The 57671-nt window shown below is 61.6% G+C and carries 50 protein-coding genes and 2 tRNA genes (2 of these 52 running past the window's edge); 14 read left to right on the forward strand and 38 right to left on the reverse strand.

The window, feature by feature from the left end; genetic code table 11:
- Window positions 1-1141, reverse strand: partial view of a CaiB/BaiF CoA transferase family protein gene (locus tag HNE_RS09695; RefSeq protein WP_011646960.1) — the 5' portion only. It extends 62 nt beyond the left edge of the window; 1141 of the gene's 1203 nt are visible here — the first part of the coding sequence; the start codon lies at window positions 1139-1141; its stop codon lies off the left edge, out of view.
- Between the two features lie 80 nt (window positions 1142-1221).
- Entirely contained in the window at window positions 1222-2097 is an 876-nt protein-coding gene (locus HNE_RS18010; RefSeq protein WP_011646961.1) for a GGDEF domain-containing protein, read from the reverse strand.
- Window positions 2098-2576: 479 nt separating this feature from the next.
- On the opposite strand from HNE_RS18010, the gene groES reads away from it, so the two are divergent.
- From groES to HNE_RS09715, 3 genes are all read left to right on the forward strand, one after another.
- Window positions 2577-2867 carry a co-chaperone GroES gene (gene groES / locus HNE_RS09705; RefSeq protein WP_011646962.1) on the forward strand — a complete coding sequence of 97 codons (291 nt, stop codon included), beginning with the start codon at window positions 2577-2579 and terminating at the stop codon, window positions 2865-2867.
- Between the two features lie 55 nt (window positions 2868-2922).
- The gene (gene groL, locus HNE_RS09710; protein WP_011646963.1) at window positions 2923-4566 is read left to right on the forward strand and encodes a chaperonin GroEL; all 1644 of its coding nucleotides are present in this window, start codon (window positions 2923-2925) and stop codon (window positions 4564-4566) included.
- Between the two features lie 136 nt (window positions 4567-4702).
- Window positions 4703-6313 carry an acyl-CoA synthetase gene (locus tag HNE_RS09715; protein ID WP_011646964.1) on the forward strand — a complete coding sequence of 537 codons (1611 nt, stop codon included), beginning with the start codon at window positions 4703-4705 and terminating at the stop codon, window positions 6311-6313.
- Between the two features lie 5 nt (window positions 6314-6318).
- Here the strand turns inward: HNE_RS09715 and HNE_RS09720 are convergent, their stop codons facing one another.
- The 5 genes from HNE_RS09720 to recJ all read right to left on the reverse strand — a co-directional run bounded on the left by HNE_RS09720 (window position 6319) and on the right by recJ (window position 9851).
- The gene (locus tag HNE_RS09720; protein ID WP_011646965.1) at window positions 6319-6759 is read right to left on the reverse strand and encodes a PaaI family thioesterase; all 441 of its coding nucleotides are present in this window, start codon (window positions 6757-6759) and stop codon (window positions 6319-6321) included.
- Window positions 6746-7201, reverse strand: a complete 456-nt coding sequence (locus HNE_RS09725; protein WP_148205857.1) for a DUF192 domain-containing protein — start codon at window positions 7199-7201, stop codon at window positions 6746-6748. Before HNE_RS09725 ends, HNE_RS09720 begins: the two co-directional genes overlap by 14 nt.
- 50 nt (window positions 7202-7251) lie before the next feature.
- Entirely contained in the window at window positions 7252-7779 is a 528-nt protein-coding gene (locus tag HNE_RS09730) for a cold shock domain-containing protein (RefSeq protein ID WP_011646967.1), read from the reverse strand.
- Window positions 7780-7904: 125 nt separating this feature from the next.
- A tRNA-Glu gene (locus tag HNE_RS09735) sits at window positions 7905-7979 on the reverse strand.
- A gap of 78 nt (window positions 7980-8057) precedes the next feature.
- The gene (gene recJ / locus HNE_RS09740; protein WP_011646968.1) at window positions 8058-9851 is read right to left on the reverse strand and encodes a single-stranded-DNA-specific exonuclease RecJ; all 1794 of its coding nucleotides are present in this window, start codon (window positions 9849-9851) and stop codon (window positions 8058-8060) included.
- A 174-nt stretch (window positions 9852-10025) separates the two neighbouring features.
- On the opposite strand from recJ, the gene purB reads away from it, so the two are divergent.
- The 5 genes from purB (at window position 10026) to HNE_RS09765 (ending at window position 17301) form a co-directional block, all read left to right on the forward strand.
- Window positions 10026-11324: an adenylosuccinate lyase gene (gene purB, locus HNE_RS09745; RefSeq protein ID WP_011646969.1), complete on the forward strand. Its 1299-nt coding sequence runs from the start codon at window positions 10026-10028 to the stop codon at window positions 11322-11324.
- 139 nt (window positions 11325-11463) lie between these two features.
- Window positions 11464-12759 carry a dipeptidase gene (locus HNE_RS09750; protein WP_011646970.1) on the forward strand — a complete coding sequence of 432 codons (1296 nt, stop codon included), beginning with the start codon at window positions 11464-11466 and terminating at the stop codon, window positions 12757-12759.
- 2 nt (window positions 12760-12761) lie between these two features.
- Window positions 12762-14120 (forward strand): Na+/H+ antiporter NhaC family protein, encoded by a 1359-nt coding sequence (locus tag HNE_RS09755; RefSeq protein WP_011646971.1) that lies wholly within the window; start codon window positions 12762-12764, stop codon window positions 14118-14120.
- Between the two features lie 92 nt (window positions 14121-14212).
- Window positions 14213-14956 carry an SDR family NAD(P)-dependent oxidoreductase gene (locus tag HNE_RS09760; RefSeq protein ID WP_011646972.1) on the forward strand — a complete coding sequence of 248 codons (744 nt, stop codon included), beginning with the start codon at window positions 14213-14215 and terminating at the stop codon, window positions 14954-14956.
- A gap of 182 nt (window positions 14957-15138) precedes the next feature.
- Complete coding sequence (locus HNE_RS09765; RefSeq protein WP_011646973.1) at window positions 15139-17301, forward strand: TonB-dependent receptor; 2163 nt, start codon at window positions 15139-15141, stop codon at window positions 17299-17301.
- Between the two features lie 86 nt (window positions 17302-17387).
- Here the strand turns inward: HNE_RS09765 and lpdA are convergent, their stop codons facing one another.
- The 10 genes from lpdA to HNE_RS09815 all read right to left on the reverse strand — a co-directional run bounded on the left by lpdA (window position 17388) and on the right by HNE_RS09815 (window position 28909).
- Entirely contained in the window at window positions 17388-18803 is a 1416-nt protein-coding gene (lpdA, locus tag HNE_RS09770; protein ID WP_011646974.1) for a dihydrolipoyl dehydrogenase, read from the reverse strand.
- Between the two features lie 24 nt (window positions 18804-18827).
- Window positions 18828-20159 carry a pyruvate dehydrogenase complex dihydrolipoamide acetyltransferase gene (locus tag HNE_RS09775; protein ID WP_011646975.1) on the reverse strand — a complete coding sequence of 444 codons (1332 nt, stop codon included), beginning with the start codon at window positions 20157-20159 and terminating at the stop codon, window positions 18828-18830.
- Window positions 20159-21571: a pyruvate dehydrogenase complex E1 component subunit beta gene (locus tag HNE_RS09780; protein WP_011646976.1), complete on the reverse strand. Its 1413-nt coding sequence runs from the start codon at window positions 21569-21571 to the stop codon at window positions 20159-20161. Before HNE_RS09780 ends, HNE_RS09775 begins: the two co-directional genes overlap by 1 nt.
- A gap of 64 nt (window positions 21572-21635) precedes the next feature.
- Window positions 21636-22646 (reverse strand): pyruvate dehydrogenase (acetyl-transferring) E1 component subunit alpha, encoded by a 1011-nt coding sequence (gene pdhA, locus HNE_RS09785; protein WP_011646977.1) that lies wholly within the window; start codon window positions 22644-22646, stop codon window positions 21636-21638.
- Between the two features lie 66 nt (window positions 22647-22712).
- Complete coding sequence (locus HNE_RS18385; protein ID WP_160162618.1) at window positions 22713-23012, reverse strand: FtsB family cell division protein; 300 nt, start codon at window positions 23010-23012, stop codon at window positions 22713-22715.
- Window positions 23013-23098: 86 nt separating this feature from the next.
- Window positions 23099-24715 (reverse strand): putative bifunctional diguanylate cyclase/phosphodiesterase, encoded by a 1617-nt coding sequence (locus HNE_RS09795; RefSeq protein WP_160162619.1) that lies wholly within the window; start codon window positions 24713-24715, stop codon window positions 23099-23101.
- Between the two features lie 380 nt (window positions 24716-25095).
- Complete coding sequence (eno, locus tag HNE_RS09800) at window positions 25096-26376, reverse strand: phosphopyruvate hydratase (protein WP_011646980.1); 1281 nt, start codon at window positions 26374-26376, stop codon at window positions 25096-25098.
- A gap of 109 nt (window positions 26377-26485) precedes the next feature.
- Window positions 26486-26671, reverse strand: coding sequence for a 50S ribosomal protein L32 (gene rpmF, locus HNE_RS09805; RefSeq protein ID WP_011646981.1), 186 nt, complete (start codon window positions 26669-26671; stop codon window positions 26486-26488).
- 403 nt (window positions 26672-27074) lie between these two features.
- Entirely contained in the window at window positions 27075-27812 is a 738-nt protein-coding gene (locus HNE_RS09810) for a histidine phosphatase family protein (RefSeq protein WP_011646982.1), read from the reverse strand.
- Window positions 27812-28909: a CaiB/BaiF CoA transferase family protein gene (locus HNE_RS09815; protein ID WP_011646983.1), complete on the reverse strand. Its 1098-nt coding sequence runs from the start codon at window positions 28907-28909 to the stop codon at window positions 27812-27814. Before HNE_RS09815 ends, HNE_RS09810 begins: the two co-directional genes overlap by 1 nt.
- Before the next feature lie 130 nt (window positions 28910-29039).
- Here HNE_RS09815 and HNE_RS09820 point away from each other — a divergent pair, with 130 nt between their 5' ends.
- Complete coding sequence (locus HNE_RS09820; RefSeq protein ID WP_011646984.1) at window positions 29040-30302, forward strand: hypothetical protein; 1263 nt, start codon at window positions 29040-29042, stop codon at window positions 30300-30302.
- Between the two features lie 10 nt (window positions 30303-30312).
- On the opposite strand, the gene mfd is transcribed toward HNE_RS09820, so the two are convergent.
- A complete protein-coding gene (mfd, locus tag HNE_RS09825) occupies window positions 30313-33873 on the reverse strand; it encodes a transcription-repair coupling factor (RefSeq protein ID WP_148205858.1) in 3561 nt (1186 codons plus the stop codon).
- Window positions 33874-33906: 33 nt separating this feature from the next.
- Window positions 33907-34170, reverse strand: a complete 264-nt coding sequence (locus HNE_RS09830; RefSeq protein WP_011646986.1) for a succinate dehydrogenase assembly factor 2 — start codon at window positions 34168-34170, stop codon at window positions 33907-33909.
- Window positions 34171-34386: 216 nt separating this feature from the next.
- On the opposite strand from HNE_RS09830, the gene recG reads away from it, so the two are divergent.
- A complete protein-coding gene (gene recG / locus HNE_RS09835; protein ID WP_011646987.1) occupies window positions 34387-36465 on the forward strand; it encodes an ATP-dependent DNA helicase RecG in 2079 nt (692 codons plus the stop codon).
- 5 nt (window positions 36466-36470) lie between these two features.
- Here the strand turns inward: recG and HNE_RS09840 are convergent, their stop codons facing one another.
- Window positions 36471-37184, reverse strand: a complete 714-nt coding sequence (locus HNE_RS09840) for a DUF502 domain-containing protein (protein ID WP_011646988.1) — start codon at window positions 37182-37184, stop codon at window positions 36471-36473.
- A gap of 79 nt (window positions 37185-37263) precedes the next feature.
- Between HNE_RS09840 and HNE_RS09845 the strand changes: the two genes are divergently transcribed.
- Genes HNE_RS09845 through HNE_RS09855 form a run of 3 tightly spaced genes read left to right on the forward strand, consistent with a single transcriptional unit; the run spans window position 37264 to window position 39382 of the window.
- Window positions 37264-38274, forward strand: coding sequence for a phosphotransferase family protein (locus tag HNE_RS09845; RefSeq protein ID WP_011646989.1), 1011 nt, complete (start codon window positions 37264-37266; stop codon window positions 38272-38274).
- Entirely contained in the window at window positions 38267-38638 is a 372-nt protein-coding gene (locus HNE_RS09850; protein ID WP_011646990.1) for a DUF6285 domain-containing protein, read from the forward strand. The genes HNE_RS09845 and HNE_RS09850 overlap by 8 nt, the downstream gene beginning before the upstream one ends.
- 15 nt (window positions 38639-38653) lie before the next feature.
- On the forward strand, window positions 38654-39382 hold the full coding sequence (locus HNE_RS09855; protein WP_011646991.1) for a hypothetical protein: 729 nt from the start codon (window positions 38654-38656) through the stop codon (window positions 39380-39382).
- Window positions 39383-39391: 9 nt separating this feature from the next.
- On the opposite strand, the gene maiA is transcribed toward HNE_RS09855, so the two are convergent.
- The 12 genes from maiA to HNE_RS09915 all read right to left on the reverse strand — a co-directional run bounded on the left by maiA (window position 39392) and on the right by HNE_RS09915 (window position 50700).
- Window positions 39392-40042: a maleylacetoacetate isomerase gene (maiA, locus tag HNE_RS09860; protein WP_011646992.1), complete on the reverse strand. Its 651-nt coding sequence runs from the start codon at window positions 40040-40042 to the stop codon at window positions 39392-39394.
- The gene (locus tag HNE_RS09865; protein WP_011646993.1) at window positions 40039-41361 is read right to left on the reverse strand and encodes an N-succinylarginine dihydrolase; all 1323 of its coding nucleotides are present in this window, start codon (window positions 41359-41361) and stop codon (window positions 40039-40041) included. The genes maiA and HNE_RS09865 overlap by 4 nt, the downstream gene beginning before the upstream one ends.
- Window positions 41358-42191, reverse strand: a complete 834-nt coding sequence (locus HNE_RS09870) for a class I SAM-dependent methyltransferase (RefSeq protein ID WP_011646994.1) — start codon at window positions 42189-42191, stop codon at window positions 41358-41360. Before HNE_RS09870 ends, HNE_RS09865 begins: the two co-directional genes overlap by 4 nt.
- 11 nt (window positions 42192-42202) lie before the next feature.
- Window positions 42203-43657, reverse strand: coding sequence for a succinylglutamate-semialdehyde dehydrogenase (gene astD / locus HNE_RS09875; protein ID WP_011646995.1), 1455 nt, complete (start codon window positions 43655-43657; stop codon window positions 42203-42205).
- On the reverse strand, window positions 43657-44697 hold the full coding sequence (locus HNE_RS09880) for an arginine N-succinyltransferase (RefSeq protein WP_011646996.1): 1041 nt from the start codon (window positions 44695-44697) through the stop codon (window positions 43657-43659). The genes astD and HNE_RS09880 overlap by 1 nt, the downstream gene beginning before the upstream one ends.
- A complete protein-coding gene (locus HNE_RS09885) occupies window positions 44698-45957 on the reverse strand; it encodes a hydrolase (RefSeq protein ID WP_035592433.1) in 1260 nt (419 codons plus the stop codon).
- A gap of 112 nt (window positions 45958-46069) precedes the next feature.
- Window positions 46070-47233 (reverse strand): OmpA family protein, encoded by a 1164-nt coding sequence (locus HNE_RS09890; protein ID WP_011646998.1) that lies wholly within the window; start codon window positions 47231-47233, stop codon window positions 46070-46072.
- Window positions 47234-47790: 557 nt separating this feature from the next.
- Window positions 47791-47867: transfer RNA gene (locus HNE_RS09895), tRNA-His, on the reverse strand.
- An 84-nt stretch (window positions 47868-47951) separates the two neighbouring features.
- The gene (gene nusG / locus HNE_RS09900; protein WP_011646999.1) at window positions 47952-48494 is read right to left on the reverse strand and encodes a transcription termination/antitermination protein NusG; all 543 of its coding nucleotides are present in this window, start codon (window positions 48492-48494) and stop codon (window positions 47952-47954) included.
- Between the two features lie 44 nt (window positions 48495-48538).
- Window positions 48539-48757, reverse strand: coding sequence for a preprotein translocase subunit SecE (gene secE, locus HNE_RS09905; protein ID WP_011647000.1), 219 nt, complete (start codon window positions 48755-48757; stop codon window positions 48539-48541).
- A gap of 143 nt (window positions 48758-48900) precedes the next feature.
- Window positions 48901-49791 carry an SMP-30/gluconolactonase/LRE family protein gene (locus HNE_RS09910; RefSeq protein ID WP_011647001.1) on the reverse strand — a complete coding sequence of 297 codons (891 nt, stop codon included), beginning with the start codon at window positions 49789-49791 and terminating at the stop codon, window positions 48901-48903.
- A gap of 36 nt (window positions 49792-49827) precedes the next feature.
- Window positions 49828-50700 carry a 2-dehydro-3-deoxygalactonokinase gene (locus tag HNE_RS09915; protein ID WP_011647002.1) on the reverse strand — a complete coding sequence of 291 codons (873 nt, stop codon included), beginning with the start codon at window positions 50698-50700 and terminating at the stop codon, window positions 49828-49830.
- 154 nt (window positions 50701-50854) lie between these two features.
- On the opposite strand from HNE_RS09915, the gene mazG reads away from it, so the two are divergent.
- Complete coding sequence (gene mazG, locus HNE_RS09920; RefSeq protein WP_011647003.1) at window positions 50855-51682, forward strand: nucleoside triphosphate pyrophosphohydrolase; 828 nt, start codon at window positions 50855-50857, stop codon at window positions 51680-51682.
- 13 nt (window positions 51683-51695) lie between these two features.
- Here mazG and hflX read toward each other — a convergent pair whose 3' ends face one another.
- From hflX to HNE_RS09950, 6 genes are all read right to left on the reverse strand, one after another.
- Entirely contained in the window at window positions 51696-53024 is a 1329-nt protein-coding gene (gene hflX / locus HNE_RS09925) for a GTPase HflX (RefSeq protein ID WP_011647004.1), read from the reverse strand.
- 7 nt (window positions 53025-53031) lie between these two features.
- Window positions 53032-53280, reverse strand: coding sequence for an RNA chaperone Hfq (hfq, locus tag HNE_RS09930; RefSeq protein WP_011647005.1), 249 nt, complete (start codon window positions 53278-53280; stop codon window positions 53032-53034).
- Between the two features lie 76 nt (window positions 53281-53356).
- Window positions 53357-54763, reverse strand: coding sequence for a potassium transporter TrkG (locus HNE_RS09935; protein ID WP_011647006.1), 1407 nt, complete (start codon window positions 54761-54763; stop codon window positions 53357-53359).
- Between the two features lie 3 nt (window positions 54764-54766).
- A complete protein-coding gene (gene trkA / locus HNE_RS09940) occupies window positions 54767-56140 on the reverse strand; it encodes a Trk system potassium transporter TrkA (RefSeq protein ID WP_011647007.1) in 1374 nt (457 codons plus the stop codon).
- Window positions 56141-56164: 24 nt separating this feature from the next.
- Window positions 56165-57550, reverse strand: a complete 1386-nt coding sequence (locus tag HNE_RS09945) for a sigma-54-dependent transcriptional regulator (RefSeq protein WP_011647008.1) — start codon at window positions 57548-57550, stop codon at window positions 56165-56167.
- A gap of 13 nt (window positions 57551-57563) precedes the next feature.
- Window positions 57564-57671, reverse strand: partial view of a sensor histidine kinase gene (locus HNE_RS09950; RefSeq protein WP_011647009.1) — the final stretch only. It continues 2172 nt past the right edge of the window; only the last 108 of its 2280 coding nucleotides appear in the window; the start codon falls outside the window, past its right edge; the stop codon is at window positions 57564-57566.

A 57671-nucleotide genomic window follows, 5' to 3' on the forward strand; every position in this document is an offset into this window, starting at 1 on the left:
TCAGAACCTCTTCGGTATGCTGACCGATGGACTCCGGGCCAGCCCAGCGGATTTTACCGGGTGTCGCAGACAGTTTGGGAAAGACGTTCTGCTGTTTGATGCCCGGCCAACGCGGGCTGGGCACTTCGGTGAGGGACTCGCGCGCAGCGTAGTGGGGATCATTCAGCATGTCTGCGGCGCGGTAAACCTTGCCAACCGGCACGCCGTTCTCGATCATAATCTGCTCGATCTCATCGATCGTGCGCGACGCGGCCCAAGCCTGGATCATGTCGTCGAGCGCCTTTTGATTGCGCCCGCGTGCGACGTGGGATTTGTATTCGGGGTCGTCCTTCAGATCTGGCAGGCCGATGGCCACACAAAGCCGGGCAAACACCGTATCCTGATTAGCTGCGATGATGACCATGCCATCACAGCCTTCATAAATGTTGGAGGGCGCAATATTGGGCAGGATCGACCCGGACCGTTCGCGCGTATAGCCCTCAAACTGGTGTTCGGGCACAAGCGCCTCCATGACCGAGAGCACCGACTCGTAGATCGTCGCATCTATCATCTGGCCTTCGCCGGTTTTTTCACGGTGATGCAAAGCCGCCAGAGCGCCGAGCGCGGCATACACACCGGCCAGACTGTCGCCCAAGGAAATGCCCGCCCGCGAAGGGCGCCGGTCTGCTTCACCCATCACATACCGCAGTCCGCCCATTGCTTCGCCCACCGAGGCATAGCCGGCGCGAGAGGCATAGGGGCCCGTCTGCCCATAACCTGAAACGCGGATCATGATCAGGCGCGGATTGATTTCCCTGAGTGCCTCATAGCCCAGCCCCCACTTCTCCAATGTTCCGGGGCGAAAATTCTCCAGGAGGAAATCAGCCTGCGCGACGAGCTTGCGCACGATGTCCTGACCTTCTGCTTCCCGAAGGTTCGAGGTGATGCAGCGTTTGCCGCGCGCCACGACTGACCACCAGAGCGGAAATCCTTCCCGGCCCCAGTCACGCAGCGGGTCGCCCTGCCCAGGCGGTTCCACCTTGATCACGTCGGCGCCCATGTCGGCAAATATCTGTCCACAGAATGGACCTGCGATCAGCTGTCCAAGTTCTATGACCCGCAAATCGGTAAGCGGGCCTGTACGGGGCGGCAATGATGGCATGGTGTTCCTCCCGGATGCGGCCCTGCGTTCCAATCAGGAAATCTGCGGGGCGGCAAGCTACAGGAAGGGTTAGCGGTAGATCAGCTGGACGCAGCTTTGCGCACAGGCTCCCCGGCACCGTCATTGGCGGGTGGCTGCACGACCGCATTTTGCGGTATGCGCTGCCCGAAGCGGCGCCGTATCGGGAGGCTAGTAACGATGGGGGCGGCTTCTCCTTCAGGCACATCCCGGAAGAGAACCTTGTTACGTCCGAGACGTTTGACCTCATAGAGCGCGCCATCAGCGCAATCGATCGCGGCGTTGAGCGGCGTCTCAGGGCTCATCATACAGAGGCCGAAGCTGGCGGTAACGGAAACTTCCTTATCGCCCACAAATATAGTTGCCGCTTCAATGCGCCGGCGCAGACGCTCACAGACAATCATCGCATGTTCCTTGCTCACGCAGCTGAGCAGGACGACAAATTCTTCGCCACCCCAGCGACCGAGGCGATCAAATGGTCCGCGCAGCTCGGAGTGGGCAATGGCGGCGATTTCCTTGAGGACGAGGTCTCCACCGGAATGGCCGTAAAGGTCATTTACTTCCTTGAAGTGGTCGAGATCGATTAGAACAATAGCGGCGCTCTGCTTGGTGCGGCGCATGCGGGAGCGCTCTTCTTCGGCGGCATGGATGAAGAAACGCCGGTTCAGGAGGCCGGTGAGGGCATCGGTCCACGCCATCTCTTCAAGCCGGCGCTGATATGCGCGCATATGGAAATCATGAAGAGAAGCGATGATCGCAGTCGGCAGTGCGACGCAGCCCGAGACGAACAGGTTCAGCCGGACATACGAGCTGATATCGGTCGGCAAACCCATTTTGTAGAACAACAGCGAAACAGTGAACGACAAAGAAAGAGCCGTGCAGGCAACGAGCATGAAGAAATTCACGGCGCTCCAGATGTCACGGCGAGAAATTGTCATTGAAAGCGGCTCCGGCAGGCTGATGTCTGCAAACCTATCGCAATAGTTTTGACTTCGACCTTTCGCGCGACCTTCAGTTGACAGGCTGCGATCAAGCCAAAATTAACCAGCACGATTTTCCGGGCCACGCTTGGGGGAGAGCCCGCCGCCCCCGTTCCCCAGCAACGGGCGCCTGTTCAGGCTGTCTGCCGAACGCCCCGCCGATTGAGCCAGGACGGGGGGCGTGGGCCATGCGATCCCCAAACTACAATAATTTCAGAATGTTGGCTTTTCCGAACATACCGGCGCTCTAATTCCGGCGCCGGTATAAAAACCTTCATCTAGTCCCTGTTGACGGCGCGGTTGGGACACCCTATTTCCGGCACATCGTTAGCAGTCGGCTCGGGCGAGTGCTAACAGACGCGCGCCCCAGGCTGCGCCGGCGGGATCTCCGTCAATCTCATTCACCCGAGGAAGCTTTGATCGAAGAGGCAGTAAAGATGAAACTTCGCCCCCTCCACGACCGCGTTGTCGTGCGCCGTGTGAAAGAAGAAGAGAAAACCAAAGGCGGGATCATTATCCCCGATAACGCCAAGGAAAAGCCGCAGGAAGGCATCATTGTCGCCGTCGGCAATGGCGCAATCGGTGACGACAATGAGCGCGTGCCGCTCGACGTCAAAAAAGGCGACCGCGTCCTGTTCGGCAAATGGTCCGGCACCGAAGTGAAGATCGACGGTGAAGACCTGCTGATCATGAAGGAAAGCGACATCATGGGCATTCTGGACAAGTAAGTCCGGCCCCGTCCCGCTCCCTGAAACCAAGATATAAACACAAGAGGTAACTCACATGGCTGCAAAACACGTTGTTTTCGGCGCCGAAGCCCGCGAGCGGATGCTCCGCGGCGTCGACACCCTCGCGAATGCTGTGAAGGTCACACTCGGCCCTAAAGGCCGTAACGTGGTCATCGAAAAATCGTTCGGCGCTCCGCGCTCCACGAAAGATGGCGTCACCGTCGCGAAAGAAATCGAACTGGAAGACAAGTTCGAAAATATGGGCGCCCAGATGCTGCGCGAAGTCGCATCGAAGGCCAATGACACCGCCGGTGACGGCACCACCACTGCCACCGTGCTCGCTCAGGCCATCGTTCGCGAAGGCATGAAGCGCGTTGCCGCCGGCATGAACCCGATGGACCTTAAGCGCGGCATCTCGAAGGCCGTTGCTGAAGTCGTTTCCGACCTCGCTCATCACTCCAAGAAAGTGAAGACGAACGAAGAGATCGCCCAGGTCGGCACCATCTCGGCCAACGGCGAAACCGAAATCGGCCAGATGATCGCTGAAGCCATGGCGAAAGTCGGCAACGAAGGCGTCATCACGGTTGAAGAAGCCAAAGCGCTGGAAACCGAACTCGATGTCGTCGAAGGCATGCAGTTCGACCGCGGCTATATCAGCCCGTACTTCATCACCAACCCGGACAAGATGATCGTTGAACTCGAAGACGTTCTGATCCTCCTGCACGAGTCGAAGCTGTCGAGCCTCCAGCCGCTGCTTCCGATCCTCGAATCGGTTGTTCAGTCGCAGAAGCCGCTGCTCATCATCGCTGAAGACGTTGATGGCGAAGCCCTCGCAACTCTGGTGGTCAACAAGCTGCGTGGCGGCCTGAAAATCGCTGCTGTGAAAGCTCCTGGCTTCGGCGATCGCCGCAAAGCCATGCTGCAGGACCTCGCCGTCCTTACCGGTGGTCAGGTCATCTCTGAAGACCTCGGCATCAAGCTTGAAAACGTCGGCATGGAAATGCTCGGCAAAGCCAAACGCGTCTCGATCGACAAAGACAACACCACGATCGTTGATGGCGGCGGCAAGAAGAAAGAGATCGAAGCGCGCGTTTCGCAAATCCGCAAGCAGATCGATGACACCTCTTCCGACTATGACCGTGAGAAGCTCCAGGAGCGTCTCGCGAAACTGGCCGGCGGCGTTGCCGTTATCAAAGTTGGCGGCGCAACCGAAGTCGAAGTGAAAGAGCGTAAGGACCGCGTCGACGACGCCCTGAACGCAACGCGCGCGGCTGTCGAAGAAGGCATCGTGCCAGGTGGCGGCGTTGCCCTGCTCCGTTCTTCCAAGAACATCGACGTTGTTGGTCTCAACGACGACGAAAAAGCCGGCATCGACATCGTTCGCAAGGCACTCGAAGCTCCGATCCGTCAGATCGCAGAGAACGCAGGCGTTGAAGGCTCGGTGGTCGTCAACACGATCCTGAACAACAAGTCGCGCTCTTACGGCTTCAACGCTCAGACTGAAGAGTATGGCGATCTCGTCGCTATGGGCGTTATCGACCCCGTGAAGGTCGTCCGCTCGGCTCTGCAGAACGCGGCCTCGATCGCCAGCCTGCTGATCACGACGGAAGCCGGCATTGCCGAAGCTCCGAAGAAAGAGTCAGCCGGCGGCGGTGGCATGCCCGGCGGTATGGGTGGCATGGGCGGTATGGACTTCTAAGTCCCGCCTTTCGCAACCTAGCGAAAACTTCAGCAGCCCTCCGGAGCAATCCGGGGGGCTGTTTACTTCGGGTCATGATTGCAGGCCCGCTCAGCCCTCCTTAGCATCGCGCAAAATGATACTGGCGGAGGAAACGATGGATTGGAATTTCGGTGACATGCTCGACGCGGTCGGCGATGCGCTAGGCCCCAATGACCCGGCGCTGATCCATGGGGACCGAGTGGTCAGCTGGCCAGAAATGATGGCGCGCTCCAACCGTATGGCCAGAGCGCTTCACAGCCTCGGCGCAAAACCTGGCGATAAAGCAGGCTTCTACCTGCGCAACCAACCCGAATATATGGAAGCCCTCGCCGCCTGCTTCAAAGCGCGACTCGCCCATGTGAACGTCAATTATCGCTACCGTGACGATGAACTTGTCTACATCTTCGACAATTCAGACTCGACCGTCGTGTTCTTCGACACCGAATTTTCTGCGGAAGTCGAACGCGTGCGCGAACGACTGCCCAAGGTGATCGCCTGGGTCCAGATCGGTGGTGGCGACATCCTCCCCTTCGCCCATGATTATGAAAAGCTCGCCTCAGAAGGTGATGCCTCCAAACTCAATATCCCCCGCTCTGGTGACGACATGCTGCTGCTCTATACCGGCGGCACCACCGGGATGCCCAAGGGCGTGATGTGGACCCATTCCATCTGGCGCGAAGCCGGCATGGAAGGCGTGCGCAAGATGGGGGGCCCGGTTCCGGAGAATCTCGAAGAGCATGTCCAGAACGCGCTGACCGTGGGCAAATTCTCGCGCCAGATCCCCGCCTGCCCGCTGATGCACGGCACCGGCCTGTTTACCGCCATGGGGGCCATGCTGAATGGCGGCGCCATTGTAACGCTCACCGACAAACGCAAATTCGATCCCGTGAACCTCTGGGATACTGTCGATGCCAATGGCGTCACGAGCATGGCCATTGTCGGCGATGCGTTTGCCAAACCAATGCTCAAGACACTCGACGAGAATCCCGGTCGCTGGAACCTCTCTAGCGTGCTCGCCATCATTTCGTCTGGCGTGATGTGGAGCTCGGAAGTCAAGCAAGGGCTTCTCCGCCATATGCCTCAAGTTGCGCTGACCGACAGCTTCGGCGCGTCCGAAGCCGTCGGCTTCGGCTCCTCGATCACAACCGCCGATGGCCGCACCAAGACCTCAAAGTTCGAGATCGGCCCAAGCTGCAAGGTGTTCACCGAAGATGGTCGCGAAGTTCTGCCCGGCAGCGGAGAGCCAGGCTACATCGCGCGTGGCGGCGCTGTTCCGCTGGGTTACTACAAGGACCCAGAGAAAACGGAAAAGACGTACAAGGTGTATGGCGGCGTGCGTTACGCCGTACCGGGCGACTGGTGCACCGTTGAAGCTGACGGCACGATCACCCTCCTTGGCAGAGGTTCAAACTGCATCAATACGGCTGGTGAGAAAGTTTATCCTGAGGAAGTCGAAGAAGCGCTGAAATCTCACGCATCGGTCACCGACGCCCTGGTTGTGGGCGTTCCGGATGACAAATGGGGTCAGGCGATTACGGCCGTCGTATCTCTGAATGGGAACGCGACCGAAGACGAGCTGCGCGCTTTCGTTCAGTCAAAGATCGCCCGCTACAAGGCGCCCAAGCGTATTCTGTTCAAGGACAATCTTGGCCGCGCGCCGAACGGCAAGGCGGACTACAAGTCGATCAAGGCCTTTGCGCTGCAGGAACTCGGCATCCCCGGCTGAAGGAATTAGTCGGCCTTGCGGCGCACCGTGCGGAATACCGCGCTGGCCCGTGCCGCGAGGCCACCATCTTCCTTGACGATCCTTGCGTTGACATGGATGAACTCGCCGTCAACCGCTGACACTTCGGGATGGGCTTCGATCCATTCCCCCTCGCGCGCAATCTCCATGAATTCCAAGGTCAGGCGGATGGTGACAGACATCTTGCCCGTGGCGCTCCACACAGCCCAAGCCAGCGCGCTGTCTGCAAAAGCAGACATCATGCCGCCATGCAGGAAACCCATGCCGTTGCAGTGCCGGTCCAGAATCCAGAGACCAGTCCGCATGTCTCCCGGCGCGGTCGCCCGGTAACTTGGTCCGTTATGGATCGTGAACTTTCCGCGCGACGGAGACGGCGCGAATCCCTCGCGCGGCTCCTGTTGCGCCGTTTCGCTATCAGCCACCGGCATTACCGAAGATCGGGTGGACCACCGTGTCGCCCGGTTCGATGCCAAGTTCCTTGGCGCGGCCACCTGGAATCTCCAGCACCGCACGGACCGGAACGCCTGGCCCCACAGAACGGAGTGATCCTGGCTGAGTATTGCGCGCAATGGCGATCACGCGGCCATCTTCGAGAATGAACAGCATGTCGAGCGAGATCAGCGTGTTCTTCATCCACATGCTGGCCTGACGGGTCACGCCGAAGTCAAAGAGCATGCCGGCCTCCGGGGCGAGTTCCTCGCGGAACATCAAGCCCTGCTGGATCTCTTCCGGCGTTACAGCCAGTTCCACCGTGAAAGCATGGGTTTCCTCGCCGGACTGCACGCTGAGCGGCGAAGTTTCCAGCTGGGCAAAAGCGGCCTGAACAAACAGGGCCGCGACGAAAACGAAGGAAAGGATGAAGCGCATCATGCCGCTGGTTTATCCATGCCTTTTGCAGGCGGCAAGCGCCGAGCGCGGTTCTACCGGCGCGGTTTTACGAATGAGACATGTTCGCCCTTGGCGCCAACCTCAATAATCACGTCGATCCGCGTGCCTGGCTCAATGTCTTCGTAGCCTGCTTTCCGAAAAGCGACGGCGTGCACGAATATGTCAGTCTCTTGCCCATCCCGCAGAACGAACCCATAGCCCCGCGTCCGGTTGAACCATTTCAGGGTAACGGTCTCATAATCGGGCCGAAGGCCCTTTTCCTGCGCCACCACAGCGCGCGGACGCTCCATCTCGATGATGTGAGCGGTTTGCCATCCCCGCTCCTTGCGCACGGCATCACAGACGATCTTGGCGCCTTCATCGGCATAGTTCTCGCCATAATCGCGCAGGCAAGAGATGTGCAGCAACACATCGCCGGTCATATCCGCTTCAGAGGAAGACTCGGCGACGATGAATCCATAGCCTTTGGCACTGTCGAACCATTTGATCCGCCCGATCACGCGCACAGCAGGCTCGCTGGCCGTGGCCTCCGATTCGGTTTTGGCTGCAATCTTCGTCATCAACCCACATTCCCCAATTGGGAAATCTAGAGCGTGACAGAACGCTTGTCACCCAATCTTAACCCAGAAACCGGGTCAGAAATGACACAAGCGTCCAGAAAGTGACCAATGCGGGGGAAGTCTGGTGGCAGTCCCTAGGGGAGTCGAACCCCTCTTTTCAGGTTGAAAACCTGACGTCCTAACCGATAGACGAAGGGACCGCACCGGCTTGAGAACCGGGCATATAGCGGGTGAATTCTAACACCGCAACCCGTTTCCAACGCTGTTTTGCAGAAGATTCACAGCATTGCTGCATCCAGGATTTCAAGTTGCACCCGGCGCCGGCCATTCCACTGGTCAGACTTGAGGCGTCCGGCGAGGCCGACACGCTGCCCCGTGCGCAGAAGATCGCCCATAGGCTCGTCCGCCACACGCCAGGCAATGCACTCGATCCGTCCCGTATTATTCTCCGCCGTGAAGCGCAGGTGGTTGGCACCGATGCGGCGGACGCCCGTCGGCATTACATCCGTCATTGCAAAGACGGGCTCTGGCGCGCCCATGCCAAATGGGCCAAGCGCCGCAATCAGATCGTAGAGATCGGTCGTGGCACTGCCGGGTGAAAGAACGGCGTCGATATGCAGGTCCAGCGCCGCGTCCCGCTCGGCTGTGAATTGCGCCATATGCGCGACCATCCAGTCGTCAAACGCTGCGATCTGATGCGGCTCAAGGCTGAGACCGCCCGCCATGGCATGGCCACCTCCGGAAAGGATGATCCCTTCTCTTGCCGCAGCAGAGATTGCATCGCCCAGATTTACACCCGTCACAGAGCGGCCAGAGCCTTTGGCCACCGGTCCAAGGCCTTCGCCCCATCCGATGATGATTGTAGGTAAATGGAACCGGTCCTTCAGGCGGCCGGCCACAATACCGATCACACCGGGGTGCCACCCTTCACCTGCCGCAATGATAATGCCGCGATCCGGATTGGCTGCCAGCGCCCGCTCAGCCTGCGCCGTTGCCTCGTCCTGAATGGCTGCTTCCACAGCGCGGCGCTCGTCGTTGAGGGTATGCAAACGCTCTGCGAGCGCAATCGCCTCGCCCCGGTCATCCGTTGCCAGCAGCTTCGCCGCCAGCCATGGATCACCCACCCGTCCCCCGGCATTCAATCGCGGCCCCAGCAGGAACGTCGCATGATAGACGCTGTCGATCTCACCGATCCCGCTCACATCTGCCAGCGCCCTTAGCCCGACATTCTCGCCGCGAGACATGATCGTGAGGCCCTGGCGCACAAATGCCCGGTTGACGCCGGTCAGCGGAGACATGTCGCACAGCGTGCCGAGAGCGCAGAGATCCAGATAGGGCAGAATATCCGGCAAGCCCGCCGGCGGGGCGATATTCCGCTGCCGCGCCAGGCGGTTCATGGCCGCCGCAAAGACGAACACCACGCCCGCCGCCGCAAGGTGGCCCTGCCCCGATGTGCAGTCCGGACGGTTGGGATTCACTAGCGCCGCCGTTTCCGGCAGGTGGCCCGACATCAGGTGATGGTCCAGCACGACAACCGGCAGATCTATCGACACCGCTTCGTCGAGGGCCCTGACCGCTGCTGCGCCGCAATCGACGGTAATCACAAGGTCATAGCCCTGGGCCTTGAGCCACCTGAATGCCTCGGGCGACGGGCCATAACCTTCCTCAAGGCGGTCTGGCACATAAAGCCCCAGCTCCCTGCCCCAGGCGCGGAAGTAGCGCGCGAGTATGGCTGAAGATGTGCCGCCGTCGACATCGTAATCTGCAAACACGCAGACACGTTTTCCGGCAACAATGGCGTCGAGAATGATGCCTGCCGCCTTGTCCATGTCCGCAAAGAGGCTCGGATCGGGAAAAAGGTCTCGCAGGGTAGGTGCCAGATAGCTGGGCGCCGTCTCTGGTGTAACACCCCGCCCGGCAAGCAGCCGCGCAACAAGATCCGACCCCGCAGCCGCCGGCATCAGGCGCCGTACCATCGTTTCGTCCACATCGGCCAGCCGCCAGCGGCGCCCACCGGCGGAGCGTTCCACACCCAGAAATGGCGCGGCTTGAACTGTGGCGGGCTGGGACATTTTATGACCTTCGAGAGAATCAGTTGCCCAGACTAAACCCAACCAGCGCGCACGTGAAATCGATCGCTGCACAGGGGTGGCGAAATTGTGCCAACCGGCCTAGACGGCTGCGCAAAGCAATACGCCAACTATCACGCCCAAAATCACGCCTGAAACCACGAACGAGAGCGAACCATGATCCCCCGTTATACCCGCCCGGAAATGGCCGCCATCTGGACGCCGGAGTCCCGCTTCCAGATCTGGCTCGACATCGAAACGCTGGCTGCCGAAGCCATGGAACAGATGGGTCAGGTTCCCAAGGGCACGACCGCTGCCGTCCGGGAACGCGCGAAATTCGAGGTTGAGCGCATCGACGAGATCGAGCGCGAGGTGAAGCATGACGTGATCGCGTTCCTCACCAACGTTACCGAGCATGTTGGCGAAGAAGCCCGCTACCTGCATATGGGCATGACATCTTCGGATGTGCTCGACACTTGCCTGAATGTGCAGATGGTGCGCGCCGCAGACTTGATGCTTGCCGGGATCGACCGCGTGCTTGCTGCGCTCGAGAAGCGCGCCTTCGAGCACAAGCTCACCCCCACCATTGGCCGCAGCCATGGCATCCATGCCGAGCCGACCACATTCGGCATCAAGCTCGCCACCTTTCATGCCGAGTTCCAGCGCGCCCGTCAGCGCCTGTTGCTGGCCAAGGAAGAAGTCTCGACCTGCGCAATCTCCGGCGCGGTGGGCACGTTCGCCAATATCGATCCGAAGGTTGAGGAACACGTCGCCGCCAAGCTCGGCCTGACGATCGAGCCTGTCTCGACGCAGGTTATCCCGCGAGACCGCCACGCCATGTATTTCGCCGTGCTCGGTGTGATCGCCTCATCTGTGGAGCGCCTCGCAACGGAAGTCCGCCATCTTCAGCGCACCGAAGTTCTGGAAGCCGAGGAGTTCTTCTCCGCCGGCCAGAAGGGCTCCTCCGCGATGCCCCACAAGCGCAACCCGGTGTTGACCGAAAACCTGACCGGTCTTGCCCGCCTCGTGCGCTCGGCGGTCACCCCGGCGCTGGAAAACGTCGCCCTCTGGCATGAGCGGGACATCTCCCACTCCTCCGTGGAGCGCGGCATTGGCCCGGACGCGACGATCCACCTGGATTTTGCCCTTCACCGCCTCGCGGGTGTTGTCGAAAACCTGGTCGTCTATCCGGAGAACATGCTGGCGACGATCAACTCCATGGGCGGCCTGCACAATTCCCAGCGAATCCTGCTGGCGCTTGTTGAGAAGGGCGTCAGCCGCGAGGAGGCCTACCGCCTCGTGCAACGCAATGCGATGCGCACCTGGAAGAAGGAAGGCCCGCTCAATGAGTTGCTAAAGGGCGACGCCGATGTCTCCGCCCGCCTGACGGCCGCCGAAATCGATGATCTGTTCGATCTGGAATACCATTTCAAACATGTCGACACGATTTTCGCCCGCGTTTTTGGCAAAGCCTGACGCACCTGCAACAGAACGCATTAATCAGGGCAGGCTTTCGGGCCTGACCTTTTCTTTGCATGCCCGGCGGTTGACCGCACGCGCTTACGGGTGAACATCCCGCAATCTTTGGACTCATATTCTTGCGGGGCTTGATCGGATGAAGAAACTACTCCTGAGCGTGGCGTTTGGCGCACTTCTTACAGCCTGCGCGCCCGACGTGCCGCAGACGGCGGATACTGCCGCGGCACCGGCTGCCGAAGCAGAAGCTCCAACGCAAGAGCGGTCCGCCGCTGAGGAGATGCACTTCCGCACGCTGGTGCTGGATACTCACCTTGATACCCCCGCCTATTTCCATGATCCCAGCTACACCTTCTCAAAGAAGGGCAGCTTCGACGAAGACGGCACCCATGTGGACCTGCCCCGCATGAATGAAGGCGGCCTGGATGGTGGCTTCTGGGTCATCTTCACCCCGCAAGGCCCGCTGGATGAAGCCTCCTATCTGGCAGCCCGCAACATGGCGGTGCTCCGCCAGATGTCGATCCGGGAATTTGCGGCGAAGTATGCAGGCGATGTCGAACTCGCCTTCTCGACCTCCGATGCAGAGCGCATCGCAGCAGCGGGCAAAAAGATCGTCTTCCAGAGCATGGAGAACTCCTATCCGCTGGGCACTGATATTTCGATGCTCGACACCTTCTATGTCGGCGGCCTTCGGATGATTGCCCCGGTACACTTCCGTAACAATCAGTTTGCGGACAGCGCGACCGATGTGAATGAAGTTTTCGGTGGCCTCAGCCCTCTGGGAGAGGAACTGGTGCGCGAAGCAAACCGGCTTGGCCTTATTCTGGACGGCTCGCACGCATCTGACGGAACCGTGCGCGACATGCTGGAGATTTCGACGACGCCGCTGATCCTTTCACACTCCGGCCCAAAGGCGGTTTACGACCACCCTCGCAACGTTCCCGACGACCTGCTGATCGCTATCGCAGAGGACGGCGGCGTCATTCAGATCAATGCTTATGGCAGCTACCTGGAAGCCCTGCCCGCAAGCCCAGAGCGCCTGGCGGCACTTGCCGAGCTCGAAGCCGAATTTGGCAGCGACACCTCCGCAATGGATGAAGCAACCATGACGGCCTATCGCGCCGCGTATGAAACGGTGAACACGTCCTTCCCGGCGCCTCGCTCCACCTTTGAGAAGTTCATGGAACATCTTCTCTACACGCTCGAACTCGTGGGCCCGGAACATGTCGGCGTCGGTGCAGACTGGGATGGCGGCGGCGGCGTTGATGGAATGAAGGACATTGTCGACCTTCCAAAGGTGACCGCAGCGCTGGTTGAGGCGGGCTACTCTGAGGAAGACGTTGCAAATATCTGGGGCGGCAACGTCCTGCGGCTTATGTCGGAAGTGGATGCCGCGCGAAGCGCTGATCTCTCTTCCCCGCAAGTCCTGAACTGACGATGGAATGGCTGAGCGTCCTTCCGCCAGTAGCGGCTATTATCGTCGCCATCTGGTCACGGAACGTATATTGGGCGCTCGGCCTCGCCATTCTTCTTTCTGAAACACTGCAGGTTGGACTGAACCCGGCGCTTGGCGCGCTGGGTAGCATTGACAGGGCAACGGGTGTTTTTGCGGACCCCGGCAATACACGCATTCTTTTATTCTGCCTCATCATCGGCGCGCTGATTGCCTATCTTGAACGGGCGGGCGCCTTTGCGGCAATGGTCAGATGGCTGATGCGAAGCGGCGTGGCTTCCGGCCCCAAGCGCGCCAGTGGCGTCACAGCCGTTGCTGGGATTATCCTCTTTATAGAAACGAACATCAGCCTTCTTGCCACAGGTCTTCTGGGAAAACCCCTGTTTGACAAAGTGAGGCTAAGCCGTGTGCGTTTGGCTTACATCATCGACTCCACCTGCGCGCCCGTCAGTGTGCTGATCCTGTTGAATGGCTGGGGCGCTTTCATACTCGGGTTGCTGGCAACCAATGGCGTAGACGCGCCGCTTGGGGTTCTTGTCAGTTCCATCGGTCTCAATTTCTATGCCTTTCTGACATTGGCACTGGTCTTTTTCACGGTCGTCACCAACAGGACCTTCGGCCCAATGCGGGCTTTTGATGCGGCGGCCGCCCAAATAGAAACCTTGGATGAAGATCCCGATCCCCAACCCGGCGCGCTGCTGACCTTCATCCTCCCGATGTTGATCCTGGTCGGCGGCTCCATCGGTTTCATGTGGTGGACCGGGGGCGGCAACATTCTCGCAGGGTCGGGCTCCAAGGCGATCCTCTGGTCCGTGATCCTTGCTACCGCAGCGGCGTTCCTTCTTGCCACGAGCAATCCGGCTTTGCGCGGCACTCTGCTGGACACCGGTTTTGAAGGCATGGGTAAACTGTTGCCTGCTGTCATCATCATCTTCATGGCGCTCGCCCTGGGCGACAGCCTCAAAGCGCTGGGCACGGGCCTCTTCCTGTCAAACCTGGCCAGCAGCCTGCCAGCGCCCTGGCTGATCCCGGCCGCCCTGTTCCTGACTGCGTCAGTGACGTCCTTCACGACAGGCACCAGCTGGGGCACCTATGGAATCCTTATCCCGGTTGCGATCCCTCTGGCGGTTGGGGCGGGCATTCCGCTTCCCCTTGTTATAGCCGCCGTTATGGGAGGGGGCGTATTCGGCGATCACTGTTCACCTATTTCCGACACGACGATCATCGCCTCGCTCGCCTCGGGATGTGATCACCTCGATCATGTGCGCACCCAGTTGCCCTACGCTCTGCTCGCCGGCGGGGCCGCGACGCTGCTTTACGTTGTGGCAGGTTTGACGGCCTGACGCCTCACCTCGCGGCAGGCCGCCCGATTGGCGGTTGATGGCGTTCGCTGGTTGCCTGATGGTCTGGCGCAAGCAGAAACTGGAGGAAACCGATGGCCCGCAACCTGTTCGATCTGACTGGAAAAGTCGCCCTTGTAACCGGCGGCAGCCGCGGTCTCGGCTTTGAGATGGTGAAGGCTTTTGCGGAGAATGGCGCCGATGTGATCATCGCCAGCCGCAAGCTGGATGCGTGTGAGGCGGCCGCTGAAGAAGTGCGAAAGCTCGGCCGGAAGGCCTTTGCGTTTGCCGCCCATTGCGGGCGCTGGGACGACATCGACGCCCTGATCGAGGCCTCCTACGGGCATTTCGGACGGGTCGATATTCTCGTGAACAATGCCGGCTCCGGACCGCGCATGGCCAGCGATGAGGTGACAGAAAACCTCTTTGATTCCGTGTTGAACCTGAACTTCAAAGGCCCGTTCCGTCTGGCCAGCCAGGTCGCCAAGCGCATGGCAGACGGCGATGGCGGCTCGATCATCAACATCTCGTCGTCAGGCAGCCTAGTGCCCCTGCCCCATGTGGTGCCCTATGGCTCGGCCAAGGCAGCAATCAACGCCATGAGCCTGTCTCTGGCGCATGAGTATGCGCCCAAGGTGCGGGTGAACACGATCTGCCCTGGGCCGTTCCTGACCGACATTGCCAAGGCCTGGCCCGAACAGATGCGCCAGTCTGCGGATAACGCCCTTGGGCGTCCGGGTTACCCCGAGGAGATCGTGACGGCGGCTCTTTATCTGGCGAGTCCGGCCTCAAGTTTCACGACAGGGTCTTTGTTGCGCGTGGATGGCAGCGCCGCCTGAAAAACCTTAGAAAAACAGCGTCAAAACTGTGACAAGGCCCGCCTCTGGCGGGCCTTTTTGCGTCACCGCCCGGACAAACTTGGACAAAACGGGACAAATTGGGACACCTGCGCCCCTTGCATCGGCCACGCCTCATGAGTAATGCAATATTATTACATTACGCAAAAAAGTGAGCCTCCCAGATGAAACGCACGCTCCTGCTGACCGCCCTCTCCAGTCACATTCTCACCGGCCTTGCCCTGGCCCAGGAAACCGACACGCCCCGCGTTGAAGCCCCCATCATCGTCACCGCGCCCGGTCCCGCGCGCTCCAGCGACGAGCTGATCGGCAACGCCACGGCGCTGGACCGCGCCGACATCATCGGCCGCCTCTCCGGCACGCTGGGGGACACGCTGTCAGGTGAACCGGGTGTCTCCTCCACCTTCTTCGGACAGGGCGCGAGCCGGCCTGTGCTGCGCGGCCTTGGCGCCGAGCGCGTGCAGGTGCTGACCAACGGCATTGGCGTGATCGACGTCTCCGCCGCAAGCCCGGACCACCAGGTCGCCGCCGACGGCATTGACGCCGACAAGATCGAAATCCTGCGCGGCCCGGCAGCGCTCGCCTATGGCGGCCAGGCGATCGGCGGCGTGGTCAACGTCATCGACGGGTTGATCGTCGAGACGCTGCCCGAGCGCGCGGTAAGCGGAGAAGCCTATGGCGCGTATAACGGCGTGAACGATGGCACCGAGCTGGGCGGGCGCGCCGCCTTCACGGCCGGGCCCCTCGTCTTCTCCCTCTCCGCCTCAAAGCGTGAGTTTGGCGACTATGACATTCCCGGCCTGGCCGAGTCCCGCCAGCTTCGCCACCGCGAAGAGCTGGAGCATGAGGCCGAAGAAGCTGCCGAAGGCGAAGACCACGAGCATGAGGAAGAAGCGCTGGTGGAAGGCTCCCTCCCCAACTCTTTCCTCGATACCGAAACCTTCGGCGGCGGCATCAGCTGGGTTGGCGAGCGCGCCTTTGCCGGATTTGCCGTGCGCCAGCAGACATCAAAGTACGGTCTTCCCGGCCATTCCCACGCCCATGGCGAGGAAGAACACGACCATGAAGACGGCGAAGACCACGAAGACGAAGAGCATGACCACGATCATGCGCACGAGGAAGAAGGCGCGCCGTTCATTGATCTGAAGCAGACGCGGTATGATTTCCGTGCCGGGATCAATCTGGATGGCCCCGTCCTGAAAGCCGTCACCGGCACGCTTTCCTACTCCGATTACGAGCACAGCGAAGTCGAAGGCGACGAAGCGAGCTCTGTTTTCAAATCCGACGGAGTTGAAGGGCGCGTTGAGCTCGATCACGCGCTCGCCGGCTTTGAAGGCGCCGTTGGTCTTCAGTTCCTCGACAAATCGCTGGACGCGAGCGGCGGTGAAGCCTTTCTGACGCCCACGGACACGACCTCCTGGGCGGTGTTCCTCTATGAAACGCGCGACTGGGACAGCGGCTTTGGCATCGAAGGCGGTCTGCGCGTCGAGCAGCTAGAGCATGACAACGCCGTGGCCGGAAAGGCCGAGTTTGACCTTTACAGCGCCTCGGCCGGCGTTCATCAGCATTTCGGCGATGGCTGGTTTGGCGGCGCGCAGGTGGCCTATACCGAACGCGGCCCGAATGAGAGCGAACTCTTCGCCTTTGGCCCCCACCTTGCCACTGAACAGTTCGAAGTGGGCGACGCGAACCTCGACAAGGAACGCGGGCTGAACCTGGAAGGCACCCTGCGCTGGCGCGGCGACAAGGCGAGCTTTGGCGCGAACGTGTTCCATACGAGCTTCAGCGACTTCATCTATCTTGCCCCCGGCAGCATCGAGGAAGACGGCGAGCTGGTGACCGAAGAGGACGGCCTGCCTGTCTTCGCCTTCTCTCAGGAGGACGCGACCCTTTATGGCGGCGAAATCTATGGCGAATATTATATCAATCAGGGCCCGCTCGGCGCCGACTGGAAATTCCGCTCCGGGATTGATTATGTGCGCGGCGAACTTGATGGCGGCGAAAACCTGCCCTTCATTCCGCCTCTGCGTGTGACCGCCGGCGCTGACGCCGACTGGCAGCGCGTGATGGTGGGCGCCAGCGTGGAATGGGCAGACAACCAGCGCCGCGTGGGCGAAGGCCAGCTGGGCACCGGGGATTACACGCTGGTGAACCTCAAGACGGCGCTCAAACTCTCCGAATACGGAATTGGCCGCGAAGGCACGCAGTTCTTTGTTGAGGTGCGCAACATTGCCGACGAGGAAGCGCGGCTGGCAACGTCTGTTCTGCGCGATACTGTGCCGCTGCCGGGGCGCAATCTGCGCGCGGGGCTGCGGTATACTTTCTGAGGCGGGCGCCCTTCGGGCGGCCCTCACCTCCCACCGCCTTTGGCGGTGGGAGGTGAGGGCCGCGAAGCGCAGTCGAGGTGAGAAGGCTAGATGTGCAGCACACGGCCTTCTGCATCCAGAACCGCTTCATGCATCGTTTCCGAGAGCGTGGGGTGTGGGAAGACGGTGTGGATCAGATCCGCTTCCGTCAGCTCGCCCTGGCGGGCGATGACATAGCCCTGGATCAGCTCGGTAACTTCGGCGCCGATCATGTGGGCGCCCAGCAACTCGCCGGTCTTCTTGTCGAAGATGGTTTTGACGAGGCCATTCTCCGCCCCCAGAGCAATTGCCTTGCCATTGCCCAAGAAAGGAAAGCGGCCAACCTTGATGTCATAGCCCTTCTCTTTCGCGGCGGCCTCTGTGAGCCCAACGCTGGCGATTTGGGGATGGGAATAGGTGCAGCCCGGAATATTTGAGGCGTCAAAGGGCTCGGCATGGTTTTTCCCATGGATGCCTTCAACGCACATCACGCCCTCATGGCTGGCCTTGTGGGCAAGCCAGGGCGGGCCGGTGAGATCGCCGATCGCATAGAGGCCGGGCACGCCTGTGCGCCCGAAGCCATCGACCACGACATGGGTTTTCTCCACCTTCACGCCGAGCGTTTCGAGGCCTAGATTTTCCACATTGCCGACGATGCCGACGGCGAGGATGACGCGGTCGAATTCCTTCGTTTCCTTCTTGCCATCCTTGGTCGTGATGTCGGCCGTGACGGTGTTCTTGCCGGGCTTTACGTTTTCTACCTTGGCGCCGGTGAGGATGTTCAGGCCCTGTTTCTTGAAATCCTTCTCGGCGAGGCCGGAGATTTCGGCGTCTTCGACGGGCAGGATGCGGTCCATCACTTCGGCGACGGTCACGTCGCTGCCCAGCTCATTATAAAAGCTCGCAAACTCGATGCCGATGGCGCCCGATCCAATGACGAGCAGGCGTTTGGGCATCACATCCGGCGTCATCGCTTCGCGATAGGTCCAAACAAGCTTGCCGTCAGCTTTCAAGCCAGCCTGCGGAATATCGCGGGCGCGCGCGCCTGTGGCGAGCATGACATGTTTGGCTGTATACGGCGTATCCTTGCCATCCTTGCCCTTGACGATAACCTTGGGCGCGGGCGCGCCTTTCTCGAGCCGGGCTGCGCCCTCGATCACGTCGATCTTGTTTTTCTTCATCAGGAATTTGACGCCGCCCGAAAGCTGCGCCGCGATGCCGCGCGAGCGTTTCACGATGGCCTCCAGATCAAATTCCGGCTTCTCGATTTTCAGGCCGAAGGATTTGGCGTGCTTGGCCAGATGTAGCACTTCGGCCGAGCGAAGCAGCGCCTTGGTCGGGATGCAGCCCCAGTTGAGACAGATGCCGCCGAGGCTCTCGCGCTCCACAATGGCTGTCTTCATGCCGAGCTGGCTCGCGCGGATCGCCGCGACATAGCCGCCCGGACCGGAGCCGATGACGATGAGGTCGTATTGGGTGGACATGTCCTAGATCCTCTTATTCACCAGCTAAAGCAGCATCGCTTCGGGCGTTTCCACATAGCGCTTGAACGCCGTCAGCCATTTGGCGCCCTCTGCGCCGCCGATGACGCGGTGGTCGCAGGTGAGGGTGACGCTCATGATCGTCCGTACGGCGACATTGCCCTTCTCGTCGACCACGGCACGTTTTTCGCCGGCGCCGACCGAAAGGATCATGCCTTCGGGCGGGTTGATAATCGAGGCGAAGGATTTGATGCCGAACATGCCGAGGTTCGAGATGGAGAAGGTGCCGCCCATATATTCCTGGGGCTTCAGCTTGCGCTCGCGCGCGCGGGCGGCGAGGTCTTTCATCTCTTCGGAGATTTCAGCCAGGCCCTTGGTTTCGGCCTTGAAGATCACCGGGGTGATCAGGCCGCCTTCGACCGCGACGGCGACGGAGACGTTGGCATGCTTGTGATAGGCGATGCCTTTGTCCGTGAACGATGCATTGCAGTCGGGCTCATCCATCAGCGCGAGCGCGGCGGCCTTGATGAGGAGGTCGTTGACTGAGACCTTCACGCCTTCGCGGGCAGCGTTGTTGATCGAGGCTCGGCTGGTCAGCAGATTGTCGAGCGTGATGTCGATGTTAAGCGGGAAATGCGGCACCTGCATGAAGCTCTGCGTCAGGCGCCTGGCGACGGTCTTGCGCATGCCATCGAGCGGTTTCAGCTCGTAGGTATCGGGCGCATAGACCCGGTCGTCGAGGATCTGCGGCAGGATGAGCCCATCGGGCGAAGCAGGCGCTGCGGCGCCAGCAGTAGCCGCCTGCGCGCCAGGCTTGGCGCTTTCCACATCGCGTTTGATGATGCGGCCATGGGGGCCGGAGCCTTTGAGGGCTTTGAGGTCGATGCCTTTATTTGCCGCGATGCGCTTGGCGAGGGGGGAGGCTTTGAGGCGCGCACCATCATCCGACTTGGCCGGAGCGGCCGCTTTAGCGGGCTCGGGTTTGGCCTCTTCCTTTTTCGGTTCGGGCTTCTTCTCGTCGGGCTTCTTTTCTCCAGCCTTCGGAGCGTCTTCCTTCTTCTCTTCCTTCTTCGGCGCAGCGTCGGCCGACGGCGTCTTTACGGATGAGGCATCCTCGCCGTCCTCGGCCAGGACGGCGATGACGGCGTTGACCTTTACCCCTTCGGAGCCTTCGGCCACGACGATTTTTGCAACAGTGCCTTCATCGACGGCTTCGACTTCCATCGTCGCCTTGTCGGTCTCGATCTCGGCGATGATGTCGCCGGACTTGACGGTGTCGCCTTCCTTGACGAGCCATTTGGCGAGCGTGCCCTCTTCCATCGTGGGGCTGAGAGCGGGCATGGTGATGTTGATGGCCATCAGAACGCTCCCTCGCAGACTTTCTTCGCCGCCGCGACGATGTCGTCCGCATTCGGAAGGCTCATCGCTTCGAGGTTTGCGGCGTATGGCAGGGGCACGTCTTTCTGGTGGACGCGGATGGGGGGCGCGTCGAGATAGTCAAACGCTTCGGCGACCACGGTGGCGGCGATTTCTGCGCCGACGCCCATGAAGCGCCAGCCTTCTTCGCAGCAGACGAGGCGGTTGGTTTTCTTCACGCTCTCTATGACGGTGTCAGTGTCGAGCGGGCGCAGGGTGCGCAGGTCGATCACTTCGGCGCTGATGCCTTCTTCGGCGAGGCGCTCGGCCGCCTGAAGCGCAAAGCCGACCATGCGGGAATGGGCCACCAGCGTGACATCCGTGCCCTCACGCTTCACCGCCGCCTTGCCGATGGGGACGATGTGATCGTCAATATCGGGTACCGGGAAGGATTGGCCGTAGAGGAGTTCATGCTCAAGGAAGACGACCGGATTGGGGTCGCGGATCGCGGCCTTGAGAAGGCCTTTGGCGTCAGCCGCGTCATAGGGCGCGATGACTTTGAGGCCGGGGATCTGGGCGTACCAGGCAGAGTAGTCCTGGCTGTGCTGGGCGCCGACGCGACTGGCCGCACCATTGGGGCCGCGGAACACGATGGGACAGCCCATCTGACCGCCGGACATATAGAGCGTCTTGGCGGCAGAGTTGATGATCTGGTCGATGGCCTGCATGGCGAAGTTGAAGGTCATGAACTCGACAATGGGTTTAAGGCCCGCAAAGGCAGCGCCAACACCGAGGCCAGCAAAGCCATGCTCCGTGATCGGTGTATCCACCACGCGGCGATCACCGAATTCCTGGAGCAGTTCGCGGGTGACCTTGTAGGCGCCCTGATATTGCGCAACTTCCTCGCCCATGACGAAGACGCGCTCATCCTTGCGCATCTCTTCGGCCATCGCGTCGCGCAGGGCGTCGCGCACGGTCGTTTCGGTGAAGGTGGTGCCTTCGGGCAGCGAGGGGTCTTTGACAATTGCAGCGCGGGGCTGTTCGGGCGCTTTGGGTTTGGGATCTTCCTGTTCCGGAACGGCCTGCTTCGACTCCTTCACCTCTTCAGACTCGGAAGCCGCCTCGGCTTTCTCTTCCTTGGGTTTGGACGACGCTTCTTTGGACACGTCCTCACCATCTTCGGCGAGGACGGCTATAACGGCGTTGACCTTCACATTCTCGGTGCCCTCGGGCACGACGATCTTTGCGAGGACGCCCTCATCGACCGCTTCGACTTCCATCGTCGCTTTGTCGGTTTCGATTTCGGCGATCACGTCACCGGACTTGATGGCATCGCCTTCTTTCTTCAGCCATTTGGAGAGCGTGCCCTCTTCCATGGTTGGCGACAGCGCAGGCATTAGGATGTCTACGGACATTATTTGAACTCCGAAATACGGAATGAATTTAGGGCGGGCAGCAAACGAAGCGCACTCACGCGCATCACACCGCCTCTTCGATCAGAACATCTGTCCACAGCTCGCTCGCGTCGGGCTCCGGGCTCTCCAGGGAGAAATCCGCAGCCTCCTTCACGATGGCCTTGATCTCGTTGTCGATCTTTTTCAGCTCGTCCTCGGTGGCGTGGCCCTGCTCAAGGATCTGGCCTTTGAGGCCCTCAATCGGGTCATGGTGCGAGCGGATGTCGTCGACCTCTTCCCGCTTGCGATACTTCGCAGGGTCGGACATCGAGTGGCCGCGATAGCGATAGGTCTTCATCTCGAGGATATAGGGGCCTTTTCCGGCGCGCGCATGCTTCACCGCCTTCTCGCCGGCTTCGCGCACCGCCAGCACATCCATGCCGTCGACTTCCTCGCCTTCGATCTCGAAGGAGATGCCGCGCTTGAACAGCTCGACTTCCGAGGCATGGCGCTCAACGCTCGTGCCCATGGCGTACATGTTGTTCTCGATCACGTAGACAACCGGCAGCTTCCAGAGGGAGGCCATGTTGAAGGCTTCGTAGACCTGGCCCTGATTGGCTGCGCCGTCGCCGAAGTAAGCGAGGCTGACATTATCGTTGCCGCGATACTTGTTGGCGAAGGCAAGGCCCGTGCCCAGAGGCACCTGCGCGCCGACGATACCGTGGCCGCCATAGAAATTCTTCTCTTTCGAGAACATGTGCATGGAGCCGCCCTTGCCGCGCGAATAGCCGCCGACCCGTCCGGTCAGCTCGGCCATGACGCCCTTGGGGTCCATCTGACAGGCCAGCATGTGGCCGTGGTCGCGGTAACCGGTAATGACCTGGTCGCCCTCTTTGAGGCAGGCCTGCATGCCGGTAACGACCGCTTCCTGCCCGATATAGAGGTGGCAGAAGCCGGCGATCTTGCCCATGCCGTAAAGCTGGCCAGCCTTCTCCTCGAAGCGCCGGATCAGCAGCATCTCCCGGTAGAAGGCAAGCATTTCGGCCTTAGTGGCCTTAGCGGGTGCCTTTTTTGCACTCTTTGGTTTTGTTGCCATGACTCTGTGCCTCCCAGAGGCCTTTATGGCGCTGCATTTTTGCAACGACAAGTCAGAGCATCGTTGTCAATTTGCAGAGCTACGTTCTGGTGTAAGGAGAACGATCTCTCCCGGATATACGAATGCCAGCTTATCACGGGCGAGCGCTTCGACATAATCGGGATCGACAGAACCCGGCGTCAACCGGCGGATGTCGACGCGGAGGCGCTCGATTTCCTGTTGCATTTCAACGAGTTCGGTCTTGCGGGTTTCGAGTTCTATTTGGGCATCCGTCCAACGTCCGAGCCCCTTCTCCCCCGCGAACGCGTGGAAGGCAAAGTAGAGCACAAGAAGACTGAGCCCGAGGGCCTGGAGCCGTGAAACCATATGCATAGGCCTACTGGCTCGTGGTAACCAAACCCTTACTGACGGGCACGAACAGGTGGGTCGGCAGAGCGGCGCCAAGCCTGCGTTCAGCTCGCAAGCTCAAGCAAAACAGGGGCTTGCTCGATAAGCTCCGGCATCCCGATCCAGTAGCCTTGCATCTGATCGCACCCAAAAGCGGCGACCATGGCCGCCGTCTCGGCGCATTCGATTCCCTCAACCGAACACGTCATGCCCAGCTCATGCGCCAGCGACACCGTCGCTTTCAGGATTTTCTGGATTTCCGTGCGCTCCCTGAGTTCACCGACGAAGGCACGATCAAGCTTGATCTTGTCGAGCGGCAGCCTGTCGAGCATGGCAAGAGACGAATAGCCGGCGCCGAAATCGTCCAGCACGACCCGGAAGCCGAGCGCCCGGGCCTCGTCAAGCACGGCGCAGTTCTGGTCGACATTGCGGAAGGCGACCTGTTCTGTGATCTCAAGTTCGATTCGCTCTGGCGGGATACCATGCTGCGCTATGATGGCACTGAGCTTTGGCAGGAACTGGCTGGAGATGAGCTGGGACGGTGAGACATTGATGGCGAGCAACCAGCTCGTCCCGGTAAGCGAGGGGAGCGCCTGGCGCAGGGTTGCCCACAGAATGTCATTCAGCAGGCCGAGGCGTTCGGCAATCGGAATGAAGTCCTGCGGCGCGGGATCTCGCGGGAAACCACTCTTGGGCCAGCGCGCCAGTAGCTCCATCGCAACGATCCGGCCGTCATTTACCGATACGATTGGCTGCAGCGCTCCGCGAATGCGGCCGGTTGCCAGCGCATGGCGAAAAGCGATCTCAATGGCGGAAGATGTCAGCGCGGCAGAATCGGCAACGGGGTCGAACTCGACCACGCCGAGGTGCTCCACCTTGGCGCGGCGCATCGCGACATCAGCCGAGTGCAGAACATCTGACACCTGCGTGCCCGCAATGCCCGCCCGGCCCCAACCAATTGATGCACCGACGGAGACAGATCCTGCCTCGGACCGGATGGGCGCCGAGAGGCCGCTATGCAGGATGGACATCTGCCGGGCGGCCTCCCCTGGCTCTCCGGGGACCGCACACAGCACCGCAAATTCGTCCCCCCCGAGGCGCGCTGCGGCCAGCACGAACGGGTGATCTTCAAGACGATTGGCGACCGTCCTCAGGACTTCATCACCGAGGGCATGGCCAAACTCATCATTCAAAGGCTTGAAGCGGTCCAGATCTACGAAAGCGATGAAGTAGTCGGCGCCCGTCCCGGCGTGGGCCTCGACCACATCAAGGAAAGACCGCCGGTTACGCAGCCCCGTGAGGGGGTCTTCCGCAGCGAGACGCGTCGTTTTCGTTACAAGCGTACGCAGGATTTCGCGCGTTTTAACGCTCTTGTGTGCGCCTGTGACAAGGTAAGCAACAAGCGTGAAAAGGGCTGCACAGCCGACAACCTTCTCTCTTTCCCCCAGATGGGGATCGAAAATAGCCCAGCCGATCATGATGGCTGCACCGATGATTGCCGGAAGACAAGTTGCGATGGCTTGCAGCCGGCTCTCATTGTAGGAGAGCGACCCGTTGATCAGTATGCCGAGCAGAATGGCGCCCCCTGTCAGCTTGTCGATTATGTCTCCCGGTATCCACAGAAGGAGACAGATGGAAGTCCAGAGGCAGGCGCCGATCCACAAGTGAACGAAGTAAGTCACCAAGCGGCTGTGGACCGAAAGATCCGTTCTGCGCACACGCCGGGCAAGCCGAAATTCTCCGTACTCGTTTAATACTACAAGCAGCCCCCAAATAATTGCGAGCTGAGCCGACGCTGTATAAGCGACGACTGCAGTGATGATTAGGCATGTAACCAAACGGCTTGCGCTGTCAGCGGCCAGCCTGCGCACCAGGTCCAGCGTGGTGGCCAACTCCTGCTCGATAGTCCATTCCGCACCGAGAATAGTTTTAAGCATACGACTCAACCTGCCGACCTACCGAAGAGGTCTAGCAGAACATCGTGTTCCGCTAGCTAACCCCTTCGGTCTGTTTGCGGTGTGACTTTAGCCGTTTCTTAACCAGGCAGGCTCGGCTACCTGCCTCAGCCCGCATTGATGCGCGCGAGGCCGGCATACATGCCAATAGGGCCGAGTTCTTCCTCGATCCGAATCAACTGGTTGTATTTCGCGATCCGGTCAGACCGGCTGAGCGAGCCGGTTTTGATCTGGCCGCAATTGGTGGCCACGGCGAGGTCGGCAATCGTCGAATCCTCGGTTTCGCCCGAACGGTGGGACATGACGGCCGTGTAGCCGTGCAGGTGAGCCAGTTCGACCGCGTCCAGCGTTTCCGACAGCGTGCCGATCTGGTTGACCTTCACGAGGATGGAGTTGGCAGCGCCCTTTTGCAGGCCGATGGCAAGGCGGTCAGGATTGGTGACGAAGAGATCGTCGCCAACGAGCTGAACCCGGTCGCCGAGGAGCTCGGTCAGCGCGACCCAGCCATCCCAATCGTCTTCGGCCATGCCGTCTTCGATGGAGAGAATCGGGTACCGGCCGCAGAGGTCTGCCAGGTATTGGCCGAACTGTTCGGACGAGAGCGACTTGCCCTCGCCGGCCAGCTCATACTTGCCGTTCTTGTAGAACTCGGTGGAGGCGGCATCGAGGGCAAGCGCGATGTCTTCGCCGGGGCGATAGCCTGCCTTCTCGATGGATTTCATGATGAAGCCGATGGCTTCGTCGGCCGAGGCAAGGTTTGGCGCGAAGCCGCCTTCGTCGCCGACATTGGTGTTGTGGCCAGCGTCATGCAGCGTCTTCTTCAGCGCGTGGAACACTTCTGCGCCCATGCGGACGGCTTCCGAGATGCTCTCGGCGCTGACCGGCATGATCATGAATTCCTGGATGTCGACCGGGTTGTCCGCGTGCGCGCCGCCATTGATGATGTTCATCATCGGGGTCGGCAGGATGCGAGCATTGGCGCCGCCCAGATAGCGGTAGAGCGGCAGGGCAGACGATTCGGCAGCTGCCTTGGCCACGGCCAGCGACACGCCGAGAATGGCATTGGCGCCGAGGCGGGATTTGTTCTCGGTGCCGTCCAGGTCGATCATCAGCGTGTCGACGAGGCGCTGTTCGGTTGCGTCCATGCCGGCCAGCTCGTTGCAGATCTCGCCATTGACCGCGTCAACCGCTTTCAGGACACCCTTGCCGTTATAGCGGGCCTTGTCGCCGTCGCGCTGCTCGTGGGCCTCATAGGCGCCTGTCGAAGCGCCCGATGGCACAGCGGCGCGGCCGGTGGAGCCGTCGTCCAGCGTGACATCGACTTCGATCGTCGGATTGCCGCGACTGTCGAGAATTTCGCGGGCGTGAATGTCGATGATTTCGCTCATGGGAACGTCCCCTTAAAGGCATATGTCGTGCAAATGAAAAGCGCCCCCTGCAAGGTGCAGGAGGCGCCGGAACCCTTAGGCTGGTGCGCTGCTGAGCGCAACCGGGGAACTAGATGTCGTCGGTCGGCTCGAGGATCTGCTTACCGCGGTACATGCCCGTTTTCAGGTCGATGTGGTGCGGACGGCGGAGTTCGCCGGAGGTCGCGTCTTCGATGTATGTGTTCATCGCCAGACGGTCGTGCGAGCGGCGCATGCGCGTGCGCGATTTCGATTTCTTACTCTTTGGGACTGCCATGGCACTTGCTTCCGGAATCTGGTGGGTCCGCTGTCCCAGAGGGATCGCGGGAAAGGGCGCCTGTTAACGCAGCCTAACGGGGATGGCAAGCGCGAAACGGCATCTTTTCAGCCCGGCGCCGCTTATGTCCCGCAAGATACAAAATGGCCGGCCCATAAGGCCGGCCAAGGTATGCAAGAAGGACGTCCGCGCTTTGCCCTGGCAATTGCCCGATTGGCTCTGCGCTGACAGGTGTAGTTAATAAGGGATTGAGTCTGAATAGCGGCGCATCGATGGTGTTGTCTGGTGTTCAGCTTCGGCCAAACTCGCGCGGGAGGGGAATGGGCGGGCACTCAGTTGGCCCGCGATATCCTGTTGCCGGGGGCCTCCGGAGGGGGTCACCACAGCCGGTCTGAAGCGCAGTTCACTCTTCGGCTGGCCGGGTGAAAATCGCCTCGAGACTGCGCAAATTCATTCCATTTTTCAGGTAGTTAGCAGGCGTCAGGTTCACCGCCTTGATGACGCCGCGCTCGACCTTGGTGCCCTGCCCGCTCTCGGCGGGGACAAGGTCGAAATCGAGAATGTTGATGCAGCCGGTATCCTGCTCGAAGCCCGCGCTGGCGCCCAGCGGCGCGCCGATCACGTCGGCCAGAAGCATCCGGTTCACGACTTCGTGTGCGACCACCAGCGCTGTCGCCCAGTCTGGACGGGCCAGAAGGTCTGCCAAAGCCTCGCGAATCCGGAGCAGCGCGTCGGCGAATCGCTCGCCGCCAGGCAGGAACGCCGCTTCCGGTTCGCCCGCCTGCTCGAAGGTGAAGGTCATCACGGCGGCGAGGTGTTCGGCCGAGTGGAAATCCATATAGCTGCCCGACCGCAGCTCCCCGAATCGCCCGTCCTCCTCCAGGGCGGGCGCGTTGGGATGCTCGGCCAGCACGAACTCCGCCGTCTGGCGCGTGCGCGCGAGGCCGGAGCACAGGGCGAGATCGAAATGTACCTCGGACAAGGCAACACCGGCGGCGCGCGCCTCCTGCTCGCCCCGCTCGGTCAATGTCGCCACCTTGGGATCGCGCGCGGCGCGCACGGCTGCGGACGTATAGTCCACAAAGCCGTGCCGCATCAGATAGATGCGCCGCCGCCCGGTGGTGCCGGGCAGCGCGCTCATCAGCGGGAAACGCCCCAATCCTTGAGGATCGCTTCGGTATGCTCACCCAGGCCCGGCGGGCGGCCCTGAATAGCGCCCGGCGTCTCCGAGAAACGCGGCGCGGGCGCAGGCTGCACCACACCCTCGATCTCGACGAAGGTGCCGCGATCCACGTTGTGCTTGTAGGTCGGCGCGTCGGCCATGGAGAGCACCGGCGCGTAGCAGATGTCCGTGCCTTCCATGATCTCGTTCCACTCGGCCTGGGTCTTGGTCTTGATGGCCGCCATGACCTTCTTCTTCAGCTCAGGCCATTTGGAGCGGTCCATCTGGGCGTCATAGGCGGCGTCGGTGAGGCCGGCTTTTTCGCGCAGGATGGCGTAGAATTGCGGCTCGATGGAGCCGAGCGAGATCCACTTGCCGTCTTTGGTTTCGTAGGTGTCGTAGAAGTGGGCGCCGCCATCGAGCATGTTGGCTTCGCGGTCGTCGGTCCACACGCCCATGGCGCGCATGCCCCAGAACATGGCCGTCAGCGAGGCGGCGCCGTCCGACATCGCCACGTCGATCACCTGGCCCTTACCGCCATTCTTCACATTGATGATCGCCGCCAGAACGCCCATCGCGAGATAGAGCGCGCCGCCACCATAATCGCCGACAAGGTTCAGCGGCGGACGCGGACGGCCATCGCCATCGCCCATCGCATGGAGGGCGCCGGTGATCGCGATGTAGTTGAGGTCATGGCCTGCGGAATGGGAGAGCGCGCCGGTCTGGCCCCAGCCGGTCATGCGGCCGTAGACGAGCTTCGGATTACGCGCGAGCGCCACATCCGGGCCAAGGCCGTTGCGCTCCATCACGCCGGGGCGGAAGCCTTCGATCAGGGCGTCGGCCTGCGCGATCAGCTTCAGGGCGACTTCGACATCTGCCGGATCTTTCAGGTTGAGGCCAATCGAGCGGCGGCCACGGCCGACCACATCTTCGGCCCGGCCCGGCTTGCCATTGCCCGGACGGTCGATGCGGATCACATCCGCGCCCATATCCGAGAGAAGCATGCCGCAGAACGGCCCAGGCCCGATGCCCGCAAATTCAACAATCTTTACGCCCGCGAGCGGCCCTTGAGCCATGATAGGTCTCCCTCATGTCCTGATGTTAATGGTCGAGTTAGCGGAACTTTAAGGGTGGCAGGCGCAAAAGGAAGGGGTGCCGCGACGTAGCTCCCGGCCCATTTTCACCGAGTTTCAGGCGCGTACCGGCATGCTGGATTTTTCGTTTTACGATCCTCCCATCGAGGTGGCTGCATCCAGCCCCCGCCTCGAGATGATCGTATCGCGCCTCAAGGTGTCCGGCCTGCGCCCTTATACGGCTTCCGCCAGCATCGACTTCTCCGCGCCCGATCCGCTGATCGTGGACCGCGAATCCGTTTCGCCCGAAGCGCTGGAACGCCTCAGCCGCGCGGCGATGATCGGCGTGCCCCGCCAGATCGTTATCCTGAACACGCAAGGACTGCCCGTGCCGCGAATCGATGGCGCGATCCATCTGCGCCTCGATAAAGACCTCACCTCCCTGCGCAGCCGCCTGGCCGCGCTCGCCCGCCGCGCCTGCCGCCAGCGCGAGGCCGCCATCCGCCGCGCCACGGCGATCGAGCTGGGCGCCAAATTGCCCCCAGTCGATGTCGATGCCGTGCCCGCGCTGCTCTATCTTGGCGACGGCTCGCCCTTCTTCCTGTCGCTGCAGGGCGATCTGCGCCAGCGCGGCGTGGAGATTACGGCCGCCCTCTCCCGGCCCACCGCCCGCCAGCACATGACCAGCAAACGCTTTGCCGCCGCGCTGATCGATCTCAGCATGGCGCATGAAGATGCCAGCGGCATGGGCCGTTGGATTTCAGAGGAAGACGGCCTCGCTGGGCTGCCCCTGATTGTTCTCAGCCGTCCGCAGGCAGACTTTACCGAGCGCGAACTTGCGCTGCTCAGCCACGCTACGGAAATCATCGACCCGGCCGCGGACGATGAAACCATCGTCACCGCGATAGAAACCCAATGCCGCCGCCTGCACGCCAGCGCGCCGATGATGCCCCTGCCCGGCCTGTCCGCGCTGGCGGTAACCGATCTTGTTTCCGGCCTCTTCACACGCGGTTTCTTTGAGGCGCATCTGCCGCGCCAGATGGAAATCGCCAGTGAGCAGGCCGAAGCGCTCTCCGTTCTCACGCTTCGTCTGGATGTCGAGTTTTCAAACTCCCGCCCCGCCCAGCACGCCGCAGGCGACATCATCCGCAGCCAGATCCGCGACACAGACTGCGCCGCGCTCGTCCAGCCGGGCGTCTATGCGATCTCCCTGCCCGCCACGCCCTATCGCGGCGGCGTGCGCCTTGCCGAACGGATCAATGACGCCATGAGCCGGGCGGGCAACCATCCCGGCCTCAGCTGGCGCGTTACAGAGAAGCGCAGCTATCACACGCCACAGACATTCCTTGCCGCCTCCCTTATCGGACCATTCGTCCGGATACGGATTGCGGCTTAAGGACCGGACCTCAATCCTCGCTCAGCAGGCCGCTTTTAATCGGCTTTGCCCATTTGTCTTCCGGCGCCGCCGCCTTGCGCGAGGGCATGCTGGCCACCGCGTCCGTGGAGGCGGGCGAGACAATGCCGCAGGCCGCTTCCAGCTCGCGCAGGAACGCCTTGGCGCCAGATAGCCGCCGCTCCGGCGTGCCGCCCAGCCCGGAATGCACCAGTTTCGAATCCGGGCGCAGCTTCATCTGGTTTGGCCGTGTGCGGACAATCTGCATGAGCTTCTGCGGGTCCATCACGGTATCACTGCGGAAGGTGAACAGCGCGCCCTTCTCGCCCGCGTCCAACTTGGCAATGCCCAGCGCCTTGCACGAAACCTTGATCGCCGTCACATCCAGCAACTGGCGCGTCGGCTCCGGCAGAGGGCCAAACCGGTCGATCAGCTCTGCCGCAAAGGCTTCGCGATCCTGCGCGGTGATGATGTCCGATAGGCGGCGATAGAGCGACAGCCGCACGTTGAGATCATCCACATAATCTTCCGGGATCAGAACGGCGACGCCGAGATTGATCTGCGGCGACCAATCGTCGGCCACATCCGCGTCATCGCGCGCGCCGGCCTGAAGCGCCTTCACGGCATCTTCCAGCATCGACTGGTAGAGCTCCACGCCAACCTCTTTGACCTGGCCCGATTGCTGATCGCCCAGCAGGTTACCTGCGCCGCGCATGTCGAGATCGTGGCTCGCAAGCTGGAAACCGGCACCGAGCGAGTCGAGCGACTGGAGCACTTTGAGGCGCTTTTCGGCGCTCTCGGTCACCACCTTGTCTTTCGGGGTCGTAAAGTAGGCATACGCACGAAGTTTCGAGCGGCCCACGCGCCCGCGCAGCTGGTAGAGCTGGGCGAGACCAAACATGTCGGCGCGGTGGATAATCAACGTGTTGGCACGTGGAATATCCAGCCCGCTTTCAACAATCGTTGTAGACAGCAGCACATCATATTTGCCCTCATAGAAGGCCGTCATGATGTCTTCCAATTCTCCTGCCGCCATCTGGCCATGGGCCACGATGAAGGAGACTTCGGGCACATGCGTGCGCAGGAAGTTTTCCAGCTTGTCGAGATCAGTGATGCGCGGCGCGACGAAGAAAGCCTGACCGCCGCGATACTTCTCGCGCAGCAGGGCTTCGCGCAGCGTGACGGTGTCCTCCTCGGTGATGTAGGTGCGCACCGAGAGGCGGTCCACCGGCGGCGTCGCAATGATCGAGAGATCGCGAATACCGGTGAGTGCCATTTGCAGCGTACGCGGAATAGGCGTGGCAGACAGCGTCAGGACGTGCACGTCCGATTTCAGCTCTTTCAGGCGCTCCTTGTGCTTCACGCCAAAACGCTGTTCTTCGTCCACGATCATCAGGCCGAGCCGTTTGAAATTCATGTCCTTGCTGAGCACGGCATGGGTGCCGACAACGACATCCACGCTGCCGCTGGCGAGGCCATCGCGCGTCTCCGCCGCCTCGCGGGCGCCGACAAAACGTGACAGGGCACGGACCTTCAGCGGCCAGCCGGCGAAGCGTTCCTCGAAGGTCTTGAAATGCTGCCGGGCGAGCAGCGTTGTCGGCGCAATCACCGCCACCTGCTTGCCGCTCATGGCGGCTACGAAGGCCGCGCGCAGGGCCACTTCGGTTTTGCCAAAGCCCACATCGCCGCAGACGAGACGGTCCATCGGCTTTCCGGACGAGAGATCGCCAAGCACATCTTCAATGGCCGAGAGCTGGTCGTCGGTTTCCTCATAGGGGAAGCGCGCGGCAAACTCTTCATAGAGGCCCTGCCCGCTCTGCACCGCTTCGGCGCGCTTGAGTTCGCGGGCTGCGGCGATCTGCATGAGCTCGGCTGCCATCTCAAGGATGCGCTTCTTGGCTTTCGCCTTGCGCGTCTGCCAGCCAGCCCCGCCGAGGCGATCGAGTTGGCTCTCGGACTCCTCCGAGCCATAGCGACTGATGAGGTCGATATTCTCTACAGGGATGAAAATCATGTCACCGCCGGCATATTCAAGCTGCAGGCAGTCATGGGGCGCGCCGGTCACTTCCAGCGTCTTGAGGCCGATATATTTGCCCACGCCATGGTCAATATGCACGACGAGATCGCCGGGCGTGAGCGAGGTGGCGTCGGTGATGAAGCTCGCGGATTTGCGCTTGCGGCGCGGCGCGGCCAGGCGGTCGCCCAGCACGTCCGCTTCCGAAATCATCGCCACATCCGGAAGGTTGAAGCCTTCTTCCAACGGCACTTCGGCGACCGTGAAGTCAGTCTTCTTCGCTGCGTCGAGGGAATGCACCTGCGCCAGCGCGGTCAGGCCGTGATCGCTCAGCACGTTGATCAGACGGTCAGCCGACCCCGCCGACCAGGCGGCGAACACCACCGGCTTGCCGCTGGCATAGAGCGCGCGGGCGTGGGCGATCACGGTTTCGAAGATGTTCTCGTCCGTCCGCTGACGTTCAGGCGCAAAGTCCCGCCCCCGGCGCCCGCCCATGTCAAAGGCGTTGGGCGAAGGCTCACCCGGCGAGAAGCGCACGACTGCGTTCGTCGCCAGCAGATCGTCGAGTTCCTCCAGGTCCAGATAGAGCCGGCCCGGCGGCAGCACGCGCGCCTTGCGGATGTCGCCGCCGCCTGCCTCAAGGCGCGCAGCGTAATAGTCGGCCGCCTGCGTAAGGCGTTCATGCGCCGCTTCGCTGGTCAGGTGGCTCAGCCCGAAAAGCGCGCCGGGTCCCACATAGTCAAACAGCGTGTCGACCTGTTTATGAAACAGCGGCAGCCAGGATTCCACGCCCTGCCGGCGGATCGAGGCGCGCGCAGCTTCATACATCTGGTCGCCCGAGGGCGGCCCGAAGGTTTCCAGAAACCGGTCGCGGAAGGCGGCCAGCACATTGTCATTGAAAAGGATCTCGCTGACGGGCGCGAAGGTGACGGCCTCGGCCTTGCCGGTGGAGCGCTGAGTTTCGGTATCGAAGGTGCGGATCGTCTCCAGCACGTCGCCGAAGAAGTCGAGCCGGAAAGGCTCAGCCGCCGTCGGCGGGAAAATGTCGATGATGCCCCCGCGCACCGCATACTCGCCCTGCTCGCGCACGGTGCCGGAGCGGACATAGCCGTTGAAGGCGAGATATTCGGTGAGGTCGTTCGCCTTCACCGTCTCTCCGGCGCGGATCGAGAGCGAGGCTTTCTTCAGCGTCTCGACCGGCGCCGAGCGCTGCACGAGGGCGCCCGCGGTCGTGATCACCAGCAGCGGGCCTTGCGATTTCTCATAGCGCGAGATGCGGGCGAGGCCCGCGCAGCGCCGCGCGGCCACCGCAGGGGTCGGGCTGATCCGGTCATAGGGCAGTACGTCCCAGCCGGGCAGATCCACCTGCTCCAGCCGCGGCGCCGCAAACAGCGCCATCCGTCTTGCCGCCTGCGCGATCCGGTCATCCCGCGCCACATAAACACCGATCCCGCCACGCTTCAGCAAAGCCTCGCAGAAGACGATCAGGTCGGCGCCAAACGGCGCCCCGGCAAAAGCGGTGGGGCCGCTCGAGGATGAAAGGACATCAGCGGGTGTCATGGCAATCTCGTTCTGGGTGGCCAGCCGGTGCGGTCAGCCACCGCGAGGGGCGTAGCGGAAGCCGATCAGCTGGTCCAGCACCGGGCCCTTGTGTTTGTCAGGCACAGGCTCCTGCCCCACAAGCCAGGCAAAGATTTCCCAGTCGGGCACGTCCAGCAGACGCTCAAACTCGTCGAGCCCATCCTGGCTCATCGATTCGAGCGACTGGTCGGCAAAGCTGCCCATCAGAAGGTCCAGCTCCCGGAAGCCCCGGCGCCAGGCGCGGAATTTAAGTTTGCTGCGGCGGGTATCGTCCATCAGAGCTCGGGTCCTTCTCGGGTCCGCCAGAAACTCCAACGCCGTTGGAGTTTTTTTGGAGTTTTTGCCGCCTCGTTGGAGGAACGGTTGGAGTTTTTTCGGGCCCTTATCCACGGGATTGGCCCGGCGCTATTCAACTAGGTTCGGCAGGCCCCGAAGGCAATTGAAACGCAGCAGATTGTTCCGCGCGCCCGCGCCGCCTAAACTCGCCCCACGATGCGAGACGAGCGACTCTTTCCGCTGTTTGCCGGCCTTGAGACGCTTACCGGCGTCGGCCCCAAAATGACGCCCCTGCTGCAGAAGCTGGTGGGCGGGACAACGGTATGGGACCTCGTGCTCCACCTGCCTGACCGCTGGCTGGACCGGCGCGTGCGGGCAAACTTTGACGAAACCGTGCCTGGTGAAGTCGTCACCGTGAAAGGCGAGGTGCACGCCTATCACCAGCCCTTCAATGACCGCTCCCCGCACCGCGTCCAACTTGTTGATTCTACGGGATTTCTGACGCTCTCCTATTTCCGCGCCGACCCGCGCTGGATGAAGTCCCAGTTTCCGATCGGGGCCACCCGCATCGTCTCGGGCCGGGTGGAGGAATATCGCGGCGAGCGCCAGATTACCCATCCCGACTTCGTGGTCGACCCTGCCAAGGGGGAAGCCCCTCCAGCCGTAGAGCCGATTTACAGCTTGAGTGCCGGCCTCACCAACCGCCGGGTCCATACCCTCGCCTTGCAGGCCTTGAGCCTCGTGCCCGATGATTTGCCGGAATGGGCAGATCCGCATCTTGTCGCCCAGAAAGGCTGGCCCGCTTTCAAGGAAGCGCTCAGCTGGCAGCATGATCCGAAGGTCTATGACGAAGACCGCTTCGCCCTGGCGCGGGAACGGCTCGCCTATGACGAAGCCCTCGCCCGCGAATCGGCTTTCGCCCTTGCCCAAGCCGCGCGGCGCCAGCGCCCGGCACCTATCATCAAGGCCCCGCCCAGCGCCGTGAACCGCCTGATCGACGCGTTGCCCTATCGCCCCACGGGCGCCCAGATGCGGGCGGCGGCCGACATCAGCTCGGACGTTGCGCGCGGCTATCCGATGCGCCGTTTGCTGCAAGGCGATGTGGGCGCGGGCAAGACACTGGTGGCCGCCTTTGCCGCGGTTGAGGCCGCCGCAGCGGGTTTTCAATCCGCTTTCATGGCGCCCACCGAAGTGCTGGCCCGCCAGCAATATGACACGCTCGACGCCTTGCTTTCGCCGCTTGGCTACACTGTGGCCGCACTCTCTGGCCGCGACCGGGGCAGCGCCCGCGAAGCCACGCTGATGGGCCTCGCCGACGGGTCGATCCAGATCGTGGCAGGCACGCACGCCCTCTTTCAGGAGGCGGTGAACTTCCGGAATCTGGGCCTCATCATCGTGGACGAGCAGCACCGGTTCGGCGTGTCAGACCGGATGAAGCTCGCAGGCAAATCAGAAAACCCGCACATGCTGGTGATGAGCGCCACGCCCATTCCGCGCACGCTGGCGCAGGCGGTTCACGGCGATCTGGATGTGTCGATCCTCGACGAGAAACCGCCGGGCCGGAAACCGGTCGAAACCCGCGCCGTGCCCGATACGCGGCTGGAAGATGTGATCGAAGCCATCGGCCGCGCCTTGAAGCGCGGCGAGCGGGCGTTCTGGGTCTGCCCGCGCGTGGATATCGAGGACGACGATTCCTCAGCCGTCGTGCGCCATGCCGCCCTGGAAGAAGAGCTGCATGTGAAGGCGGGCCTGGTACATGGCCGCCTGAAAGCCTCCGAAAAGGACGCCGCGCTGGAAGACTTCCGCACCGGGCGCACACGCATCCTGGTTGCCACCACGGTCATCGAAGTTGGCGTCGATGTGCCTGAAGCCACCATCATGGTGATCGAACGCGCCGAAGGCTTCGGCCTGGCCCAGCTCCACCAGTTGCGCGGACGCGTGGGCCGGGGCGACAAGCCCTCCTTCTGCCTGCTGCTCTACCGCCCGCCTCTAGGGGACACGGCGCGGGAGCGGCTCGACACCTTGCGCCGCACCGAAGACGGTTTCGAGATCGCCGAAGCCGACTTCCGCCTGCGCGGCGCTGGCGACGTTCTGGGGGTTCGGCAAGCGGGCATGACCGACTACCGGATCATTGATCTGGCAAAACACGCCGCGCTTCTGGAAATCGCCCGCAAGGATGCCGAAGCCGTTCTGACAGGCGACCCGGACCGCAAGGGTGAGCGTTGGCAATCGCTGCGCATAGCGCGGGAACTGTTGACGCCGCGCGTGGTGCAGGGCGCCGAAACCGGCTCGTGAAGCCGCTATTTGGCGGGGTTCGAGTTCGGCGCAAGAGGCTGGCCGGGTAACGGATAGTCCGGAACCACAAGGCCACCAGAGAAGATGATCTTCGCGCCTTCCTCAACGCTCATGTCCAGACGCACGATCTTGGCTTCGGCGACGTAGAGGAGGAATCCGGATGTCGGGTTGGGTGTCGTCGGCACAAAGATACCGATGAAATTCTCACCCAGCCTCTGGCGCATCTCGCCCTTGATCGGTCCTGCTACAAATCCGATGACCCAGCTTCCCTCGCGTGGATATTCAACCATCGCGACTTCTTTGTACTGACCCGCCGTATTGTTCTGGAAAACATCGCGGATCTGCTTGAACACCGAGTAGACCGACCGCACGACGGGAACACGTGTCAGGACCCGGTCTGTCAGATCGACAAAGAATTTGCCGAGGAAATTTGTGGCAACCGCGCCTACCAGTGTCAGGAACAGGATCAGGATGATCAGTCCAAAGCCCGGCACGGCGTAATCGAGATAGGTTTCTGGCCGCAGACTCGGCGGCAGCAACGGCACAACGCGGCTGTCGATCAGGTTGATCAGGAATTCCAGAATCACGAATGTCGCGACAATCGGCAAGGCGATCAGCATGCCGGCCACAAACCGCGCACGCAGCCAGGCCAGCAGTCCCTGCTTGGCGGGAGGCTGGACTTCTACGATGCCATAATCCGGCTTTTCATTCTCTGACATGAATCTGACCCTATGACGCTGCGGCCTTCCTCAGCGTTACCGCTTGGCGCGCACCTTCTTCCGCGTAATTGTGGCGAAGATGGGAACCGTAACCGATATAGAAAAGGCCCTCAGTGATTGGGCCACCGCGCATTATGGCGCAGGCGCCGCCGTTGCCGGCTTGCGGCGCCTTTCAGGCGGCGCAAGCCAGGAGACATGGGCGTTTGAAGTGGACGCAGGAGAGAAAAGCGAAGCGCTGATTCTCCGCCGCGCGCCGGGGGGTTTGGCCACGCCCCGCGCGTCTGAAGCCGTCACCCTTGCCACTGAAGCCGCCCTTCTGGGCGCCACCGACAAGGCCGGTGTGCGAGTGCCAGGCGTGCGCTATGTCTCGGCGCCCGGAAGCACCCTGGGCGAAGCGTTCATCATGAAGCGGATCGAGGGGGAAACCCTTGGCCGCAAGATCCTGCGGGATGCCGAATACGAAACCGCGCGCGCCAGGCTGACGAAAGATTGTGGCGAAGCGCTCGCCGGCATCCATTCGGTGCCGCTCAAAGGGCTGCCCGACCTGCCCACGAGCCTCGGGCGCAATCAGATCGACAAGTACGAGGCCGTTTACCGCGAGTTTGATCTGCCGCGCCCGGTCTTTGAACTCGCCTTTGCCTGGCTGAAGGAAAACGAGCCCGAGCCTGCCGAGCCGGTGCTGGTGCACGGCGATTTCCGGCTCGGCAACCTCATTGTGGACGAGAACGGCCTCGGCGCCGTGCTCGACTGGGAACTCGCCCATATCGGCGATCCGCGCGAAGACATCGCCTGGCTCTGCGTCAACTCCTGGCGTTTCGGGCAGACCGAGAATCGCGTTGGCGGCTTTGGCCAGCTCGACGAGTTGCTTGATGCCTACGCTGGCGCTGGCGGCGCCCGTTACCGCCCGGCCGACATCGACTGGTGGGAAATCATGGGCAGCCTGAAATGGGGCGTCATGTGCATGACCATGTACGGCGCCTTCAAGACCGGCGCCGACCCAAGCGTCGAGCGTGCGGCCATCGGCCGGCGGGTGTCAGAAAACGAGATTGATCTCATCAACCTGTTCGAGGGACTTGGACGCCATGCATGACGCCCCCTCCGCCAAGGAACTGATCGAAGCGGTAAAATCCTTCCTCGACAAGACCGCGATGGTCCAGCTGCAAGGCCATGCCGCCTTCCATGCCCGCGTGGCGTCCAATGCGCTCGCCACCGTGCTGCGCGAAATGGAGCAGCGCCCTGCCGCCGAAGCAAGAGAGCGCGAGCGCTTGCAGGCGCTTCTGAACTCGAAAGAGACAGATGTCAGCCTCTTGAACCGGGCACTGTGTGAGGAAATCCGGTCCAAGCGGGTTGACCTGGCGACGCCGGGCCTGTTGACCCACCTAAAATCGACCACAATTGACCAATTGTCTGTCGACCAGCCGGGCTATTCGGGACTTCGGACCGCTGCCCGCTAAGTTGCGAGGGTAGCGATGAATAAGTTTGTTCTGATGGGTATGGGCGCAGCGGTGCTGATTGCGGGCGGCGTAGCCGCGTGGATGATCACATCCAAGCCGGAACCAGAGCCCATCCCGCTTGATCCTTATGACTACGCGCTGGTCGAAAGCTGGGATGCAAAACCCACCGAGCAGCCCGCGGCCGTATGGGAAGACGGCTGGGCGATTGATGTTGTTCAGCTCACCGCCGACACCCGCCGCAATCCAGAGGATTTCGTCGCAGCTCTCAGCTCCATCGGCCCCGTCTACGCCCCCAAACTCCGCGCACTGGACTTTGCCGAAGACGCCGCCAGCGCGCTGCAGGAATATCTCGAAACCAGTAATAATGGCCGCGCCTTCGTCATCGCCACCAATCAGCCCCTGCCTGCCAGCGCGGTGCCGGTCATCAATGCGGACGCCATGGTGCGCGCCCGATTTGGCGGCGTGCTGTTGCTGGAGGATCAGGAAACGGCTTTCGCACCGGGCGTAAACCCGGCGAGCGTCTGCTCTGACCGGTTTGGCGCAGGAGAAGTCTGCGCAGCGCCCGTTGCGATCAAACGCACCGATGGCGAATGGGTCATCGACGAGGAAGGCCCGGCGGGCGAGGCGGTGCTCGATGGCTTTGCCGAATGGCTCGACGGCAGCGCGCCGAAACTGGCAGAGCCGCTGGGCGATCTGGAAGAAGTCGAGATCATCGACATCCGCCGCCCTGGCCAAACGGACTAGAGCGCCAGGTTAAGCTGGCTTCGCGGAGGGCTGGTTTTCCGGCGCCGCGCGCTTGAACGGTTCAAGCGCCTGGCACGCCGCATCCACGGCCACAAGCCTTAGGAAGGGCGCCAGATCAACCTTGAACCGGCGCGCATTTGCCATCTGTGGGATGAGTGCGATTTCGGCGATTCCCGGTGTATCTCCGAACAGGAAATCCCGGCCGGCCGATGCCTGCGCCATCTCCTCCAGAGCGCGGAAACCTCTGACAATCCACTCTGCATACCAACGGGAAACCGCCGCATCGTCCGCGCCAAACTCCTGGCGCAGATAGGCAAGCGGGCTGAGATTGTTGAGCGGGTGAATGTCGCAGGCGATAATGTCAGCAAAGGCCCGCGCCTGAAGGCGTGCCCAGGGATCGGCAGGCAGCAAAGCCGGTCCCGGCAGGCTCTCTTCAATCCATTCCAGAATAGCCATCGATTGGCCCGCCATGCGCCCATCGACCTCAATTGACGGCACCCGCATCTGAGGGTTCAGCCGGCGGTATTCATCCGTGAGCTGTTCATCTACTCCGCTCAGAATATTGATTGGGACCAGGCTGTAATCGGCGCCCTTCAGATTGAGCGCGATGCGGACGCGGTAAGCGGCGGATGACCGCCAATAATCATAAAGCCGGATCACACGAGATCCTCCAGTTCCAGAATGGACAACAGTTCTTCGCGCGCCAGGCGGCATTCATCTGCAAAGGCCGGATCAGCGAGATCTGCCGGAGACAGACGGTCCCGATAGGTGCGGCGCACGGCGGCCTGCAATTCGTCGATCAGCTCCTCATCCAGCAGCACGCCGGAGTGGCATTCGGCCAATTCGTCTGGCGTCATCACAACCCGTAGCCGCAGGCAGGCAGGCCCGCCGCCATTTCGCATCGACTGGCGCACATCCACATATTGCACCCGGCCGATCGGCCCGTTACCCGCAACCATCTGATCGCAGAAGCGCCGGGCCGTTTCTGTTTCCTGCGCCTCAAGCGGCGCAACAAGTACCAGCCGGTCTTCGCCCGGAAACTGGAGAAGCTGGGAATTGAAAAGGTAGGACCGGATTGCGTCCTCCAGCGGAACATCCGCTTGCGGAACCATCACGGGCTTCAGGTCGAACAGACCGTCCGCAGCGCGGCGAAGGGCCTCCAGAGTGGCGGCAGTATCTTCAAACGCAGCCTCATGGAAGAACAGGGTATCGAGCGCGCCAACACAAACGACGTCGTTGTGAAATGCGCCGGCTTCGATAGCGCGCCTGGATTGACGCGCGAATACGGTGCGCGTGGGATCAAGTTCATGTGCCCGCGCAACAGATTCAGCTGCCAGGCGTGTCTGGCGCGCCGGAAACCCGGCCGTCGGCTCCCCCGCATCGCGGCCGTACACAAACAGCTCCACGCCCTGCGCGCCGTGTTCTGCACACAGACGGACATGATTGGCCGCGCCTTCATCAGAAAAGTCCGGATGGGACGGCAATGCCCCATGAACTGAAAATCTGTGATCGCCTGCAAATATGGAGATCAAAGTTGTTGTCGTATCAGGATGTTCCAGGCTGCGGTGCAACATGGTTGAGAGATTGGCCGCCGTGAAATGCAGCAGGCCATCTCCCGTGTCTGCCGAGGGCGAAACGGTTGCTGCATTCGCGGTCCACATGCTGCTGGCAGAATAGGCAGCCTTCAGAAGGCGGGGCGCTTGCTTTCCAGCCGCCTCGATAATGTTCGCGTCAGTTCCTGTGAAACCTGCCGAAACAAGGATGTCGAAATTCGGCCGCGGCAACGGCGGCAGCACGCCCTGAGCCAGCCCCGCTCGAACAAGGAAGCGCATCTTCTCCAGCCCCTGCACGGCCGCTTCTCGGGGATTGGACACATCACCGGCATTCCTTGAACTCGCAAGGTTGCCATCCGACAGGCCCCCATAATTATGGCTCGGACCGATCAACCCATCGAAATTGACCTCAACAGCATCCCTCATGCTTCAGCCTCAACGATCCATGCTGCCGCCTTCAAGCGAACACGGCCATCCTCGCCAGCCAACTCCTGGAGCTTGGCGACAATAACGCCCTTGACCGTTTCCGGATCAATCCCCTGCTCGCCCATTGCGCGCGACAAAGGGCCCATCTCAAGCATGAATGCAGCGCTCTCTTCAGCTGTTGTTCCGGGCAATGCCAGGTCACCATCCCATGGCGTGACTGTGATGTTTCTCCAGCCGCTATCCATCAGCACACGGTTTACATAATCGGCATCCCCAAAAGCGAAGGGGCCGGGCGTGCCGGGTGGAGGGGGCGCTGGAGGTGTTGTAAGAAGATGCATGGCGGCCTGCAACGGCGTCAGCGCCCAGGCGTTCTCCTGCAATGGACGCCAGCAGGCAAAACGCAGACGGCCCTTCGGCTTCACGCTGGCCCGGATGTTGGCAAAGGCCGCGACTGGGTCTGCAAAGAACATCACCCCGAAGCGGGAAATAACAAGATCAACCGGCTCTTTCGGTCTCCAGACGGCTGCGTCGGCGACGATAAATTCGATCCCCGCACTGACAGCAGCAGATCTCTGCTTTGCAAGTTCGACCAGCGGCGCAGACACATCCACACCCGTCACCGAGACATTTACAGCGCTGCCGGCCAAATTCAGCGATAAAGCGCCTGCGCCACAGCCGATGTCCATCACAGACTGGCCGGGACTGGGCAGAACCGATGCAATGATCGCATCCACAAAGGGCGCCAGCATGACATCCATTCTGTCGGCGTCACGCACCCATTTCTGTCCGGCAGGGCCGTTCCAGTATTCAATCTGCGAGGTGTTATCCATTTTTTCTTTCCTCAGGACGGGAAACCCGGCGCCGTCATCCGCGCAGCTTTCGGCGCCAGCTGGCTGGCTTGCGGCCAGGCGCAGTAATCCGCCGCATAATACGCTCCCGGACGGAAGTTTCCCGACAAGCCCGGACCGCCAAATGGCATGGCGCCACTTGCGCCAGCCGTTGGCCGGTTCCTGTTCAGAATACCCGCCCGCATTTCGCTGTAAGCACGGGCCCATAGCGCGTCATCGTCACTTACAAGCCCGCCGGACAGGCCGTATCTGGATGCGTTTGCCCGCGCTATCGCCTCGTCAAAACTCGCCACACGGACAATCTGTATGAGCGGACCGAACAGTTCTTCATCCGGAACATCCCGCGCTTCGGTTACATCTACAACGCCCGGAGACACAAAGCCGGTGCCCTGCGGTCCAGCCTCCAGCGGAAGCAATGAAGCGGCGCCCTTGGAAAGCAGCATCTCATAGAACGCCACGGCCTGCGAGGCGGCGGTGTGAGACACCAGTGGCCCCATGAAGATGCCGGGCTCGTCCCAGGCGCCCACCTCAATGCCTTTGGCCCGCGCTATAATTGCCTCCAATACCTTGTCACCGAATGCGCCATTGGGAAGGATCAACCGGCGCGCACAGGAACAGCGTTGCCCTGTCGTCAGATAGGCAGACTGGGCCGCGATGTCGGCTGCCGCGTCAACATCTGCAGGCTCCCAGACAATCAAAGGATTGTTGCCACCCATTTCAAGGGCAAGGATCACCTCTGGACGGCCTGCGAAGTGCTTATGAAAAAACACGCCCGTCGCCGCAGAGCCCGTAAACAAAAGCCCATTGATGGGCTGATCGATGAGCGCTGCACCCGTATCGCGGCCGCCGTGAACAATATTGAGACATCCTGGCGGCAGACCGGCGGCCTCGAACGCATCTGCCATCAGGCGGGCGACGGACGGCGCCAATTCGGAGGGCTTGAAAACGCAGGTGTTTCCCGCCAACAGCGCCGGAACGATATGACCATTGGGCAAATGGCCAGGAAAGTTGAATGGTCCGAACACGGCCATTACGCCATGGGGCCGGTGTGTGAGACGGGACTGCCCGAACGCCGCGGGCTCATCACGCTCGCCGGCACGTTCTTTCAAAGCGGCCACAGATACGGCAATCTTGGCCTTCATCGTGGCCGCTTCTGCCTGAGAGTCCCACAGCGCCTTTCCCATATCCCGGCTGATGGCTTCGGCGATTTCCCCGGCGCGCTTTCCCAGTTCCTCCGCGTACCGCTCGAGGATCGAGATGCGTTCCGCAACAGGCGTTCTGGCCCAGCCGGAGAATGCAGCTTGGGCGGAGGCAACAGCGGCCTTTACATCTTCTGCATTTGCAGAGCCGCCCTGCCAGCTGACTTCGCCCGTCGCCGGACAGTTCTTCGCAAATGACGCGCCGCCGCCGACATGCCATTTTACATCGATATAGACACCATCAGACATTACTTACTCCGTACCCAGATCCTTGCCGGCATGCCAGGTTTCAGCCGCAATGCTTCAAGGATTTCCGCAGACGCCACCAAACCGCTGTCGCCCCGTCGCACAAATTTTCCGAGACAGACACGGAAATCCGGCAGACGGTTGCTCGACAGCATACCCTGGCGCGCATCCTTGTCGCCTTCTACCTCGCCGGCCTCTACCGTAACAACGCGGCTTTCCTGGATCGTGCGGATATGACGCCTCTGGGCCGCGACCAGCGGACCGCCATCAAAGATGTCGACCGTCCGGTCGAACTCGAAGCCTTCCCACTGCAGCAGCTTGTAGGCGCCAACGCCTTCAGAATGGCACCGACCGATGACTTCGCGCGCCTCTGGCGGGAGCAGGTCAACATAGACCGGGTAGCGCGGCATCAGGTCGACGATGAACTGGTTGTCGGTCGTCGCCGAAAGGCGGTCAGCCTCGGCGAAGTCCATCCGGAAGAAGTGCCGGCCCAGACACTCCCAGAAGGGCGACTCGCCGGTATCATCCACCACGCCGCGAAGTTCGGCCAGTACGCGGTCGCTGAAGCGCTCCGGGGCAGCCGCCATCAGAAGATACCGTGATTGCGCGGCGAGGCGGCCCGCGCCCCCTCCCCGGTGATCCGGCTTGAGAAACAATGTGCCGACTTCCGTGTAGCCGACATATTCATTCGTCAGGATAAGCGCGTCCATATCAAAGCGGAGGTTTCCTGCCGCATGGCTCGCCTGCGCCAGTGTGATGATGCGATAGTTGAAGAAGGGCTGATCAATCCCGGTGCCGGCTTTCACGGCGGAGCAGCCAACCACCTTGCCGGTGGGCACATGCTCCATCATCATCAGATACTTTCCGTACTGAAGATTCTGCTGCCGTCCATGAAATGCCCGCTCGGATTTTTCGAGCCGCTCCATCAGGATGGGCTCATCGACCGGCAAGCTGGTAAATCCAGGGCCGGACAATTCCGCCAGCCCCATCAGGGCCTCGAGATCATCGAGCCTTGAAGGACGCATCACATATTCGGTTGTCATTCAGCGCCCCATCAGGTCCTTGATGCGCTTCCCATCCATCCGGCCGTCCGCCAGCCGGTTGAGGATCAACGCCGAGAGCGTCGCGCGCTCCACAAAACTGTCGACGATGACGAACTCCTCATTTGAGTGAATCCGGCCACCGCGCACGCCGAGCGTATCCACATTCGGAACCCCGGCCGCGAAAATATTGTTGCCTTCACAGACCCCGCCCGTATCGACGAATTCCAGGTCCAGGCCGATCGCGCAGCCGGTTGCGTGGACCGCGTCAAACAGGGCCTGCTGCGCCGTATTGCGAGGCTTGGGTGGGCGATAAAAGCCGCCATGCAGATGGCCGTGAATGCCGTTGCGCGCCGTTGCGCGTTCAAAGAGGCGGCCGACCTGCTGGGTTGCCCAGGCTGAGGCCTCCGCATCGGGCGCACGGGCACCGAACCGCACAACTGCCAGATCCGGCACGATATTGACCGGTCCGCCGCCTTCGATTGCACCGACATTGAACGTGACGCCGTCGCGCTGACCGTTCAGCCCTTCCAGGCCGACCACCAGCTCAGCGGCCGCCTCGATAGCGCTGCGGCCTTCTTCTTTTGCACGGCCGGCATGGGCGGCGCGGCCATGGAGCACGATGTCGAACACGGCAGAGCCCTTGCGCCCGCCAGACATGGCGCCCGTCTCCATTGCGGGCTCATAGGTCATGCCGATGTGCGCGCCGGAACGGGCAGCTTCCGTGAGAGCGCCGGCGCTTGCAAAGTTTCCGATTTCCTCATCCGGCGTCATGACGATCCGGTAGCCGAGGCGATCCTTGAGCGGACCAGCTTCGAATGCCTTGAGGGCTTCGAGCATCAGGCTCAGCCCTCCCTTCATGTCGGCCATTCCCGGCCCGTTGATCTGGCCATTGCCAAGATCCCGGATGGTCTCGAACGTGCCCGGCGGAAAGACGGTGTCATAGTGGCCGGACATAACCACCTGGATCGGCGCGGAGGGGCGCGACTGGACCTGGATGATCGGGCCGGTGTGCATTTCGGACGTCCGGCCATCAGCGCCGACCGTTTCAAAGCCGGGGCCTTCGACCAGGTTGACGTCGGCCTCAAGCGCCGAGAATGCATCCGCCAGCTTGGGGGCCAGCGTCTTCAGGCCATCGATATTGTAACTGCCGGTGTTGATGGAGGACCAGCCATGCGCGCGCGTGACCATATCCGTTGCGGCCGCGGCAAGACGCTCGCGAGCGGCCTCATCTTCGCGGGTAAGAGAGCTGAGTTGGTTCATAGCCCCTTGGTTTCACAGCTGAAGCCACCCGGCAAGCCTTCGCCCTTACCCCACGAAAACAAAAAACGGCCCAGCTTTCGCCGGGCCGTTTCCTTAAGGGTATCAATCGCCGTTACTGAACGATGATCGTAACTTCCGAACGACGGTTCAGAGGCTCGCGAACACCATCCTGCGTGGCTTTCGCCAGGGCGGTCTCGCCTTTACCGTCTTGGGTGATCAGCGTGTTGGCAATACCGCGCTCGGAGAGAGCAGCTGCAACCACGTCAGCGCGGCGAACCGACAGACGCTGGTTGTAGTCGGGGTTACCCGAGGTATCGGTGTGACCAACGATCGTCACCGAACCAGCAGCACAACCTTCAACCGAACGGATGTTGGCAACAGCCTGATCGATAACGGCCGCAGCCTGGCTCGTCACGTCCGAGCGATCCCACTCGAAGTAAACAACGAACTCTTGGCTGAGAGCAGAACACTGCTGAGCCAGCGGAGGCGTCGTCTCTTCAGGCGGAGGCGGCGGAGGTGGCGGTGGTGGCGGCGGAGGTGGTGGCGGAGGCGGCGGCGGTGGTGGTGGCGGAGGCGGCGCCGGAGGAGCTGCGAAGGAATAACGCAGACCCAGAGTTGCCGAGTGATCCTGATAGTTCGCGTCGTAGCCTGGGCCACCGTGCTTACCGGCGAAGTCGAGATCTTCAACGGTGAAGTACTTGTAGCCAACGTCCATGGTGAGACGCTCGCTCAGCTTGAAGCCGACGCCGAGCAGGCCCTGGTAGGCAATGCCGGTTGCTTTGTCGGAGAAGCCGTTCAGCGCGTGGGAATCGTCGCCATCAACGAGAACGCGGTTCGATGCTTTTGCATCAACCCGTGCGCCACCAACACCGAGACCGATGTAAGGGACGATCGTGCCGCCTTTGTTGAAGTCGTAAAGGCCGTTGACCATCAGGTCAGTGACGCTGACATGGCCCGAAGCATTTGCCGTGCCGGGAAGCACGCCATTGATTGCAGTCGGGACGTCAATGCCGCCATTGCGATTGCCGAGAACGGTTTCGAGGCGCAGGCCGTTTGCAAAGCCGTAGCCAAGACCGATACCAAGGCCGCCGTTTTCAGTCGCCGACGAATCACCAGCGATCGTGCCGTTGACGTCAGTCGCGCCGTCGTGATCCAGAATGCCGTCGAAGGTGTACTGCGCGTCAGCGCGACCATACCAGCCGTCTTCGGCGTGCGCAGTCGCGCCAACAGTCGCAAGAGCGGCCGCGGCGGTCGCGCACAACAGAGTTTTCTTCATACTCAATCCCCTTTTGTGTGCCGAATGACGGGATTGCCCTCGGCCGCAGGTTCATAGCGGGTATTAACCGCATGCTTTGGTGTTAAACGTTTTTTCCGCCGTCCGCGAGCATTATTCATTCAAATGACCCCGTTTGCAGTGGAAATTCCTAGTCACCGAGACCCTTTTGCAACAGGTCCCGAAGGCCATAAAACACCGCATTATGAACGTGTGTTGAACAGCAATCATCAAACGCCCGTGACCGATCATTGGTTCCAGGCAGAATACACTTTTTTACGTTTTTCTACTGAATTCCACAGGCTACGCGCCAAAACACGGCCTTGGTTTCCAAAAGCTTGATGCCGCGACGAATCACTCATCGTTTCAACAACGCTGAAAATAGACACCGGTTCCAGGTCCCGAGTCTGGCCACCGGATGGCGCTGGAGAGAGCTTACGGGAAGGTCATCTTGCACACCGCCGGATTACAACCCAAAGGCGATACCGATTGCGCGTCATAAATGCCGGAATGACGCCATCAATGGCGCTAGAGGGCGGGCAATTCTGGTGAGGGAGAGATGGTACCGCCTCTCCGGCTTGAACGGAGGACCTCTGGTTCCACAAACCAGCGCTCTAACCAACTGAGCTAAGGCGGCATCTGTTCCGGCGACATACATCCACCGGCAAAGGGTTTCAAGCGGCGAGCGGGGAGGTGAAGCCCCCGCCCTGCCGAAAAGAGATCAGATTTTCACAACCTGATCGAATTCAAGGTCAACCGGTGTGCCACGACCAAAGATCGAGACCGTAACCTTCAGGCGGCCATTGGCTTCATCGATTTCCTCGACAGCGCCTTCAAAGCCCTGGAACGGACCATCGTTGACCTGAACCTGTTCGCCGATTTCGAAGCTGACCTTCGGACGCGGACGCTCGGCGGTCGGGTCGACCGATTTGCCCAAAATCCGGTCCACTTCGCGCTGGCGCACCGGCAGAGGCTTCTTGCCACCTTCAGCGCCAAGGAAGCCGGAGACTTTCGGCGTGTCTTTCACAAGGTGGTAGATGTCGTCGGTCAGCTGCGCCTTCATCAGAACGTAGCCGGGGAAGAATCGCTTCTCGACCGTTTTCTTCTTGCCGCGAGCGACTTCGACGACTTCTTCAGTCGGCACTTCGATCTCTTCGATCAGATGCAGGAGCCCCTTACGTTCCGCTTGTTCGCGGATCGTGGCGGCCACCTTCTTTTCGAAGTTGGAATAGGCGTGGACAATGTACCACTTGGCATCGGACATGGGGCGATCGCGCTCCGGAATGACTGTTGGCGTCACGACAGCCATCAGGCGCCGCGCACGAAATTCACAAAAATGGTTATGACCGTGTCGGTCAGGAAAAGGAATATTGCGATCAGGAAAGACATGATGAGCACGAAAATCGTCGCCTGGATGGTTTCCTGACGCGACGTCCATGTCACCTTGTTACCTTCCGCGCGCACCTGGCGCAGAAATGTAACCGGTCCAATCCGCTTCTTCTTTTCCTTCTGGTCCTTAACGGCCATGTCACCACTCACTTGAAAGGCGGGCGATTAGCCCTTTTGGGCGCCCGCGTCCACGGCAAATATGCATGGAGCCTGGCTAAGAGGCCCCCACTGGCTGCAGATGTGCGGTGAGTTGGCCGGGGAAACAAGCCCTGCCCTGCCCTTCATCGGTCAGTTTCGCGCTTTCCGAATGCTCTTGGCGCCAAGCCGGGAACATCCACCTCCACCGCAAACAGGCTTCCCGACAGCGGGCGGGCATCCAGTTGCGGGAAACTGAGCCCCGTGCGCGCCGTTGTGATGAACAAGGTCCGCATGTCCTGACCACCGATGGCGCAGCCCGTTGGCAAAGGCGCTGCGAGGATGATCGTCTTGTCGAGCGTACCGTCGGGCGCGTAGCGGACGACGCGGGAGGCGCCATGCAGGCAGACCCAGAGGCCGCCTTCGCTGTCCACCGTCGAGCCGTAGGGCAATCCGCCCAGATCATAGGTCGAGGCAAAGGTGCGCCGCCCGGACAAGGCGCCCGTTTCCGGGTGCACATCAAAGGCGAGAATTTCGGCCTCGGCCGTATCGCAGGTGTAGAAGGTGCGGCCGTCCGGCGAGAATTGCAGGGTCTTGGTGACCAATACCGATGGCAGGCGCAGCAAGGTGACCGACTTGTCTTCCCCGTAGCGATAGTAGACGCCGCTCGGATCGCGCTCGGCATCATCCATGGTGCCGAACCAGAAAGACCCATCCGGGGCAACACCGCCATCGCTGGTCCGATTGGAGCCTGGCTCATCCGGCAGAATGGACAGGCGCTCATAGGCCTCATTCGCGGGATCGAAGAAGCCGATCTCCCGGTCTGCCGCCATCAACAGGTGGCCGCCATAGAGCGCCAGGCTGCTCGCCTTTACGGGCAAATCGTATCGGCGGGTATTGCCGGTCTTGGGATTGTATCGGTGCAGCTTTGCCCGGCGGACATCCACCCACCAAAGGAAACCCTCAGACGGGCTCCAAAGGGGCGCCTCACCCTGCATACAGCCAGTCGGGGCAACGCATTCGGGGGAGAGGATCATGGCGGCAATACCAGAGTTGTGGACAGGATTGGCGGATTAATCCTCGCCGAGCAGGCCTGCAAGGTCAGCGAGTTCAAACAACCCGTCCTGCAGCGCTTCAATGGCGGAGATTTCATCAACATCGGCGCCGAGCGCGTCGAATGCGAGACCGTAGGCTTCCCGCAGGGGGCCATCGGCGACCAGCAGCACCTCATCACCCGGATCGTAATGGGCGGCGACATCCGTACCGATCAGGAGGCCTGCAATGGCGGCAGCCTTGTTGGCGGGGTCCAGCAGGCCGGTGAACACGGCGGCTTCGACCGAGTAGACGGGCGGGGTATCGTCGGTATCCAGCGCCCGCTCGACCCATTCGCGGAAGACGCGCGGATCGAACGTCTGGGCCGGGCCATCCTTCAGCGACAAGGAGCCTGCCGTCAGCAGAAGATCGCGGAGTTCCGAGGTGATTTCCGTGGAGAGGCTGACGATTCTGCCGTGCTCCAGATCGTAGTGGCGGGTGTGGCGGCCGGCGATGCAGACGGCGGCGTGATCTTCGCCCAATCCTGCGAGAATTGTCTCTGATCCGCCTGAAAGGTCGGGCGGCGAGAGCTGGCGTATCCACGGTACAATCCAAATGCCATCGCGTGACATGAGATGACCCGGCAGCGCCGAAAGCAGGACAGGCAATGACAAATTCGGGACATTTTGGGACAGAATACCGACATCCCCGGACACAATGACCGGCACCTCCGGCCACGCGCCGAGCCACTCGGTGACATGAAACCGCAGCCGCGAAACATATTCGGCAGGGGGCACACGCTCAGGTTCATGCAGGGTGGCGGAAGAAAGAATCTCTCCCTCGCCATCATACGCCCAGGCAGAAAGCCGGGAGCCGGACCAATCCAGGCCAATCAGCGCGAGGCTGTCTTTCATCTCAATTGCTTCCCGATGACCGACGCATCTGATCTCAAGGCTCCGGTGTGGGCCAGCGTTTGATCGGGCGCAAGCTGCAAGATGACCTATTGCTCTTGCTGCACCGGCGCGGGAGCCTAAACACGGAGGCCAAGATCAAGGCGGAGCGTAGCGCATGTCCTCACCCGATTCCAAGCCTGCTGGCGCCGCAGAGGCGCTGCTGACACTGATCGACATCATGGCTCGGCTGAGAACGCCGCAGACAGGCTGCCCGTGGGATCTGGAGCAGACCTTCGCGACGATAGCCCCCTACACGATCGAGGAATCCTATGAGGTCGCCGATGCAATTGAGCGCGGGGATATGGGCGACCTGCGCGAGGAACTGGGCGATCTGCTGTTCCAGGTGATCTTTCACAGCCGGATGGCCGAAGAAGCTGGCGCATTTGCGCTGGCGGATGTTGTCCACGCCATCAACACCAAGATGATTCGCCGCCATCCGCATGTGTTCGAGGCCGCAGACGGGCGAGACGCCGATGGGCAGACCGTGGCGTGGGAAGAGATGAAAGCGGCCGAGCGGGCCGCGAAGGGGAAGACGGCGGCCGCCCCCAGCGCGCTGGACGGCGTGGCGCTCTCCCTGCCTGCCCTGCTGCGCGCCGAGAAGCTTCAGAAGCGGGCCGCGCGGACAGGCTTTGACTGGACCGAGGCGGCGCACATCTTCGACAAGCTGGAAGAAGAGACCGCTGAGGTGAAGGAAGCTATCGCGAGCGGAGACGCTGACGCCATTGAGGACGAGATTGGCGACCTGCTGTTCGTGGCGGCCAACCTTGCGCGGCGGCTGTCGGTTGATCCTGAGCAGGCACTGCGGCGGGCGAACGGCAAGTTTGAGCGGCGGTTCCGGGCGATGGAGACAGCGGCGGCGGACGCGGGCGTGGCGTTTGCGTCGCTCAGTCTGGATGAGCAGGAAGCGTACTGGCAGGCGGTGAAGAAGGCGGAGCGGGGCTAAAACCAAGCCCTCTTCAGAGTATCGACACACCCGCCGCCTGCTCCGGGAATTCGCCGCGGAATTGGCCGAGGCGTTCGGTGGAGAGGCGCAGGGTGAGGTCCGTCTGGCCATCCTCGCGTTGGGTTTCGGTGAGGACTTCGCCGTTCTGGTGGAGCCAGGCGCGGGCTTTGCCGTCTGCGGGGCCCAGGGTGAGGCTGATTTCTGTCCGTCCCCGGAGGAGGGATTTTTCGATCAGCGCCAGCAGGGCATCCACCCCTTCCCCGGTCAATGCCGAAACGGCAGCGGCGGGCGGATCATCCGTGATGGCGGCGAGGCCCGTGAGCGACTCGGCGCGTTCCGGCGCGAGGGCGTCCATCTTGTTCCAGGCTTCGATCATCGGCGGCAATGGAAGACCGGACTCTTTCTCCAGACGTTCCAGCACCAGCGCGACATCTTCCGCCTGCTCCATATCCGACGCACTTGCGCGGTCGCGGACATGGATGAGGAGGTCTGCCTGCAGCGACTCTTCCAGCGTGGCCTGGAAGCTGTCGATCAGGTGCGTTGGCAGGTCTGTGATGAAACCGACCGTGTCGATAAGTGCGGCTTCGCCCAGCGTCGGCAGGTCGAGCCGGCGGATGGTGGGATCGAGCGTGGCGAAGGGCATATCCTTGGCGAACACGTCAGAGCCGGTGAGCCGGTTGAACAGGGTGGACTTGCCGGAGTTGGTATAGCCCACGAGCGCCACCACAGGCTTGCCACTGCGCCGGCGGCCCTGCCGCTGCACTTCGCGGGTGCGTTTGACGTCATCGAGATCACGGCGCAGGCGGACGATCTTGTCGTCCAGCATCCGGCGGTCTGCTTCCAGCTGGCTTTCGCCGGGACCGGAGAGGAACCCGCCGCCGCCGCGCTGGCGTTCAAGGTGGGTCCATGTGCGCACAAGGCGCGAGCGCTCATACAAGAGGCGCGCAAGTTCGACCTGAAGCCGCCCCTCTTTGGTCCGCGCGCGCAGGCCGAAGATTTCGAGGATCAGCCCGGTCCGGTCGATGACCTTCACGCCGAGGCGTTTTTCGAGGTTGCGCTGCTGGACCGGCGTGAGCGAAGCGTCGATCACCGCCAGCGTTGCGTTGGTCTGCTCAATATCTTCCGCCATCCGGTCGAGCAGGCCGCCCGACAGAAGGAAGGAAGAGTTTACCTGGCGGACATGGTCAGGGCGGATGAAACCGAGTTCACACCCCAAAGCCTCGACGAGGCCGGCCGTTTCGGACAAACGGTCCGGGCCCGGCCGATCTCTCGGCGTGAACCACGGGATCACGACGCCGGCAATTTCCGGCGCCGGAAGGCGGTCAATCAGTTTTTCGGTCAATTCGGAATCAGTCTCCGCCCATTTCCTCGTCGAAGAGCTGGACAGGCGCGCTTGGCGCAATGGTGGAGATTGCGTGCTTGTACACCAGTTGCGGCGGGCGCCCGTCGCCCCGAAGCAGGATACAGAAGTTGTCAAACCAGGTGACAACACCCTGAAGTTTGACGCCGTTTACGAGGAAGACGGTGAGCGGCGTACGCGATTTGCGGACTGCATTGAGGAATGTGTCCTGGAGGTTCTGCTTCTTATCGGCGGACATCTTTTTTCTTTCTTGTTTTGTTATTTATCCTGCGCAGCTAATGAAATTGCTTCCCCTGCGCAAGGGCGTTCCCCCTTTACCCCCGCCAGAAGCTGAGGGAAAGGGCCGGAAGCACGGTCAGAATTTCAACCCTGCCCAAAACCATGGCAATACTGAGCAGTATCTGGCCCGCCGGACCCAGATTATCCGTAGCCTGCCCGATCAGCCCGCCCGAACTCGTCAGCGCCCCGATCGAGAGGCGAATCGAATCCTCAAACGGCACCTCGAAAAAAGCGAAGGCCGTGATGACCGAAAAGACCGCCCCGGCATACACAATGAAATAGACCCAGACGCCGATGACACTGCGCTCGTCGAGCTCGCGGTCACGAAACCGGAAACTGAGGATCGAGCGGCGATAGCCAAGCTGGCGGAATTCCTGGCCCGCGCGCTGACCCAGGACTATGAAGCGGGCGATCTTGATGCCCCCAGCCGCTGACAATGCTGAGCCACCAATCAGGGCCGGAAGGACGGCGATGGTCAGGGGAATCTGCTGCTCCCGCGCCGCCGCCGACAGTGGGATGCCTGATGTGGACAGGCTGGATAGTGACCAGCCCAAAGCATCCTGAAGGGAAATGCCAACCGGGATCACCGCGGCGGCAAAGATCACCATCAACAGGATGAAAACCACCGTTTCCGGATCAGTTATGGCCGTTTTGACGGCGCCAATGCGCAGGGGCAGCCATACGGCCAGGCCCAGCGCGCCGATGGCAAGACCAAACGCCATGATCATACCGGCGACCGGGTTTACCGGCAGGAAGGTCTCCGCATCGGGCAGGACAAGGCCCGTCGAAATGACACTCACCGCATCCGCTAGTGCGCGGACGGGCGGCACGCCGGCCATAAGGAGCAGGATCAGGATGAAGCTGATGGTGATGCCCAGCATGATGCCGACGCCGGTATAGATGCGGGGCATGGCGTCAAAATAGCTGGCATCGGGCACCGTGAAGAGGACCGTGCGATGAACACCCGGACCACCGAGATTGATTGCCGCGAATACGCCGGCTGCCATGATGACGGCCGCGTAGGTTCCCAGAAGATGCAACAGGCCGCGCCAATAAAGCAGGCTGACCGGCCAGGCCCCATCCGGAAAGTCGAGAATGGAATGACCGGTTGTGGTGAGGCAGGACGCCGCCTCGAACAGGGCCACGGAGACCGAATTGTTCGCGACACCGAACACGAACGGCATCGCCGCAGCCGCAGGCGACAGGAACCACCACATCAGCGTGACCGCCAACGCGTCGGACGGCCGCGCGCGGCGGCGAGGCTTGGGCGCCAGCAGCAGGACGCTGGACGCGAATACCGAGATACCCAGAGCGGTCGCGCCAAAGGAAATGATCTGGGGCGTTTCACCAAGCGCCCAGGCGAGCAGCGCCGCCGAAGCCGCGCAGCCCGCCAGGATCAGCATCAGCAAAGCCAGAACACGGATGACCGACGCGTAGTTCATGGCTCAGAAGTAGTCCGGGTTCACCCGGAAGAACTTCTCGACCGCGCGCACCATTTCCGCCTCATAGAACAGGATGAGGTGATCTTCCGGACGAACCGTGACGTCATCATCGGCCATGATCACCTGATTGCCGCGCACAACGGCGGCAGCGGTCATCCCCTCAGGCAGATCGTCATAACCAAGCGGCTTGCCGATGAGGGAGGAGGTTTCGAGCGTGACGCCTTCGGCGACTTCCGCCATCCCGTCTTCCAGCGATTGCAGGCTGAGGATGCGGCCCCGGCGCATGCGCATGAGGATCTGCGAGACCGTGAGGGCGCGTGGGTCGAGCACCGTGTCTACGCGCATGTCGGACGCAAGGCCGGCGAGCTCGGGCGAATTGATCAGGGCGAGCGCGCGTTTCGCGCCAGCCCGCTTGGCTAGGTTGCTGATCAGGAGGTTGGCCTTGTCATCATCGGTGATGGCGATGATGAAATCTGCGCGGTCCACGCCGCCTTCGGCCAGAATGTCCGGGTTCAGACCATCGCCCTGAATGACGATCGAGCGCTTGACGGCGGCGACTGCCTTGTTGGCACGCTCGGGGTCGCGCTCGATCAGACGGACGCGGATATGGCTTTCGCGCTCCAGCATCTTGGCAACATGAAGGCCAACATTGCCGCCGCCGACGATGACGACGTGATCGAGCCGGCTCTGCTCGGTGTTGAAGATGGAGGTGAGACGGCTGGCATGCGCGTCGAGGACGGCGACATAGGCGCGGTCACCAGGCTTGAGGACGTCCTTGCCGCGCGGCGCATGGATCGAGTCGCCCCGGCCGATGCCGATGATACGGGCGGAAAGATCCGGGAACAGACCTTTGATCTGGTCGACGGCGACATCAATCAGCGGATTGTCAGCACGCAGTTCAAAGCCGAGCAGCTTTACGTGCCCGCCGGCGAAGTTGGCGCTCATGATCGTGCCCGGCGTGCGGAAGCGCTGGAGGATGGCGTCGCCGACCTCAGCCTCCGGGGAGATGACCATGTCGATGGGTAGGCCTTCGCGGGAGAAGATATTCTTCCAGGCGGGCTCCAGATAAGACCGGTCCCTGACACGGGCGATCTTGAAGGGCACCGAGAACAATGTGTGAGCGATCTGGCAGATCACCATGTTGATCTCGTCAAAATGCGTGACGGCGATGATCATTTCGCAGTCGGCCGCCCGCGCGCGCTTGAGCACGTCCGGGTGGGCTGCATGCCCGACGACCCCGCGGACATCCAGATCGATGGATACCTGGTCCACAAGGTCCGGGCTCTCATCAATGATGGTAATCTCGTGCTTTTCCCGTGCGAGGCGGCGGGCAATGCCCTGCCCCACCCGCCCGGCGCCGCAGATCAGAACGTGCATATCTTCATGCCTTCAGCGTCTGGCTCAGGTATCGTGACGAACGCCCGTGGATATTCCCAAAGCCTTTAATTTTCGGTGCAGTGCTGAGCGCTCCATACCGATGAACTCGGCCGTCCGCGAGATGTTTCCGTTAAAACGGGTGATCTGCAGGGTAAGATATTCCCGCTCGAACTGCTCGCGGGCGTCACGCAGGGAGAGGCCCACCAGCTCGGCAGAGCCCGCTTTTGCCGCGGGCGACGGCCCCCGGCCCTGATCGCGCGGCAGCTCATCCACGCTGATCGGACGGGGCGAATCCGCCGGCGAGAGGATCAGGATGCGCTCGACCATATTGCGAAGCTGGCGGATATTTCCCGGCCACTCCATCGACTGGAGCACGGCCAGGGCCTCGGTCGTGAAACTGCGATAGGTGAGGCCGGAGGTCTCGGCGATGCGTTCGCAGAAATAGTTGGCGAGCTCGACAATGTCGTCCCGGCGCTCGGACAGCGAGGGCACGCGCAGCGGCACGACACTGAGGCGGTAATAGAGGTCTTCGCGGAAATTTCCGGCGTCGATCTCCGCTTTGAGGTCTTTGGTGGTGGCCGCCATGACGCGGACATCTACACTGACATCGGACCGCCCGCCGACGCGCTGAAAGCGCTGCTCTGTCAGCACGCGAAGGATCTTGTTCTGCGTGCCGATGGGCATGTCGGCGACTTCGTCGAGCAGCAGCGTGCCGGTATGCGCGCGCTCGAACAGGCCGACGCGCACGGTCCGCCCGGTCTGATCTTCCTCTCCGAAAAGGGCAATCTCCATCTGATCGGGCGCAATGGTAGCGGCATTGACGACGACAAACGGGCCATCGGCGCGGCTGGAGTTCTTGTGAATAAGACGGGCGGCGAGCTCCTTGCCGACGCCAGCGGGGCCAGTGATGAGGACGCGCGAATTGGTCGGCGCGACCTTGTCCAGCGACGCGCGCAGGGCAGCGGCGGCCTGGCTGTTGCCGATCCAGCGCTCCTCATCGCCCGTGCGATTGCGCAGCGCGGCATTCTCATAGCGCAGCGCGGCCGCTTCGATGGCGCGCTCCACAACCAGCATCAGGCGATCTGCCTTGATCGGCTTTTCGATAAAATCGAATGCCCCGCGCCGGATGGCGGCGATGGCCGTTTCGATATTGCCGTGCCCGCTGATGACGATCACCGGAAGGATCGGGTCAATCGACTTGAGATATTTCAGGAGCGAGAGACCATCCATGCCGCTGCCCTGCAGCCACACGTCGAGGATCACGAGACGGGGCGTGCGCGAGCGGACTTCCTCCAGCGCGCGCTCGGCGGTGTCTGCGGTACGGACAGCATAACCTTCGTCGCCGAGGACACCTGCCATCAGCTCACGGATGTCAGGCTCATCGTCCACTACCAGGATGTCGAGTGCCATGCGCTACTCTCCTCTACAAACTCAAGGGATAAGGTAAGCGGTCAGTCCCGCCCACCTCGTCTGCGGAATTGTCTTCTGACTGCATCACCAGCGCGCCGTTCTCCGGCAGGACCACACGCAC

Origin of the sequence: Hyphomonas neptunium ATCC 15444, from assembly GCF_000013025.1 — a bacterium.
Taxonomy (GTDB): domain Bacteria; phylum Pseudomonadota; class Alphaproteobacteria; order Caulobacterales; family Hyphomonadaceae; genus Hyphomonas; species Hyphomonas neptunia.

What these genes read in the sequence shown, in the direction of transcription:
- recG (WP_011646987.1), top strand. Translation starts at nt 34,387, where the DNA reads ATGCGAGACGAGCGACTCTTTCCGCTGTTTGCCGGCCTTGAGACGCTT.
- HNE_RS09720 (WP_011646965.1), bottom strand. Translation starts at nt 6,759, where the DNA reads ATGCCGGTGGCTGATAGCGAAACGGCGCAACAGGAGCCGCGCGAGGGA.
- HNE_RS09775 (WP_011646975.1), bottom strand. Translation starts at nt 20,159, where the DNA reads ATGGCCATCAACATCACCATGCCCGCTCTCAGCCCCACGATGGAAGAG.
- pdhA (WP_011646977.1), bottom strand. Translation starts at nt 22,646, where the DNA reads ATGGCAACAAAACCAAAGAGTGCAAAAAAGGCACCCGCTAAGGCCACT.
- eno (WP_011646980.1), bottom strand. Translation starts at nt 26,376, where the DNA reads ATGAGCGAAATCATCGACATTCACGCCCGCGAAATTCTCGACAGTCGC.
- HNE_RS09910 (WP_011647001.1), bottom strand. Translation starts at nt 49,791, where the DNA reads ATGATCCTCTCCCCCGAATGCGTTGCCCCGACTGGCTGTATGCAGGGT.
- HNE_RS09845 (WP_011646989.1), top strand. Translation starts at nt 37,264, where the DNA reads ATGGGAACCGTAACCGATATAGAAAAGGCCCTCAGTGATTGGGCCACC.
- HNE_RS09765 (WP_011646973.1), top strand. Translation starts at nt 15,139, where the DNA reads ATGAAACGCACGCTCCTGCTGACCGCCCTCTCCAGTCACATTCTCACC.
- HNE_RS09855 (WP_011646991.1), top strand. Translation starts at nt 38,654, where the DNA reads ATGAATAAGTTTGTTCTGATGGGTATGGGCGCAGCGGTGCTGATTGCG.
- HNE_RS09810 (WP_011646982.1), bottom strand. Translation starts at nt 27,812, where the DNA reads ATGAGCGCGCTGCCCGGCACCACCGGGCGGCGGCGCATCTATCTGATG.
- HNE_RS09840 (WP_011646988.1), bottom strand. Translation starts at nt 37,184, where the DNA reads ATGTCAGAGAATGAAAAGCCGGATTATGGCATCGTAGAAGTCCAGCCT.
- groES (WP_011646962.1), top strand. Translation starts at nt 2,577, where the DNA reads ATGAAACTTCGCCCCCTCCACGACCGCGTTGTCGTGCGCCGTGTGAAA.
- HNE_RS09945 (WP_011647008.1), bottom strand. Translation starts at nt 57,550, where the DNA reads ATGGCACTCGACATCCTGGTAGTGGACGATGAGCCTGACATCCGTGAG.
- nusG (WP_011646999.1), bottom strand. Translation starts at nt 48,494, where the DNA reads ATGTCCGATGCCAAGTGGTACATTGTCCACGCCTATTCCAACTTCGAA.
- purB (WP_011646969.1), top strand. Translation starts at nt 10,026, where the DNA reads ATGATCCCCCGTTATACCCGCCCGGAAATGGCCGCCATCTGGACGCCG.
- HNE_RS09885 (WP_035592433.1), bottom strand. Translation starts at nt 45,957, where the DNA reads ATGAACCAACTCAGCTCTCTTACCCGCGAAGATGAGGCCGCTCGCGAG.
- astD (WP_011646995.1), bottom strand. Translation starts at nt 43,657, where the DNA reads ATGTCTGATGGTGTCTATATCGATGTAAAATGGCATGTCGGCGGCGGC.
- HNE_RS09725 (WP_148205857.1), bottom strand. Translation starts at nt 7,201, where the DNA reads ATGATGCGCTTCATCCTTTCCTTCGTTTTCGTCGCGGCCCTGTTTGTT.
- HNE_RS09760 (WP_011646972.1), top strand. Translation starts at nt 14,213, where the DNA reads ATGGCCCGCAACCTGTTCGATCTGACTGGAAAAGTCGCCCTTGTAACC.
- HNE_RS09715 (WP_011646964.1), top strand. Translation starts at nt 4,703, where the DNA reads ATGGATTGGAATTTCGGTGACATGCTCGACGCGGTCGGCGATGCGCTA.
- HNE_RS09890 (WP_011646998.1), bottom strand. Translation starts at nt 47,233, where the DNA reads ATGAAGAAAACTCTGTTGTGCGCGACCGCCGCGGCCGCTCTTGCGACT.
- HNE_RS09755 (WP_011646971.1), top strand. Translation starts at nt 12,762, where the DNA reads ATGGAATGGCTGAGCGTCCTTCCGCCAGTAGCGGCTATTATCGTCGCC.
- mazG (WP_011647003.1), top strand. Translation starts at nt 50,855, where the DNA reads ATGTCCTCACCCGATTCCAAGCCTGCTGGCGCCGCAGAGGCGCTGCTG.
- HNE_RS09850 (WP_011646990.1), top strand. Translation starts at nt 38,267, where the DNA reads ATGCATGACGCCCCCTCCGCCAAGGAACTGATCGAAGCGGTAAAATCC.
- recJ (WP_011646968.1), bottom strand. Translation starts at nt 9,851, where the DNA reads ATGTCCCAGCCCGCCACAGTTCAAGCCGCGCCATTTCTGGGTGTGGAA.
- HNE_RS18010 (WP_011646961.1), bottom strand. Translation starts at nt 2,097, where the DNA reads ATGACAATTTCTCGCCGTGACATCTGGAGCGCCGTGAATTTCTTCATG.
- HNE_RS09830 (WP_011646986.1), bottom strand. Translation starts at nt 34,170, where the DNA reads ATGGACGATACCCGCCGCAGCAAACTTAAATTCCGCGCCTGGCGCCGG.
- secE (WP_011647000.1), bottom strand. Translation starts at nt 48,757, where the DNA reads ATGGCCGTTAAGGACCAGAAGGAAAAGAAGAAGCGGATTGGACCGGTT.
- HNE_RS09935 (WP_011647006.1), bottom strand. Translation starts at nt 54,763, where the DNA reads ATGAACTACGCGTCGGTCATCCGTGTTCTGGCTTTGCTGATGCTGATC.
- HNE_RS09820 (WP_011646984.1), top strand. Translation starts at nt 29,040, where the DNA reads ATGCTGGATTTTTCGTTTTACGATCCTCCCATCGAGGTGGCTGCATCC.
- HNE_RS18385 (WP_160162618.1), bottom strand. Translation starts at nt 23,012, where the DNA reads ATGGTTTCACGGCTCCAGGCCCTCGGGCTCAGTCTTCTTGTGCTCTAC.
- groL (WP_011646963.1), top strand. Translation starts at nt 2,923, where the DNA reads ATGGCTGCAAAACACGTTGTTTTCGGCGCCGAAGCCCGCGAGCGGATG.
- HNE_RS09915 (WP_011647002.1), bottom strand. Translation starts at nt 50,700, where the DNA reads ATGAAAGACAGCCTCGCGCTGATTGGCCTGGATTGGTCCGGCTCCCGG.
- lpdA (WP_011646974.1), bottom strand. Translation starts at nt 18,803, where the DNA reads ATGTCCACCCAATACGACCTCATCGTCATCGGCTCCGGTCCGGGCGGC.
- HNE_RS09730 (WP_011646967.1), bottom strand. Translation starts at nt 7,779, where the DNA reads ATGACGAAGATTGCAGCCAAAACCGAATCGGAGGCCACGGCCAGCGAG.
- trkA (WP_011647007.1), bottom strand. Translation starts at nt 56,140, where the DNA reads ATGCACGTTCTGATCTGCGGCGCCGGGCGGGTGGGGCAGGGCATTGCC.
- HNE_RS09870 (WP_011646994.1), bottom strand. Translation starts at nt 42,191, where the DNA reads ATGGATAACACCTCGCAGATTGAATACTGGAACGGCCCTGCCGGACAG.
- HNE_RS09780 (WP_011646976.1), bottom strand. Translation starts at nt 21,571, where the DNA reads ATGTCCGTAGACATCCTAATGCCTGCGCTGTCGCCAACCATGGAAGAG.
- HNE_RS09880 (WP_011646996.1), bottom strand. Translation starts at nt 44,697, where the DNA reads ATGACAACCGAATATGTGATGCGTCCTTCAAGGCTCGATGATCTCGAG.
- HNE_RS09865 (WP_011646993.1), bottom strand. Translation starts at nt 41,361, where the DNA reads ATGAGGGATGCTGTTGAGGTCAATTTCGATGGGTTGATCGGTCCGAGC.
- hfq (WP_011647005.1), bottom strand. Translation starts at nt 53,280, where the DNA reads ATGTCCGCCGATAAGAAGCAGAACCTCCAGGACACATTCCTCAATGCA.
- HNE_RS09815 (WP_011646983.1), bottom strand. Translation starts at nt 28,909, where the DNA reads ATGGCTCAAGGGCCGCTCGCGGGCGTAAAGATTGTTGAATTTGCGGGC.
- HNE_RS09750 (WP_011646970.1), top strand. Translation starts at nt 11,464, where the DNA reads ATGAAGAAACTACTCCTGAGCGTGGCGTTTGGCGCACTTCTTACAGCC.
- rpmF (WP_011646981.1), bottom strand. Translation starts at nt 26,671, where the DNA reads ATGGCAGTCCCAAAGAGTAAGAAATCGAAATCGCGCACGCGCATGCGC.
- mfd (WP_148205858.1), bottom strand. Translation starts at nt 33,873, where the DNA reads ATGACACCCGCTGATGTCCTTTCATCCTCGAGCGGCCCCACCGCTTTT.